The organism is Sphingobium sp. B2 (assembly GCF_007693735.1).
Classification (GTDB): domain Bacteria; phylum Pseudomonadota; class Alphaproteobacteria; order Sphingomonadales; family Sphingomonadaceae; genus Sphingobium; species Sphingobium xenophagum.
Genome location: NZ_VDBZ01000001.1, coordinates 2,273,691 through 2,329,358, shown reverse-complemented (window position 1 = coordinate 2,329,358; position 55,668 = coordinate 2,273,691). Strand labels below are relative to the sequence as shown.

The following is a 55,668-nucleotide window of genomic DNA, read 5'->3' as shown; positions in this document are numbered from 1 at the left end:
AACGCCACGGTAATATAGGCTTTCCCGGCCTCCGCGTAGCGCGGCAACACTATTTTGAGCAGTTCCTCGATCTTGCCGACCGCTTCCTCATAGGCGGGGTCCGCCACGATATAGGCGGCGACATCCGCGTCCTGCCCCGTCTTGTCCCGCAGCGCGTCGTCCCAATGCGGGTTGCGCAGAAAACGCATGTCGAACATCAGGTCGGCGTTGCGCGGCATCCCGCGCGAAAAGCCGAAGGACAAGATGGTCAGCACCGGGTCCGACAGCCGCTCACGCGAGAAACGGTCGCGGATCGCCTGTTGCAGGGCGTTGCTGGAGAAACTCGTCGTGTCGATCACCTGGCTGGCCCAGCGACGCAGCGGCTCGGTCAGTTCGCGTTCGCGCGCGATCCCGTCGGCCGCCGGGCGATCGAGCGCCAGCGGGTGCCGCCGCCGGGTTTCGGCAAAGCGGCGCTCCAGTTCGGTGCCGGAGCAGTCGAGGAACAGGGTTTCGACATCATGGCCATGATTGTCGCGCAGCGCCTTGATCCGCTGGACGATGGCATTGGCGTCGAACCCGCGCGTGCGCGCGTCGATGCCGAGCGCCAATGGCCGGTCGTCCGCGCCCGCATGGCCCGCGGGCAGGGGGGTGTCGAGCAGCCGGTCGAGCAGCACCAGCGGCAGATTGTCCACCACTTCCCAGCCCATATCCTCCAGCGTTTTGAGCGCCGTGGTCTTGCCCGCGCCCGACAGGCCGGACAGGAGAAGGATGGATTTGGGGTGAGACTGGGTCATGGGGTGCCCGCCCCCTGATCCAGCATCCGCAGCGCCAGTTCGACCTTGATCGGCGCGGAGGCCTCCAGCGGCGCGATTTTGACGACGCGCACGTTGATCCCGGCCACCGTCCGCATGACCGGCTCCAGCGGCATCCGGTCCACCTTGTCGAACAGATCGACGATCAGCGCGACCGGCACATCGGCGACATGGGGCATCGCCACGATGCCAAGCCCGCGCACCTCCATCTTGCCGATGATGGTCGCGGGCGCAGTGGCGACCAGTTGCCCGTCCACCCGCTTGACCAGCGTATAATCATCGCTGATCAGCACCGCCCCCCGGTCGATCAGCCGTAGCGCCAGGTCCGACTTCCCGATCCCGCTCACCCCGCACAGCAGCACCGCGCGGCCGCCAATGGCCACGCTGGTCGCATGAAGCGTTTCGGATGAAAGGGCGCGCGGCATATCTGTTCCACTTGTAGAACAGACTGGGGGAAAGTGGGAACGGGTTTTTGGGACAGGGGCGTGCCACTGTGGGGCGGGGAGGGGGGGCGGTTGCGCAGGGGCTTCGTGATTGCGGCGCAGGGCGGGATACAGGGGGGGCGCTGCGCGACACTGGATGCTGACTTTCGTCAGCATGACGGGGAGGGGGTGGTTAGGCGACAGTCATTTTTTCAGAAAAATTCGTCGATAGCAGACGTTACCCTCTTTATTCGGAAGGGATGCTGGGGATTGCGCCGGATGAAATCCTCAACGTCGCGCAGGCGTTCTGGCATAGCCTCAATATCTCGCCATTGCGTATGATTGATGAAGCGAAATCCCGCATTCCAGAGCGCTCGAACCTTGGCCCATTGCTCAACGTCTGATTTTCGGGGCACCTTAAACGCACGCCCCATCCAATGGAGATCAGCCTTGCATTCAGGGCGTATGGCGCTCGCTTCCTCAGCCAGCTTCCACGACTTCCGGCATTCGAAGCAAGCATGTGGCCAGAGGCACTCTGGGCCACGATGCCGAGGCGGCACATATGGCTCATGAACAACTCGGTTTCCCAACGCTCGCCGCAGTTCCATGCGCTTAGATTTAGACAGATCGGCCATTCTCTGAATTTGAACTATGCACGGGACGTCGGCAATCAAGAATTACGGAACACGGGACGACTGGCAGTTTCTGGTCGTCACCCGCCATCACCACTGCCGTCATCCTGACGAAAGTCAGGATCCATTGGCTCTACCTCTCGTAGAATCACGACCGCCCGGTGAAGGGATCCCGGATCAAGTCCGGGATGACGGAGAGTGCGAACGCAACATCGCAATACAGAAAAAGGGCGGCGCCTTCCGGCACCGCCCTATATCCGCCAGCCCTAAGGCCAGCCGGTCAGCCTCGCATGAAGCGAGGCATCCCGATTACTTGAGTTCGACGGTCGCGCCGGCTTCTTCAAGCTGCTTCTTGACCTTCTCGGCCTCTTCCTTGTTCACGCCTTCCTTGATCGCCTTGGGAGCCGACTCAACCAGGGTCTTGGCTTCGGTCAGGCCCAGGCCGGTGATGGCGCGGACTTCCTTGATGACGTTGATCTTCTTGCCACCGTCGCCGGTCAGGATCACGTCGAATTCGGTCTGCTCTTCAGCGGCGGCGGCGGCGGGGCCAGCGGCGGGGCCAGCGACGGCGACGGCTGCGGCGGCGCTAACGCCCCACTTTTCTTCCAGAGCCTTCGACAGGTCGGCGGCTTCGAGGACGGTCAGGGCCGAAAGCTGTTCGACCAGTGCGTTGATGTCTGCCATGATATTTTTCCTTCTAAACGGGGTGAACCCCGCAATATGTTGAAACGATTACAGGAAGCTGGTTGCGACCAATCAGGCCGCTTCCTTCTCCGCATAGGCGTTGAAGACACGAGCGAGCTGCGAAGCCGGCGTCTGGATGACGGTAGCGAGCTTGGTTGCCGGGGCCTGGATGAGGCCGATAATCTTTGCACGCAGTTCGTCCAGCGAGGGCATCGATGCGAGCGCCTTGACGCCATTTGCATCGAGCAGCACACCGCCCATTGCGCCGCCAACGATCTCAAGCTTGTCGTTGGTCTTGGCGAAATCGATCACCACCTTGGCGGCGGCGACCGGATCGGCCGAGGTGGCCAGCGCAACCGGGCCGGTCAGCATGGAGCTGATCGTTTCGTATTGCGTGTCCTTCAGCGCGATCTTGGCGAGCTTGTTCTTCGTAACCTTGTAGGACGCGCCAGCTTCGCGCATCTTCTGCCGCAGGATCGTCGACTGTGCGACGGTCATGCCCAGGTTGCGTGTGACCACGACAACACCCAGGTCGGCAAAAGTAGCGTTCAGCGTGGTGACGACCTCAGATTTCTGATTACGATCCATGCCATTCTCCACTTCATGTCCACCGGAAAACCCGATGAACGGCAAAAACCCGCGTGCAAGCACACGGGATGTTTAGTCCGAAGGGGAGAGATCGACTGGCCGTTCGTCCGTATGAAGGAAGGCGGCAGACCCGAAACAGACCATGATGGCCCGTCCGGTAAAGAACTTTTCCCCGTCTAGGCTGGACATTAAGAGGGGCAAATTCCCCTCACCAACTGTCTCGGACGGTGAACCCGCAAGGGGTTCGCTGCGGGGCCATTAGCGGGGAAGGGGCGCAATGTCACGCGGAAATTCCTGACACCGTTCGCCCTGAGCGAAGCGAGGTGCCTTCGCCTCCGCTCAGGGGAAGGCTTCGACTTCGCTCAGCCCGAACGGCTGATGCCTTAAACCCGGTCCGCCTGCACCACCTGTCTCTTATACACATCGCGATGTGTATAAGAGACAGTCCTGACACCGTTCGCCCAGAGCGAAGCGAGGTGCCTTCGCCTGCGCTCAGGGGAAGGCTTCGACTTCGCTCAGCCCGAACGGCTGATGCCTTAAACCCGGTCCGCCTGCACCACTGTGTCGAGCGCGCGCAGCGCTGACAATATCCGCATCAGATGCTGGGCGTCGGCGACTTCCAGGTCGATGATGTCGGTGTGGAACGGGCCTTCGCGGTTGACCAGTTGCAGGTTGAGGATGTTCGCCTTGGTCGCGCCGAACACATTGGTGACCGCGGCCAGCGCGCCCGGCTGGGTCTGGACGATGACCTGCAATCGCGCGGTGCCGCCCTTCGACTTGCTGTCCCATGACAGGTCGACCCAGTCGTCATCCTGCCCCGCTTCGAGCGTGCGGCAGTCGATCGTGTGCACCTCGATCGGCCCGCCGGTGCGGCGGATGCCGACGATGCGGTCGCCCGGCACCGGGTGGCAGCAAGCGGACAGGCTGTAGGCGATGCCCGGCGTCAGCCCGCGGATGGAGATGGGCGCATGCTGGCGCGGATGGGATTGTTCCATGTCCTTGCCCGTGGTGGAGCCGGGAACCAGCGCCTCCATCACTTCCGAATCAAGCAGCCGATGCGTGGCGATGGCGACCATCAGCGCCGCGCGATCGTCCAGCTTCAGTCGCTTGAGCGCGGCCTTGAGCGCCTTGTCGCCCAGTTCGCTGGCCAGATCGGGCGAGAAGCGGCCGACAATTTCCTCATACAGCTTTTCGCCCAGCGCGACTTCCTCGCCACGCTGCTTCTGGCGAATATAGCGGCGGATCGCCGCGCGCGCCTTGCCGGTGATGGCGAAGGTCAGCCAGCCCGGCTGCGGTTCCTGCCCGTCGGATTTGAGGATTTCGACCTGATCGCCATTGTCCAGGCTGGTGCGCAGCGGCACGACCCGTCCGTTGACCTTCGCGCCCACCGTCTGGTTGCCGAGCGATGTATGCACCGCATAGGCGAAGTCCACCGGGGTCGATCCCTTGGGCAGCTGGTGCAGTTCCCCCTTGGGCGAGAAGGCGAAGATGCGGTCCTGATACATGGCCATGCGGGTATGTTCGAGCAGCTCGTCCGCATCCTGGCTCTGTTCCAATATTTCGACCAGGTCGCGCAGCCATGCCGCATTACGGTCGCTCGCGTCGCCCTTCTGCTTGTAGGCCCAATGCGCCGCCAGTCCTAGTTCGGCGTCATGATGCATGTCGCGGCTGCGGATCTGCACCTCGATCCGGGCATTGTCCTGATGGATGACGGTGGTGTGCAGCGAGCGATAGCCGTTGCGCTTGGGCGTGGAGATATAATCCTTGAACCGGCCTGGCACCATCTTGAACGTCTGGTGGATGACGCCCAGCGCGCGGTAGCAGTCCGCGGTCGTCTCGGTAATGACGCGGAACGCCATCACGTCGGTCAGCTGTTCAAAGCTGATATGGCGCTCCTGCATCTTCTTCCAGATCGAGAAGGGATGTTTTTCGCGCCCCGACACGGTGACCGGAATGTCCGATCCGCCCAGCAACAGCTGCAATTCCGCGCCGATCCGGTCGACCTTGTCATGGCCGCCTTCCTTCAGCTGCTCCAGCCGCCGGGTGATGCTGGCATAAGCTTCCGGCTCGATCTCGCGAAAGGCCAGCAACTGCATTTCGCGCATGAAATCATACATGCCGATCCGTTCCGCGAGCGGCGCGTAGATATCCATCGTCTCCTTGGCGATGCGGCGGCGCTTGTCGGGATTCTTGATGAAATGCAGCGTGCGCATATTGTGCAGCCGGTCGGCCAGCTTGACCAGCAGCACCCGGATGTCGTCCGACATGGCGAGCAGGAATTTGCGGAGATTTTCCGCCGCCCGCTCATTTTCGCTCATCGCCTCGATCTTGGAGAGCTTGGTCACGCCATCGACCATGCGCGCGACATCCTTGCCGAACGCCGCCTCTATCTCCGCATAGGTGACCAGCGTATCCTCGATCGTGTCGTGCAGCAGGGCGGTCACGATCGTCTGGTCGTCCAGCCCGAAGTCGGTGAGGATGCCCGCCACCTCGATCGGGTGGCTGAAATAGGGGTCGCCGCTGGCGCGCTTCTGGCTGCCATGCTTCTGGACCGAAAAGACATAGGCGCGGTTGATCATCGCTTCATCCGCGTTGGGATCATAGCGTTTGACGCGCTCGACTAGTTCATACTGGCGTAACATCGTTTCCCGATTGTGTGGGAAGTGCCTTGCAGCGCAACAAAAAAATCCCATCTGCCCTAAATACACAGCGCTTTTGCAACTGTCGCTGCTTTGGGCTATCTAGTCATCACCATGAAACATAATCTGGCACAGGATCTGGAACAATGCGCGCTCCCCAGTGCGCTGGAGGCGATGGGAGAGCGCTGGTCTTTCCTTATCCTGCGTGGCGCCCTGTCGGGAATCCGCCATTTCGAGGAGTTTCAGTCTACGCTGGGAATCGCCCGCAACATCCTGGCCAACCGCCTCGCCCGGCTGGTCGAAAACGGCATCATGCTGCGCCAACCCATGCAGTGCGACCGGCGCAAGGTGGAATATCGCCTGACGGAAAAGGGGCGGGAACTGGCCCCGGTCATGATCGCCCTGCGCCAGTGGGGCGAAAAATGGAGCTGCGGCACGGTGTCGTGCCAGGTGCTGGCCGACCGGCGCGACGGCCTGCCGATCCGCAGGGTCACGATACAGGCGCATGACGGGCGCGAACTGGACCTGAACGACCTGGTCTGGCTGTGCCCCGACCAAGTTACCCCGATGGCGGAGGATTCCGCTGCCGCCGCCTGACGGGCGGGCGCAGCGCGGCCAGGGTGAGGACGTTCTGGGCGGTGGCGGCTTCACCAGCCGCTTCAAATCGCCTAGGCTGGCTGCAATGTCTGTTCATCCCTTTCAACCCCAGCCCTTTTTCGCGGACAAGAATCGCGCCTTCTGGAACCTGCAATCGCTGGGCTGGGCCGGCGCGTTCCTGTTGCGCGGATCGTCCACCATCGCCAATGGCCAGCCGCTATCCAGCCTGGTGCCGGTGCTGATTTCCACCGTCACCGGCTATTCGGTGACGTTGTTGATCGCGGTGATGTTTCGCTTCCTGCTCAAGCGCAAACCGATCGTCACCTGGGGCGCATCGATCCTGACGGTCGTGGCCGCCGCCGCGCTGGTCGCCTTTATCGACGCCTGGGTCTTTTCGACCCAGAACAAGGGCAGCGAGACGGCGGGGCTGCAACTGTTCCTGGGCGCTTTCTATCTGTCGATGACGCTATTGGGCGCATGGTCGGCGCTTTATTATGCAATCAATTTCTATCTGACGGTGGAGGAACAGGCCGACCAGCTGCTCCATCTGGAAAATCAGGCGTCGAGCGCGCAGCTGGCGATGCTGCGCTATCAGCTCAACCCGCATTTCCTGTTCAACACGCTCAATTCCATCTCCACGCTGGTGCTGCTCAAACAGACCGATCGTGCCAATGCGATGCTTTCGCGCCTGTCCTCCTTCCTGCGCTATACCCTCATCAACGAGCCGACCGCGCAGGTGACGATCGAGCAGGAGATCGAAACGCTCAAACTCTATCTGGAGATTGAGAAGATGCGGTTCGAGGACCGGCTGCGTCCGGTATTCACCATCGACCCGGCGGTCGCGCGGGCGCGCCTGCCATCCCTGCTGCTTCAGCCGCTGGTCGAAAATGCGATCAAATATGCCGTGACGCCCAAGGAGGAGGGGGCGGACATAACCGTCAGCGCGCAGCCTGCCGGCGAAAATGTGCGGATCGTCGTATCCGATACCGGGCCGGGATTGAATGAAAGCGGAATGAAGCCACACATTGCCGTCAGCGAAGGGACGGGCGTGGGCCTGCCAAACATCCGCGACCGGCTCATTCAGGCTTTCGGGGAACGACAGAGCTTTGAAACACGTTCAAGTCCCGGCGGTTTTTCGGTGATCATCGAAATTCCGCTCAATTTGGAAGATTCATCGAAAGTGGCCGCATGACCATCAGAACAATCCTCGTCGACGACGAAAGCCTTGCTACGCAAGGGCTTATGCTGCGTCTGCAAGCGCATGAGGATGTCGAAATTATCGAAACCTGCAACAATGGGCGCGAAGCGATCCGCGCTATCAAGACGCATAAGCCCGACCTTGTGTTCCTGGACATCCAGATGCCCGGTTTTGACGGATTTTCCGTCGTTCAGGGGATCATGGAAGTCGAACCGCCGCTCTTCATCTTCGTCACCGCCTATATGGACCATGCGATTCGCGCGTTCGAGGCGCAGGCGGTCGATTATCTGCTGAAACCCGTGGAGGAAGGCCGTCTGGCCGACGCACTCGACCGGGTGCGCCTGCGCCTGTCGGACAAGCGGCAGGTGCAGGAAGCGGAGAAGCTGCGCGAGGTGCTGGCTGAAGTCGCGCCCCAGGCGATGAGCGACTTCATCGTGGCGGAGGAGGAAGGTCCGGCGTCCAATCGCTTCGAAAAGCTCATCAACATCAAGGATCGCGGCCAGATTTTCCGCGTCGATGTCGATTCGATCGAGCGGATCGACGCGGCGGGCGACTATATGTGCATCTACACCGCCGACAACAGCCTGATCCTGCGCGAAACCATGAAGGATCTGGAAAAGCGGCTCGACCCGCGCAATTTCCAGCGCGTCCATCGCTCCACCATCGTGAACCTCAGTCAGGTGAAGCAGGTCAAGCCGCACACCAATGGCGAATGTTTCCTGGTGCTGGAATCAGGCGCCCAGGTAAAGGTCAGCCGCTCCTACCGCGACGTGGTGGCGCGGTTCGTACATTAAATAGAACATCATGTTGACGCGCAGTCTGGAATCCAGTTCGCAGGACGGGACTGGGTTCCCGCCTGCGCGGGAACACGGCTTATGTGGCGATATCCTCAAACAGGTCGCGCCACGTTGGGTTCATTTCCTCGATCATGCGCAGCTTCCATTTGCGCTCCCATTTCTTCATCCGCAACTCGCGCTGGCGCGCTTCCTGAATGTCGTCATAGGCTTCGTACCAGACCAGCAAGTGGCAGCGATATTTGGCGCTGAATTCACCGCCAAAGCCGTTGCGATGTTGCCAGGCCCGTTGAACGAGATCGCTGGTCACGCCAAGATATAGCGTCCCGTTCTGGCTGCTTGCCATCAGATAGACGTAACCGGGTTTGGCCATGCCGAAATTCTACCGTGTTCCCGCGCAGGCGGGAACCCAGTCCAGAGGGCGGAACCAGGCTCCCGCCTTCGCGGGAGCAGGCTGTGTTAAAAATCATCCAATGGACTATTTGAACACCCATTGGCGGTTCAGTCCGAACATGACTGCGGGTGTTACGAAGAGCATTGCCGGGATGGGTGACCATTCGGGCCAGCCCATATGGGTCACGCACAGCCAGACCCACAGCGCGTTGAGCGCATAGCTGACCAGCGACACCGCGACGAAGCGGATGCCGCGCGATGCGGCCTTGTCGCGGGTGCCGTGGCCGCGGAAGGTGAAGGCGCTGTGGCTGACATAGCCGATGACGACCGCGGCGCCATAGCCGATCAGATTGGCCAGTTGCGGATGCAGGCCGGCCAGCGCGGCAAGGCTCCAGTAGATGACCGCCTGACAGGCGGTCACGAACAGGCCGGTCACGCCATAGCGGACGATTTGCCAGAAGAGCGCGCGATGCTGCGGTGAAAGTCGGTTGATGATGGCCATGGTCCCCGTTGCGCTTTGCCACGGCTCGTTTAGGGGGCAAGAATGAGCTTGAAAAGCGCCGATACCCTGCGCGCGCGGGTGACCCATATTTGGCCTGTCCTGCTGGCGTGGAGCGCGCGGCACTGGAAGTGGCTGACCTTCCTTATCTGGATCGCGATTGCGGTCGCCATGGTCGTCAGCCGCTGGCCCGCCATACACTGGCTGGTGCTGGGCGATACGGACGACAATATCCGCTATGTGCAGGTGAAGGACTGGCTGGCCGGGCAGGGTTGGTACGACCTGCGCCAATATCGGCTCGATCCGCCGGGCGGCGCCAATATCCACTGGTCGCGTCTGGTCGATATTCCCATTGCCGGGCTGATCCTGTTCTTCCGCGCCTTTGTCGACCAGGGGCTGGCCGATCGGCTGGCCTGCGGCATCGCGCCGCTGCTGCCGCTGTTGCTGCTGATGCTCAGCCTGGGCTTTATCGGGCGGCGGCTGGCCGGGCCGCATGGCTGGTTGCTGGCCGCGCTTGCCCCGCTGGCCGCGCAGATGGGGCTGGGCATGTATGCGCCGATGCGGATCGACCATCATGGCTGGCAACTGGCGCTGGCGGTGACGATGCTGGCCGGCGTCATCGACACCAACCGGCTGCGCGGCGGGCTGATGGCTGGCGTCAGCAGTGCGCTGTCGATCGCGATCGGCATGGAGATGATCGTCTATCTGGCGGCGGGCGGCGGGCTGATCGCGCTGCGCTGGGTGTTCCGCGAAGGGGCGGAACGGCGGATGCTGCCTTATGCGCTCAGCCTGGGCGGGGCGACTTCGCTCTGCTATCTGCTGTTTGCCAGCTATGCCAATCGCGCGATGGTGTGCGATGCGATTTCGCCCATCTGGGTGGCGGTGTTCGGTGCGGCGTCGGCGGGCATGGTGCTGCTCTCGCTTGCCCCTTTGCGCGGTTGGGCGATGCGGCTGGCGGCAGGCGCAGTCGTAGGCGGCGCGGTGGCGGCCTTCTTTTGGCTGAGTTGGCCGCAATGCCTGAGCCCCTATCAGATTTCGCCCGAACTCGAACGACTGTGGCTGGCCAATATCCGTGAGGCCAAGCCGATCACCGCGCAGGCACAAAGCCTGGTCGTGCCGTTGCTGGCGATTCCGCTGGCGGGGCTGGTCGGGCTGATCTGGGCCTTGTGGGACGCGCGGCGCGATGCGGAGCGGCTATGGGCCTGGGCGACTGTCGGCCTGATGATGCTTTTTTCCACCGCCTTGCTGTTCTGGCAGTTGCGCGCGGGGCCAGCGGCGCAGCTGCTGGCGATCCCGCCTGCCGCCTGGGCCGCGCACCGGCTGATCGTCGCGATCTTCACCGGCACGCGCCGGGTGCGAATCGCGGCGGGGGCAGGGGTGGCACTGCTGGCGGCGATCGCCTGCGCCTATCCGCTCTATCCGCAGATCATGCGCGGATGGGCGGAATTGACCGGCAACAAGCCCAGGCCCTGGCGGCCATCCGCCATCGCCCGCAACGATGCGATCAAGAAAGCCAATAGCCGGTGCCGCACGCTGCCCGCGCTGGAGGTGCTGGACCAGCTGCCCCCCGCGACCATCTTCACCATGGTCGATCTGGGGCCGCGCCTGATCGCGACGACGCATCATAGTGCGCTGGCCGGTCCCTATCATCGCAATGGTGCGACGATTCTGGACATGCACCACGCCTATGACGGCCCGGCCGATGCCTTCCGCCCCATCGCGGCGCGGCATCACGCGACCTATTTGCTGGTGTGCCCCAATTTCCCCGAAGGCACGATCTATCAGTCGCGCAGCCCGCAGGGTTTCTATGCCGACCTGATGCGGGGCGCAATTCCGCGCTGGCTGGTGCCGGTGACGCTGAACAGCGGCATGACATTGCCCTATCAGCTCTACCGCATCGATTATTCAGCGTCGGGCGGCAAAAAAATCCCTGAGCAGCGCTGAGGCTTCGGCTTCGGCCAATCCGCCATAGACTTCGGGCCGGTGCAGGCATTGAGGCTGGGCGAACAGACGTGGCCCCTGCTCGATCGCGCCGCCCTTGGGATCGCCCACGGCATAATATAGTCGCGCGATCCGGGCGTGGGAAATGGCTCCCGCACACATCGGGCAAGGCTCCAGCGTGACCCACAGGTCGCAGCCTGTCAGGCGAAAATCGCCCAGATGGATGGCCGCCGCCCGCATCGCGACGATTTCGGCATGGGCGGTGGGATCATGATCGCGGCGGTTGCGATTCTCGCCCTCGCCAATGATGATGCCGTTTCTGGTCACCACCGCGCCGATCGGCACTTCGCCCGCCGTTTCGGCCGCGCGGGCCAGCGCCAGCGCGCGGCGCATCGGATCGGGCAAGGGAAAGGGCGAGGACATGACATCCCCGCCCTTACAGCATCTTGCCCGTCACGCGAACTCAGGGTTTCTTGACGGCGACAGTCGGCACTTCGACGGTTTCGTTGCGGGTGCCAACCTCAACCTTGGCGACGCTGGCTTCATATTTGGGAAGCGCGCCTTCCTTGACGGCGATTTCGGGAAGCCGTCCGTCCCGCGTTTTCTGCAAGTCGATGAAGCCGGTGGCGATGCCGCCAGCCAGCACGAGCAACAGAATGATCAACAGCCCGCCAATGAATCGCATTTCAACCTCCCATATGTTACGGGGCGACAACGCTTCGCCGCGCAAAAGGGTTGCGACACGCCGAGCGGCGGGTTGACGGCCAGAGGGAATCCCGTTATCGGCGCGGCTTTCCGAACGAACCCGAATTACAAGGTTGATTGACTATGTCGCGCATTTGCGAGCTGACCGGCAAGGGTCGCCAGGTGGGTCACAATGTTTCCCACGCCAATAACAAGACCAAGCGGGTGTTCCTGCCGAACCTGCAGAATGTTTCGCTGATCTCCGAAGCGCTGGAAACCAGCGTGAAGCTGCGCGTGTCGACCCATGGTCTGCGTTCGGTCGAACATAATGGCGGCCTGGACAACTGGCTGCTCAAGACCAGCGACGACAAGCTGTCGCTCAAGGCGCGTCGCCTGAAGCGCGACATCGTCAAGAAGCAGGCTGCCGCAGCCGCCTGATTTCTCGATTCGTTTCGGCATAAGAAGCGGCCCCGCAACGGGCCGCTTTTTTGCGTGCGAATGGGGCGCTGGATGGCCCGCAAGCCGCGCCTTTCTGCGCTTCCGGTGCTCACGTACTGAAGTACGCTGCGCGCCGGTTCTCGAAATTCACGACTTGCGATCCACCCTGCACCCCATTCGCAGCTATCAATCCAGTGCGAATTTCAGCAGCAAGGTCCGCTGGAAAAATTCGTGATTATCGTCGGACACGACCCAGATGATTGTCCGTCCGTTCTCCCGGCTGATCGCCAGTCCTTCGAAATTGTCGGCCAGCAGCGGCGGGGCGAGACGGGCGAGGGTGCGGGCCTTTAGCTCCATGCCCGGTTCCAGCCGTTCGGGCAGGTCGACGATCGCGATCGTCGCGGTGAACAGTTCCTGCAAGGTCAGGCGGCGATTGAGGACCAGCAGGTGGCGGGCATCCAGCGCCACAGCGTCGGTCGGGCGATAGCCCTGCGGCGGGGTGTAGCGCAGATGGAACGGATCGGCGGTGTCGCTTTCTGCCGGGTCGCCGGGAAATAGCAGCGTGTCATGACGCCCATCGGCCGTCATCCCCATCTCGCCGATCGCGATGAAGCGGCCATCGGGCAGGCGCGCGAGTGATTCGATCGACCCGGTCGGGGGCCATGCCATGATCTGCGGCCAGGTGCGGCACGCCTCCACCCGCGCAAAGCCGGGGGAATAGCGGCAGATTGCCTGCTGCAATTCGAACCCCACCCAATAACGGTCGGTCGCACGATCGTGGGTCAGCGATTCTGAATCCCAGGCCCACCAGGGGCGATCGCGGTCCTGTGGCCGAATGGGCAGGGGGGCGATGAACGGGCGGCGGCGCGCTTCGCCCGGCCCGACATGCAGCCCCATCAATATGCCGGAATCGCTCAAGGCCAGCACATCGCCCGGCGGCGACACCAGCATGGCGGAAATGCCGCCAAAGCCTGGATTGGCGCTGCGCAGTTCCCAACCGCCCAGATAGTCGAGCGCGCCCACGCGTCGCAGCGCAGGATCGTTGGTGCTGAGCGGCAGCGCGCGCGCCGTCACGAGCAGCGCGCCCGGCTGCACGGTTGCGGGTTTGCTGTTGTGCGGGGCGGGCAGCAGCAGGATGGCGAGCGCCAGGACGATCAGGATTCGCGACATTCCCTTCGCCATAGGATAATATCCTGCCGGGCGCAGCAAGCGGTTGTGCGCCTCAAATTGTACTTTTCAGCGGAGGTCGACTCTGAACCATGGCTGTCAGCCCCATTCAGGGTCGGCTCAAGGCGAATCGGTCATAAGATGATCATGACTGGCGAAACCCGTGCGTGGGACGCGCCAAGGCATTGATGGTTTTGGAAGGAGCAACGCCATGAAGATGAAGTTTCTGATCAATATGGGAGCCGCTCTGGCAATGGGCGCTGCTTCCCTGGCCGTGACTGCAACCCCGGCTATGGCCCGCGATGGCTATTATCGCGGTTATGACCGTGGCGACTATTATCGCGGTGACCGTTATCGCGGCTATCGCGGGGACCGCTATTATCGCGGCAATGACCGCTATTATCGCAACAACGCCTATCGTGGTGGCTATCGCGGCGGTTATCGCTGCCGGGACAATGGCACGGGCGGCACCATCATCGGTGCGATCGCTGGTGGCCTGCTGGGCAATGAGGTCGGCAAGGGTTCGGGCCGTTATGGCCGTCGCGGTGACGGCACGGCCGGCGCGATCATTGGCGCAGGCGTCGGTGCCCTTGCGGGTCGCGCGATCGATCGCGATTGCTGAGCGGGTGACGTGAGACCTGCGGGTTATGCAGGATAAGGGAAAGGCCGTCTCGTTCGAGGCGGCCTTTCTGCGTCAGGGGTTGGAGGCTGGCGCTGGCGCTACCCGGCTGCGATCGGCGCGGGCCGCCGTGCTGGCCGCCGGATTGAGACCTGCGCTATCATTTTGCGCCGCCCCCTTTTGTGCGTCGAGCATCGCCGCTGCATCATTGAGCGCACTGGCTTCGCTGGCGCTGACCCCGCCGACGCCATCGGGCGACCCCGAACCGCAGGCCGTCAGTGGCAGCAGCGCCGCGGCGATGAAGATGGTGCGGATCATCGATCGGTCCCCAATGGAAAAGGGGCCGCTCCGTTTCCGGCGCGACCCCCAATCAAATTCTGAAAAGTCCTGCTGGACTTACATCGCGTTCGCGACGTTTTCGGTCGCGTTCGACGCAGCGTTGGCGGCGTTGTCGGCGGCGTTCATCGCAGCGTTCATGGCGTTGTCAGCAGCATTCGATGCGTTCTCAGCCGAGTTGGCGGCGTTGTCGGCAGCGTTTTCCGCGCCACCCGAGCAGGCGGCCAGGCCGAGCGAAGCAGCGAGAACGAGCGAAAGAGCGATAGACTTGGTCATGGGCAGAAACCCCTCTCTGAGAATAAAAACGGTGCAGACCACTCTCGGAGAAAAGCTCACCCCCCATTGCGCCTGCGCATCGATTCGTAATGCTTTGGATGATGCAAGGCAATCCCATTCCTGCAATCCGGGCCGCAAAGCCGGGCGCTTTTGTTCGCAGTTGCGGAAATTCTGCGGGCATTGACGTATATAAAGATTTCTTTATATGATGCCGCAATGCACACGGCACTCGATATTTTCCGGGCACTTGGCGACCCGACGCGGCTGCGCATCATCCACCTGCTGCGCGCGATGGAACTGGCCGTGGGGGAGATTGCGCAGGTCGTGGGGCAAAGCCAGCCGCGCGTGTCGCGCCATGTCCGTATCCTGGCCGAAGCTGGCCTTGTGGAACGGCGCAAGGAAGGCAATTGGGTATTCCTGCGGCTGGGCAAGGGGGATGATGTTGCGCCCTTCATCGCGCTGTTCGACCGACTGACGCCGTCGGAAAGCGAAACATTGTGGCAGGCGGCGGATCTGGCGCGACTGGCGGCGGTGCGGGCGGATCGGGCGCGCGCTGCGGAGGATTATTTCGCCGACCATGCCGAAGAATGGGACGCGATCCGCTCGCTCCACGTGGCCGAGGCGGATGTCGAGGCGGCGATGACAGCGCTGCTGGAGCGTGAGCCGATCGGCCACTTGCTCGACATCGGTACTGGCACCGGGCGGATGATCGAACTGTTCGGCGGCGCGGCGCAGGCGGTGACCGCGATCGACCGCAGCCCCGACATGCTGCGGCTGGCGCGGACCAAGCTGCCTGAGGATGCGCGCGACAAATATGCGCTGCTGCTGGGTGATTTTGGCGCATTGCCGCTGGAGCCGGGCAGCGTGGATACGGTCGTGCTGCATCAGGTGCTGCATTATGCGCAGGCGCCTGAGCAGGTGATAGGGGAGGCTGCGCGCGTCACTGCGGCCAATGGCCGGGTACTGATCGCCGACTTCGCGCCGCATGAGCGGGAGGAGTTGCGCGTGCGCGACCAGCATGCGCGGCTGGGCTTTTCCGACGAACAGATGGAAGGCTGGTTCGCCGCTGCGGGCCTGCAACTGGAACGGGTGGAGACTTTGCCCGGCCATGAACTGACAGTGCAACTGTGGCTGGGGCGACGCAAGGGCGCGCCTGTCCGGCAGCAAGAAGGACGGATTTCCGCATGACTTTGAACGATCCCGCCGCGCCGCTCTATGCGGACCTTGCGGGCGACTGCCATGTCAGCTTTGAATTTTTCCCGCCCAAGACGGAAAAGATGGAAGCGCAGTTGTGGTCGGCGATCGAAACGCTGACGCCGCTTCAGCCCAAATTCGTGTCCGTAACCTATGGCGCGGGCGGATCGACCCGTGAGCGCACGCATAATACGGTCGCCCGGATCGCGCGGGAAACGCCGCTGGCCGCCGCCGCGCACCTGACCTGCGTGGGCGCGAGCAAGGCGGAAATCGGCGAGATTGCAGACGCCTATTGGGAGGCGGGGGTGCGCCATATCGTGGCGCTGCGCGGCGATCCGCCCGAAGTCGGCGGCACGTTCGAGCCGCACCCGGAGGGGTATAAGGGCGCAGCCGAACTGGTCGAAGGGCTGATGCAGCGGCATCCGTTCGAAATTTCCGTGTCCGCCTATCCAGAGGTGCATCCCGAAGCGGCGAGCGCGCAGAGCGACCTTGATAATCTCAAGCGCAAGCTGGACGCCGGGGCGACCCGTGCGATCACGCAATTCTTCTTCACCCCCGACGCCTATTTCCGGTTCCTAGACAAGACTTTGGCGGCGGGAATCACGGCTGACATCGTACCCGGCATCATGCCGGTCAGCAATTTCGCCGCGACGCAGCGTATGGCGGCGATGTGCAATACGCAGGTGCCCAGCTGGATGGGCCGCCTGTTCGAAGGGCTGGACGATCATCCCGCATCGCGCCAGCTGGTGTCGGCGACGATCGCGGCGGAACTGTGCCGCAGCCTTTACGGCGGGGGCGTGCGCGATTTTCATTTCTACACGCTCAACCGCGCTGAACTGAGTTTTGCGATTTGCCATTTGCTGGGCCTGCGGGCGACGGCGAGCAATGGGGGAACGGCATGATCTGTACTCATCCGTTCGCCCTGAGCTTGTCGAAGGGTTCCACCGACCGCAGGGAGGTATCTTCGCCTCCGCTCAGACAAGGGCTTCGACGCGCTCAGCCCGAACGGAGTTTTTAATATGACAGCCGAACAGACATTGCGGGCGCTGGCCGCGGACAAGATCCTGATCTTCGATGGCGGCTATGGCACGTCGATCCAGAAACATGGCCTGACCGAGGCGGATTATCGCGGCACGCTCGACCTGCCCAAGGATCAAAAGGGCAATAACGACCTGCTCTGCCTGACCCGTCCCGACATCGTGGAAGGCATCCACAGCGCCTATCTGGACGCGGGCGCGGACATGATCGAAACCAATACGTTCAGCTCGACCAAGATCGCGATGGCCGATTATGGCTGCGAACATCTGGTGTGGGACATCAACATCGCCGCCGCGAAGCTGGCGCGCGCCGCGTGCGAGAAGGCGACGGCCAAGGACGGCAGACCCCGCTTCGTCTGCGGTTCGATCGGCCCGACGAACAAGACGCTGTCCATATCCCCCGACGTCAACGACCCCGCTTTCCGCGAGGTCGACTTCGACACGCTGAAAGCTGATTATCGCGAGCAATGTGATGCGCTGATCGCGGGAGGGGTCGATTTCCTGCTGGTTGAAACCTGCTTCGACACGCTGAACGCCAAGGCGGCGGGCATGGCCGCGCGCGAGGCGGAGGAGGCGGCGGGCCGATCGGTGCCGCTGATGCTCAGCTTCACCATCACCGACATGTCGGGCCGGAATCTCTCAGGCCACACGATCAACGCCTTCTGGTATTCGCTGCGCCATCTGAAGCCGCTCACGATCGGGGTGAACTGCGCGTTCGGCGCGGATCTGTTGCGGCCCTACCTCGCTGAACTGTCCAAAAATGCCGACACGCTGATCCTGGCCTATCCCAATGCGGGCCTGCCCAATGAACTGGGGCAATATGACGAGCTGCCCGCCACCACCGCGCGGCTGATCCGCGAATGGGTGGACGAAGGGCTGGTCAACATGGTCGGTGGCTGTTGTGGCACGACGCCCGCGCATATCGGTGCGGTGGCCAAGGCGCTGGAAGGACACAAGCCGCGCGCGGTACCGCAATTGCCCGTCGTTACGCGGTTGGCGGGGCTGGAGCCGATGCATATCGCTGCCTAATACCATCCTCCCCCTCGATAGCGTGATACCCCTCCACCATGCCTGCGGCATGGTCCCCCTCCCCCTAAGGGGGAGGATTTTTGGAAGAAGCGAATGACCACCAAATCCACCGCCAGCTTCGTCAATGTCGGCGAACGCACCAATGTTACCGGATCGGCCAAGTTCAAGAAGCTGATCATGGCGGGCAATTATGCCGCTGCGATCGACATTGCGCGCGAGCAGGTGGAAAATGGCGCGCAGATCGTCGACGTCAACATGGACGAGGGGCTGCTCGACGCGGTCGAGGCCATGACGACCTTCCTCAAGCTGATGACGTCTGAGCCGGACATCAGCCGCGTACCGGTGATGATCGACAGCTCCAAATGGGAGGTCATCGAAGCGGGCCTCAAATGCGTGTCGGGCAAGCCGATCGTCAATTCGATCAGCATGAAGGAGGGCGAGGAGGCCTTCCTATTCCATGCCCGCAAATGCATGGCCTATGGCGCCGCCGCGGTCATCATGGCCTTTGACGAAACGGGGCAGGCCGATACCAAGGCGCGCAAGGTCGAGATTTGCGAGCGCGCCTACAAGCTGCTGATGACCATCGGCTTCCCGCCGGAGGACATCATCTTCGATCCCAATATCTTCGCGGTCGCGACGGGGATCGAGGAGCACAACAACTACGGCGTCGACTTCATCGAGGCCTGCCGCGAGATCAAGGCGCGCTGCCCGCACGTCCATATCTCCGGCGGCCTGTCGAACCTCAGCTTCTCGTTCCGCGGCAACGAGCCCGTCCGCCGCGCGATGCACAGCGTGTTCCTCTATCATGCCATCCCCGCTGGCCTCGACATGGCGATCGTCAATGCAGGACAGCTCGACGTCTATGACACGATCGACCCGGAACTGAGGACCGCGTGCGAGGATGTCGTCCTGAACCGTGACCCGGAAGCGGGCGACCGTCTGGTCACGCTGGCGGAAAAATATCGCGGCACCGACGCGGTCGCCGACAAGGCCGCCGAAGCCTGGCGCAGCTGGCCGGTCGCCAAGCGGCTGGAACATGCGCTGGTCAAGGGCATCGACATGTATGTCGTCGACGATACGGAGGAAGCGCGCCTGTCCGCCGACAAGCCGATCGAGGTGATCGAAGGGCCGTTGATGGACGGTATGAACGTGGTTGGCGACCTGTTCGGCGCGGGCAAGATGTTCCTGCCCCAGGTGGTCAAGTCCGCCCGCGTCATGAAGAAAGCGGTCGCGCACCTGCTGCCCTTCATCGAGGCCGCCAAGGAACCGGGCGCCAAGGGCAAGGGCAAGATCATCATGGCCACGGTCAAGGGCGACGTCCACGACATTGGCAAGAATATCGTCGGCGTGGTCCTTCAGTGCAACGGCTTTGAGGTCATCGACATGGGCGTGATGGTCCCCTGGCCCGACATCATCAGGGCGGCGAACGAGAATGACGCCGACATGATCGGCCTGTCCGGCCTTATCACCCCTTCGCTGGACGAGATGGTGACGGTCGCCACCGAAATGCAGCGCGCCGGCATGACCATGCCGGTGCTGATCGGCGGCGCGACGACGTCCAAGGTGCATACCGCGCTGCGCATCGACCCGTCCTATACTGGCCCTGTGGTCCATGTGCTGGACGCCAGTCGCGCGGTCGGGGTGGCGACGGCGCTCGTCTCCGAAACGCAGCGCAATGATTTCGTCCGGAAAACCAAGGATGATTATGAGCATGTCCGCGTCGCCCGCGCGAACAAGGGGCAAAGCGCGCTCGTCAGCCTGGAGGACGCGCGTGCCAATGCATTCGAGATTGACGAGAGCCTGAAAGCGCCGCGCCCGCGCCTGCCGGGCGTCCATCGCTTTCCCGACTGGGATCTGAAGGATCTTATCCAATATATCGACTGGACGCCCTTCTTCCGTGCCTGGGAACTGGCGGGCAATTATCCCGCGATCCTGACCGATCCGGTGGTAGGCGAAAGCGCGTCGAGCCTGTTTGCCGATGCGCAGGCGATGCTGGACAGGATCGTCAACGAAAAATGGCTGGTCGCGCGCGGGGTTGCGGGCCTGTGGCCGTGCCGTCGCGAAGGCGACGACATCATCGTCCATGTCGAGGATGAGAAGCACTATACCCTGCCGATGCTGCGCCAGCAGATCCAGAAGCGCGAAGGCCGGGCCAATATGTGCCTTGCCGACTTCATCAGCCATGACGGCGACTGGATGGGTGGCTTTGCCGTCGGCATGCACGGCATCGAGCCGCATCTCGCCCGGTTCAAGGCGGCGATCGATGACTATTCGGACATACTTTTGAAAGCGCTGGCCGACCGCCTGGCTGAAGCCTTTGCCGAGCGCCTGCACCATTATGTCCGCACGGCGCTATGGGGCTATGCGGAGGGCGAGCAGCTGACGAACGAAGCCCTGATCAAGGAACAATATCGCGGCATCCGCCCCGCGCCGGGCTATCCCGCCTGCCCCGAACATAGTCTGAAACCCATATTGTTCGAGATGCTGGACGCCCATCACGCCACCGGCATCACGCTGACCGAGAGTTTTGCGATGCTCCCCACTGCTGCGGTCAGCGGCTTCTATTTCGGCCATGCTCAGGCGGAATATTTCGGCGTGGCTCGTGTCGGCCGCGACCAGCTGGAGGATTATGCAGTAAGGCGGGGGATCGATATTGATACGGCGGAGCGCTATTTGAGGCCGAACCTGGATTGAGGGGGCGGGCGACCGGGCGCTCTCTCTCCAACATCGACTGGAGGCGGCGAAGGTTGCGTTGAACGCCGGGCTTGGGCAGACCTGTGCGAACGATCGTGATCCTCAAGGAATTGACATGCTGCTGGTCGGTGACCCTGTCCCCTCATTCTTCGTTCGAGGAGTCACAAATCCCCGGTTTTCATTCGATAGCGCAGCCGGGCGCTACATCGTCGTTACCTTCCTGGGCAGCGGCGCTTCTCCCGGCGCGCAGGCGTTTCTGGCGGCCATGCACGCCGAAACCAAGTACCTGGACGACAGGTTCGCATGCGCGTTCATCGTCACGAACGACCCGCGCGATGAACAGAGCGGGTTGCTGACGGAGCGTCAGCCCGGAATCCGGCTATTCCTCGACTTCGACCTGGAGATGGCGACATTATTCGGGGCTGTCGGGCGTCAGAAGGAAAATGGCTCCGCCGTGGCGCTCATGACCTGGATACTCGACCCAGGTATGCGCGTGCTCAGGATTTTGCCGATCAATGATCTGGCGACGCATTATGACGACATATGTGCTGCGCTGGACGGGCAACCGGCGCCGAAGGCGGATATGGATGCATGGGCGCCCATATTGGTGGTGCCCAACGTGCTGGAACCGGATTTCTGCCATAAGCTGATCACCTATGCCGAAACGGTCGGGCTGAACGACAGCGGCTATATGAAAACGGACCCAAAGACCGGCGAAACGGTCCAGGTACTCGATCATGTCCACAAGCGCCGGTCCGACTGCAGCATTGATGACGAGCAGCTGCGCAATGCGTTGAAAGCGCGCATTCGCCGGCGGCTTGTTCCGCCGATCGCCAGGGCATTTCAGTTCACGGTGTCCCGGATGGAGCGATACATCGTTGCGCGCTATGATTCCAAGTCCGGGGGACATTTTCGCCCTCACAAGGACAATACGACGCTGGGAACGGCGCATCGCAGATTTGCGGTTTCCATCGGTCTCGACGCTGATCGCTATGAACGCGGGGATCTGCGTTTCCCCGAATTCGGCCCGCGCACCTATCGGCCACCGACTGGCGGGGCGATCATATTCTCCTGCTCGCTGCTCCACGAAGTTCTGCCCGTGACCAGCGGCGAGCGATATGCGGTTTTGCCATTTCTATATGATGAAGCGGCGGCCCAGATCAGGCTGGAAAATGCCAAGCATCTTCAGGATGCCGGACTGCGGGAAAATGTCATCCAGTCCGTGACGGGCGATTCCAGGCCCAAGGCGGAATAGGGCACTTCTTTCGTACCTCCCGCACCTCCCCTCTAGCCAAAAAGGGCGCCCGGTTGCCCGGACGCCCTTCTTCGTTTCGTAAGGAAAGGGGATGCCTTACGCTTTGTAGACCTTGTCGACTGCCGCGCGGAATTTGGCCATGTCGTCGGCGGAGCCGACGGTGACGCGGGATACGGTGGGCCAGATCGCCCAGCTGCGGCCGATCTGTACCTTTTCCGGGGTCGCCAGCAGCGCGGCCTGCATGTCCTTGGCGGGCTTCTTCCAGTTCACCATGAACATATTGGCCTGGCTGCCCGGCTGGACCTCGATGCCCTTCCTGGTGAGCCAGGCGATGGTTTCCTCGCGATTGGCGATCATTTCATTGCGGCGCGCCTTGATCAGGGCGGCTTCGGTATAGACCGCATTGCCGCAATGCATCGCGGTGATGGCCAGACCGCCGGCTGCCGGGCCGAACAGCATGATGCGCTTCTGCACTTCGGGATCGGCGAAGGTGAGGCCAAGGCGCACGCCGGCCATGCCGAACAGCTTGGAGAAGGTCCGCATGACGATGATGTCCTTGCGGTTGCCGATCAGCGTGGCGGCGCTGGGGCTTTCCGAGAAGTGGATATAGGCTTCGTCCACCAGCAGCATCGAATCGGCGGGCTTGTTGTCGAGCAGCCACTGGATGTCGGCCAGCGGCGTGATCGTGCCGGTCGGGTTGTTGGGCGTGCAGATATAATAGAGGCCCGCATTAGGATTGGCGGCCAGCATCGCCTTTACATCATGCCCCTTGCCGATGGCCTGCGGAGCCTTGGCGATGGGGGCCTTCATATAGTCGGCGGTGCGCCAGGCGGATTCGAAGGTCGGGTCGGCGGTGACCAGACCCTTGGTCGGCGAGCAATAGGCCGCGACGATGCTGACCAGCGGGCCGCCGGAACCGGGCCAGGGCATGACATGGGTTTCGGGAAGTCCCTCGACCGAGGCGACGGTCTTGACCAGATCGCCACGATAATTGTCGGGATCATACCAGTTGCCAAAGGATGCAGCCTCGGCGGCGGCGGCGACGCCGGACGGGAAGGGGCCGGTCCAGCATTCATTCGCACCGATGCGAACCGCGCCCTTGATGCCGCGCCCGGCCTGCTGCTGCGCCATCGCGCCGCTGCCCAGCAATGTGCTGGCGGCGACGCCTGCACCCAGCAGGGCGGCCACTTCGGCCAGCTGGCGGCGCGAATAGCCGCGTTCGATCAGATCGTCTCTGGCATCCTTGTCGAGCATCATCGTCATGTCGTCTGTCCCCTTTGTCCTGCCATCCGGGCGTTCGTTCCGGGCGTTCAGGGGGTAAAACGAAGCGGCGGCGCATTTCCGCAATGCGCCGCCGCCAGAAATCGTAACTTTTTGACGTTGAAAAAGCGGGGTGCCGTCAGGCTTTCCACACCTTGTCCACGGCGGCGCAAAAGGCATCCATGTCCGCCGCAGAGCCAACCGACACGCGCGAGACATTGGGCCAGATCGGCCAGCTGCGGCCAATCTGCACATTTTCCGCCAGCAGCGCATCGGCCATGGGCTTAGCGGGCTTGCCCCAATCGATCATGAACATATTGGCATGGCTGCCGGGGATGACCTTGATCTTCTTCTTCGTCAGGAAGGCGATCGCCTTTTCGCGATTGGCGATCATTTCGGCCCGCCGTGCCTTGATGAGGTCCGCCTGGGCGACCGACACCGTGCCGCACGCCACGGCGGTCATCGGCAACATCGCCGTCACCTGCCCGCCATCATAGCGCATCATCTTTTCCATCAGCGCAGGCGCGGCGAAGGTGAGGCCCAGCCGCATCCCCGCCATGCCGAACAGCTTGGAGAAGGTACGCAGCACGATGACATCGTCACGGGTCGCGGCCATTTTGGCGGCGGTGCCGGTTTCGGTCCAGTGAATATAGGCTTCGTCCACGACCAGGATCGCGTCCTTGGGCTTGTTGTCGGCCAGCCACTGAATGTCGGCGACCGGCGTTACGGTGCCGGTCGGATTGTTGGGCGAACAGATATAATAAAGCCCGGCATTGGGGTCCGCCGCCAGCATCGCCTTGACGTCATGGGCGTAATCCTTGGTCAGCGGCACCTTGGTCACTTTCGCGCCCAGCCAGTCGCCGGTCCGCCAGATCGCTTCATAGGTGGGGTTTGCCGTCACGATGCCGCGCGTGGGTGAGGCAAAGGCGACAGCGACGCGGCTGAGCGGATCGGACGATCCGGGCCAGGCGACGATGCGATCCACCGGGATGCCCTCTACCGCGGATACGGCGTCGAACAATTTCTGATGCTCATTATCCGGTTCGTAGCGATTGCCTTCGGTCACCAGCTTGAAACCGGCTTCGGCTGCAATCGGGAAAGGGCCGGTCCAGCATTCGTTCGCGCCGATTCGGACAGCGCCCGCGACCGGCTTGGCCGCCTGCTGCGCCAGGGCGCCCGTCGCGCGGATCGCCGCTGCGCCAGCGCCCAGCAGGGCGGTTGCCTTGGCCAGTTGCCGCCGCGAATAGCCGCGGTCCAGAAGGTCGCGCTCAAACGCCGTTTCATTCCGTGTCGCCATGGTCCCATTCTCCCAGAAAGCCGATTTTATCTTCTTAGACGATCGTACAGAATGTTTCCGCCATGCAAATGACATCTGTCGGCGATCGCGCTGCATGAATGGCTTGGAAAGCAGGCCGCCGATCTGATAGCGCTGCTATCATGCCCAGCACGCCCGCCGCCGCCGCCCGCCAGATCCTCACCCGCCTTCAGGAAGTGATGGCGTCGCGCACCAGCGCGCAGGCGAAACTGAACAAGGTGGTGGAGATTATCGGCCAGTCGCTGTCGAGCGAGGTCTGCTCCATCTATCTGGTGCGCGAAGGCGTGCTGGAACTGTTCGCGACCCGTGGCCTCAAGCAGGAAGCGGTCCATGTCACCCGCATGGCGATGGGCGAGGGGCTGGTGGGCCTGATCGCCACCAATGTCGAAACGCTGAACCTGGACGAGGCCGCGTCGCACCCCGACTATAGCTATCGCCCCGAAACCGGGGAGGAGCTGTTCCACAGCTTTGCCGGCGTGCCGATCGTGCGGCGGGAAAGGTCGATCGGCGTGCTGTGCGTGCAACATGCCGAGCCGCGCAAATATGAGGAAGTGGAGATAGAGGCGCTTCAGACCGTCGCTATGGTGATGGCCGAACTGATCGCCAATGCGGAACTGGCCGATGACGGACCAAGCGACCAGCGCGTCGCCGATACCGGCACGACCATGTTGCACGGCCTGCAACTGGTGATGGGCATGGCGCGGGGCCATGCGGTATTCCACCAGCCGCGCGTCCACATCGAACATACGGTTGCGGAGGATATAGAGGCCGAGCGGCAACGGGTCATTTCCGCCTTCGCCAAGATGCGCGAACAGATTGACCGCATGACCGGCGCGGCCGAGTTCGGCATGGAGGGCGAGCATCAGGAGGTTTTGGAAACCTACAAGATGTTCGCCTATGACGAAGGCTGGACCCGCCGGATCAACGAGGCGATCGACAGTGGCCTGACCGCCGAAGCGGCGATCGAGCGGGTGCAGCAGCGCACCCGCATGCGGATGCGCCAGATTGACGATCCGCTACTGTCCGACCGGATGCATGATCTGGAGGATCTGGCCAACCGGCTGCTGCGGATCGTGTCGGGGCAACTGGGCACGGCGGCGCAGATGGGTCTGCGGCAGGATGCGATCCTGATCGCGCGCAACCTGGGCCCGGCCGAACTGCTGGAATATGATCGCCGCCGGTTGAAGGGCGTGATCCTGGAGGAAGGATCGCTGACCGCCCATGTCACCATCGTCGCGCGCGCCATGGGCGTGCCGGTGCTGGGCCGCGTCCGCGACATTCGCCATCTGGTCAATGAGGGCGACCTCATCCTGATGGACGTCAACACCAATACGCTGTTGATCCGCCCGACGCCCGACATGGACGAGGCGTTCGACAACAAGCTGCATGTCACGCAGAAGCGTCGCGCCGAATTTGCCGCGATGCGCGACCTGCCGTCTGTCACGGCCGACGACCAGCGGGTGGAGTTGATGGTCAATGCGGGACTGCGCGAGGATGCGCAGGCGCTCGACATGGTGGGTGCGGACGGCATCGGCCTGTTTCGCACCGAATTCCAGTTTCTGGTGTCCGCCACATTGCCGCAGCGGGAAAAGCAGCAGCGGCTCTACAAGGATGTGCTGGATGCGGCGGGCGACCGCCCCGTCATCTTCCGCACCGTCGACATCGGCGGGGACAAGGCGCTGCCCTATATGCAGCGCGACGATGACGAGGAGCTGGAGGATAATCCGGCGATGGGCTGGCGCGCGCTGCGGCTGGCGCTCGACCGCGATGGTCTGATGAAGGCGCAGGCCCGCGCCTTGCTGGAAGCGGCGGCGGGCAAGGTGTTGCACGTCATGTTCCCGATGGTGTCGGAACCCTGGGAATATGAGCAGGCGCGCGCACTGGTCGAACATCAGCGCCTGTGGTTGCAGGAGCGCAAGAAGAAGCTGCCGATCGCGGTCAAATATGGCGCGATGCTGGAAGTGCCTGCGCTGGCCGAAGTGCTGGACATATTGCTGCCGCGGCTCGATTTCCTGTCGATCGGCACCAATGACCTGACCCAGTTCCTGTTCGCCGCAGACCGCGCCCATCCGCGTCTGGCGGAACGATATGACTGGTTGAGTATCGCCATTCTGCGCTTCCTGGACCGGGTGGTGCGGACCTGCGCCGACTATCAGGTGCCCGTCGGCGTGTGCGGCGAAATGGGTGGGCGCACGCTCGAAGCGATGGCGCTGGTTGGCCTGGGCATTCGCCGCCTGTCGATCACGCCAGCCTCGGTCGGTCCGGTCAAGGCGATGATCCGCGCGGTCGATGCGGCGGAACTGCAGGCGTTGATGCGCGAATTGCTGGATGGGGGCGTGCGCGACATTCGGGCGAGCCTGACCCAGTGGGCGGTTGAACGGAACATCGAACTGGGGTGAGGTGAACGGCAAAGGCGCGGCGCGCCGTTGACAATCCCCGTCCCACAGTGAGACAAGCCCGACCATCGAAGGTCGCGGAGCAGCATGGCAGACGAAACAGAATTGGACACCGGTGCGGGCCCCGCGCCGGAAATGCAGCCCGACACCCCCGGCGCGAAGCTGCGTGCCGCGCGGGAGGCAGCGGGCCTGTCGCTGGCGGAAGTCGCCACCCGCACGCGGATCGCGCTGCGGCAACTCGAAGCGGTCGAGCGCGACGATTATGCCGCCCTGCCTGGCATCCCCTATGCGGTCGGCTTCGCGCGCGCCTATGCCCGCGCGGTCGACCTGGACGAAGTGGCGATTGCCGCCGAAGTGCGCGAGGCCGTGCATAGCAGCGACATGGCGACCAATCGCTACGAAGTGTTCGAGCCGGTCGATCCCGCTCGCGTGCCCTCGCGCGCGCTGGCCTGGACGGCGGCCATCATCGTCATCCTGCTGATCGCCGGTTACACGCTCTGGCGATCGCAATCGCTGACGCCGCCGACGGGCGAGGAAATGGCGCAGGAAGAGGCGAAGGCCAAGGCTCCGGTCGCCGCCAGCACCGCACAGGTCGCGCCTGCTGCGCAGCCAGTCGTCTTTACCGCAACCGACGATGTCTGGCTGCGTATCTATGACGAGGCGGGCGAGCGGCTGAAGGATGGCCTGATGAAGAAGGGTGAGGTTTTCACTCTGCCTGCCAGCGCGCGTAATCCGATGATCCTGACCGGGCGGCCACAGGCGCTCAGCGTCACTGTCGGGGGCAAGGTGGTTGCGCCTTTGGGTGCGCCGGACCGGACGATCGCCGACGTGCCGGTCAGCGCCGAAGCGCTGCTGGCGCGCGGGACTGCCGCCGCAGCGCCCGCTGCCGCTTCGTCTGCCGCAGCGCCATCCCTCCGGCCCGCGCAGCGCCCGGCGGCCCAGCGTCAGGCCGGGCCGTCCGCCGCTGGCGAAACCGCGCCCGCGGCACCAGCGCCCGCGTCAGCGGCATCGGGCGACGGAACGGGTGGCTAAGCCTGGTTCCGGACGCGGGCAGCGTGAAACGTGACGCTTTACCGCGCGAAATAACGCCTTATGGTTAAGGCGAGAGAATTAGTCGGGGAATATCATGCGTCACGCCTTTTTCGCGACCTCCTGTCTGGCATGGAGCGCGCCGCTTCTGCTGGCGATCGCGCCGCCCGCCATTGCGCAAAATGCGCCGGTCGAGGTGCGGGTCGACCGGCTGGAAAAGGAAATGAAAGCCGTTCAGCGCAAGGTGTTTCCGGCTGGCGCGCCCGTCGAAGCGCAGATCGTTCGTCCCGCCGCCCCGACCGTCGCCCCCGGATCGCCATCCTCCTCGCCCATATCGGACCTGACGGCGCGCGTGGGAGCGCTGGAATCGCAGCTGGCCTCGATCACGGGCCAAGTCGAGGAAAACAGCTTCAAGCTCAAGCAGCTGGAAGAGGCTTTCACCAAATATAAGGCCGAAATCGAAGGCCGTCTGCTCCAGCCTGAAACCCCGCCTGAAGTCAGGCCGACGGCGGCTGCGCCTGTTGCGGCCGACCCGGCGCCGGTCGCGGCCAAGCCAGCGCCTTCCAAGCCTGCGCCCGCGCCCGCGACACCGGCCGCCAGCGAAGCCCGCAAGGCAGCGATCGCCGCGATCGAGCGGCCGGAGACCGGCGACGCCGCCATGGACTCCTACAGCTATGGCTTTCGTCTGTGGGACGCGAAATTTTATCCCGAAGCGCAGGCGCAGCTGAAGGCCACGGTCGACAAATATGGCGACGCATCCGTTGCCAGCCGGGCGCAGAACCTGCTTGGCCGCGCCTATCTGGACGATGGCAAGCCTGCTCTGGCCTCGGTCGCTTTCTATGAAAATTATCAGAAGCGCCCGCGCGGCGACCGCGCGCCTGACAGTCTCGCCTATCTGGGCGAAGCGCTGATCCAGCTCAAAAAGCCTGCCGATGCCTGCAAAGTCTATGCAGAGCTGGAGCAGGTCTATGGAACGAGCCTGTCCGCAAGCCTGCGCGGCATGATGGACAAGGGCCGCACCAAGGCGAAGTGCAGCTGAGCAGTGACCGATCCGGTCTGCAAGCGCGGCTGATCGCGGCGACCCACGCGCTGGCGGGCGATGACCCGGCGGCGCGTTTTGGCGTCGCGGTGTCGGGTGGGCCGGACAGCATGGCGCTGCTCCATCTGGCGGCCCGCGCCTTTCCTGAACGGGTGGCGGCGGTGACCGTCGACCATCGCCTGCGTCCCGCTTCCACCGACGAAGCGGCCATGGTCGCGCGCTGGTGCGCGGGGCAGGGGATCGCCCATCATGTCGCAACGCCGGACGCGCCGCCCTCCGGCAATATTCAGGCCTGGGCGCGGGCGCAGCGTTACCGTCTGATCGAACAATGGCGCAGTGCGCAGGGCGTAGACTGGATCATGACCGCCCATCATGCCGACGACCAGCTTGAAACGCTGTTGATGCGGCTCAATCGCGGATCGGGCGTCGGTGGCCTTGCCGGGGTGCGGGGGCGGTCCGGCACGGTCATCCGCCCGCTGCTGGGCGTGCGCAAGGCGGCGTTGCAGCGGCTTGTCGACGAAGAGGCAGTGCCGCATGTCCATGACCCTTCCAACGCTGACCCACGGTTCGACCGTGCGGCATTGCGCGTGGCCCTCACCGGAGCGGACTGGTTGAACCCGGAAGCGGCCGCCCGCAGCGCTGCCGCGCTGGCGGAGGCGGAAGTGGCGCTGGACTGGAGCGTGGCCGAACTGGCCGCACGCCATGTGGGCCGCGATGGCGATCGGTGGCGGCTCGATCGCACTGACCTGCCGCGCGAATATCTGCGCCGTCTGGTCCTCCACATGCTCAATGCCGCTGCGCCGGATGCGGCCCTGCCGCGGGGCGATGCACTCGACCGGGCGATCGTTGCCGCGCAGGCGGGAGGGCAAGCGAATCTGGGCGACTGGCTGTTGCGCGGCGGGCCAGTATGGACACTGCGCGCCGCGCCCCCGCGCGGGCATTTCCAAAAAGTTCCGCAGTCCGACGCATGAACCCAACGACCTACCGTTTTTGTGCGCCGCAATAGTCTTTCTTTAACGCCGCCCATGCTTCATCCTGCATCCGAATGAGCGGAGATTTGCAGTAATGATGGAATTTGCGGCGCTGACCTATGGCCTGTTGGCCAGTGTCATCCTTTCGGCAGCGCAACGTAATCATAAGCTGGCCCGGCCGCACCCGCCGTTGCTGCTGTATCTGGGCTATCTGCTGTGCGGCCTGTCAGCGGGCCTGGCGCTGGCGCTGGCCTGTCTCGCGATCGTCCAACTCACCGCCGGTTAATCCTTGTCCTGTAGGGGGGTTGCCAAGCTTGCGCTTTGGCCGACGCGCCCTATCTTGGCCGGTGAAAGAGAGTGATGATGAACGACGAGAAAGACCCGCAGGGCAACCCCTGGATCAAGAGCGCGATGATTTGGGCGGGGGTGATTGTCGCCCTGTTGCTGTTCGTGTCCATGTTTGACAGCCGTTCCGCCTCCACGGCAGGGACCGGCATCGCCTATTCCGAATTCCGATCGAAGGTGCAGGAAGGGCAGGTCAAGGATGTCGCCATCGCGCCCAACAAGATTTCGGGCACGCTGGCCAGCGGCCAGAAGTTCAGCACCGTTCCGGTCAATGATCCGGGCCTGACCGGCCTGCTTGACGATTATAATGTCAAATATTCGGGACAGGCCGAGGAACAGCCCAGCTTCTGGATGATCCTGATCTACCAGTCGCTTCCCTTCCTGCTGATCCTTGGCATCGCCTTCTTCGTGCTGCGTCAGATGCAGAAGGGCGGCGGTGCAGGCGGTGCGATGGGCTTTGGCAAGTCGAAGGCCAAGCTGCTGACCGAAAAGCATGGCAAGGTCACATTTGATGACGTTGCCGGTATCGACGAAGCGCGCGAGGAATTGCAGGAGATCGTCGAGTTTCTGAAGAACCCGACCAAGTTCGCTCGGCTGGGCGGCAAGATCCCCAAGGGTGCGTTGCTGGTCGGTTCGCCCGGCACCGGCAAGACGCTGCTGGCCCGCGCGATCGCGGGCGAGGCAGGCGTGCCGTTCTTCACCATTTCTGGCTCCGACTTTGTCGAAATGTTTGTGGGCGTAGGCGCTAGCCGCGTGCGCGACATGTTCGAGCAGGCGAAGAAGAATGCGCCCTGCATCGTCTTCATCGATGAAATCGACGCGGTGGGCCGTCATCGCGGCGCGGGGCTTGGCAATGGCAATGACGAGCGCGAGCAGACGCTGAACCAGTTGCTGGTCGAGATGGATGGCTTTGAAGCCAATGAAGGCATCATCATCGTCGCGGCCACCAACCGTCCCGACGTGCTGGACCCGGCGCTGCTGCGTCCAGGCCGGTTCGACCGTCAGGTCGTGGTGCCCCGTCCCGATATTGAAGGTCGTGAGAAGATCCTGGCCGTCCATATGAAGAAGGTGCCGTTGGCGCCCGACGTCGAACCGCGCACGATCGCGCGCGGCACGCCGGGCTTTTCCGGCGCGGACCTCGCGAATCTGGTGAACGAGGCGGCGCTGATGGCGGCGCGGCGCGGCAAGCGGCTGGTCGCGATGGACGAGTTTGAGGCGGCCAAGGACAAGGTGATGATGGGCGCGGAACGCCGCTCCATGGTCATGACCGACGATGAGAAGAAGATGACCGCCTATCATGAGGCCGGCCATGCCATCGTGTCGGTCCATGAGCCTGCGTCCGACCCGATCCACAAGGCGACGATCATTCCGCGAGGCCGCGCATTGGGCATGGTCATGCGCCTGCCCGAACGCGACAGCTACAGCTATCACCGCGACAAGATGCATGCGAACATGGCCGTGGCCATGGGCGGCCGCGTCGCCGAAGAGATCATCTTCGGCTATGACAAGGTGTCGAGCGGCGCATCGGGCGACATTCAATATGCGACGAAGCTGGCGCGCGACATGGTCACCCAGTGGGGCATGTCCGACAAGCTGGGTCCGCTGCAATATGAAGAGCAGCAGGGCGAGACTTTCCTCGGCTATTCGCAGAGCGCCCGCGTCCATATGTCGGACGAGACCGCCAAGCTGATCGACAAGGAAATTCGCGGGCTGGTGGAGCAGGGCTATAATCGGGCCAAGGAATTGCTGACCGGTCATGAGGACCAGCTGCACCTGCTGGCCAACGCCATGCTGGAATATGAAACGCTGAGCGGCGACGAGATCAAGGCGCTGCTGGAAAAGGGCGAGATCACCCGCGACGATGGCACGACGATCAAGCCGTCGGTCATTCCGGCGGCAGGGTCTTCCATCCCGCGCGCAGGCAAGCGCAAGGGGCCTTTCGGAAACCCGTCTCCCGCCGGAGCCTGATCGGCAAGGACAGGAAATGGGGCGCGCGACCATCGGGTTGCGCGCCCTTTTTCATGTCCCCGCAACCCGCGCAATAAAATGGGCCAAAGGGACTGGCCGTCCGCGCCCATAGTGGTTACATGGGCCGCCACAAATCCCCCGGAACCAACCCCAGGGTTCGCATCAGAAAGTGGCATTTTCCATGGACATCCGCCTCGGCCTCACCTTTGACGACGTGCTGTTGCAGCCCGGCGAATCCGACGTGCTGCCCAGTCAGGCGGACACGTCCACCTATGTCACGCGCGAGATAAAGCTGAACATCCCGATCCTGTCGTCGGCGATGGACACGGTGACGGAGGCCGACATGGCCATCGTCATGGCGCAGCTGGGCGGCATCGGCGTGCTGCACCGGAACATGACCGTGGAAGAGCAGGCGGACGCAGTGCGCGCCGTCAAGCGGTTCGAAAGCGGCATGGTGGTCAACCCCATCACCATCCTGCCCAGCGCCACGCTGGCCGATGCGCAGATGCTGATGCAGAAGCATCGGATCAGCGGTATTCCGGTGGTGGAGGAATCGGGCAAGCTGGTCGGCATATTGACCCACCGCGATACCCGCTTTGCCGAAAATCCGGCCCAGCCGGTCAGCGAACTGATGACCAAGGACAATCTGGCCGTCGTTCCAGCCGGTGTCAGCCAGGACGAAGCCAAGCGGCTGCTGCATCAGCGCCGGATCGAAAAGCTGCTGGTGGTGGACGACGCCTATCGCTGCGTCGGCCTGATCACGGTCAAGGATATGGAAAAGGCCGTGACATACCCGCAGGCCACCAAGGACGGGTCAGGCCGCCTGCGCGTCGCGGCGGCGACCACGGTGGGCGACAAGGGGCTGGAGCGGAGCGAGGCGCTGATCGACGCGGAATGCGACCTGATCGTCATCGATACCGCCCATGGCCACAGCAAGCAGGTTTCGGCTGCGGTAGAAGCGGTCAAGCGCCTGTCCAACCATGTCCAGGTGGTCGCGGGCAATGTCGCCACTGCCGAGGCGACACGCGCGCTGATCGGCGCGGGCGCGGATTGCGTGAAGGTCGGCATCGGGCCGGGGTCGATCTGCACCACGCGCGTTGTCGCGGGCGTGGGCGTGCCGCAGCTGACCGCGATCATGGATTCGGCCGAAGCTGCCGCCAAGCTGGGCGTGCCGGTGATCGCCGATGGCGGGTTGCGTACGAGCGGCGACGTGGCCAAGGCGCTGGCGGCTGGCGCCGGTTGCGTCATGGTCGGATCGCTGCTGGCAGGCACCGCCGAGGCACCGGGCGAAACCTTCCTCTATCAGGGGCGCGCCTATAAGAGCTATCGCGGCATGGGCAGCGTCGGCGCCATGGCGCGGGGCAGCGCCGACCGCTATTTCCAGGCGGACATCAAGGATCAGATGAAGCTGGTCCCCGAAGGCATTGAGGGGCAGGTGCCGTTCAAGGGTCCGGCCAAGGATGTGATCCATCAGCTGGTCGGCGGCGTGAAGGCGGCGATGGGCTATACCGGCAGCCACACCATCCCTGACTTGCAGGAGCGCGCCCGTTTCGTGCAGATCACCAATGCCGGGCTGTCCGAAAGCCATGTCCATGACGTCACCATCACGCGGGAAGCGCCCAATTATCCGACGCGCTGATGATATTCCCCTTCCGCTTGCCCTAAAGGGAGGGGAGTCTTGACCCCCGCCGCCCGCCTTCAGGCCGCGATCGAATTGCTTGACGCGATCATTGCGTCGGCGCGGGACGGCGGGCCTGCCGCCGACACGCTGATCGCGCGCTATTTCAAGGAGCGGCGCTACGCCGGGTCGCGCGACCGGCGGGCGGTGCGCGATCATGTCTATGATGCGATCCGCCGCGCGGGCGAACGGCCCGACACCGGGCGCGAAGCGATGATCGGACTGGCGATCGAACGGCCCGATCTGGCCGCGCTGTTCGACGGATCGACCCATGCGCCAATGCCGATCGAACCGGGCGAGGTCGGGGCCAGCGCCGGGGCGGTGCCAGCCTGGCTTGTGCCGCTGCTCGCCGCGCCGGTCGAGCAGGCGGCGCTGCTGGGCCGCGCGCCGGTCGATCTGCGGGTCAACCGGCTGAAGGCGACGCCTGCCACGGTCGCGCGGCAATTGCCCGACGCGCAGCCGATCGCGGGCTTGCCCGATGGCCTGCGCCTGCCCGAAGGCTTCCCGGTCGAACAGGCCGACCCATGGAAACAGGGCCTGGTGGAAGTGCAGGATGGCGGCAGCCAGATGATCGCGCTGGCCTGCGCCGCAGCGCCCGGCATGACTGTGGTGGACCTGTGTGCCGGGGCAGGGGGCAAGACATTGGCGCTGGCCGCCGCGATGGCGGGGCAGGGCATGCTGATCGCCGCCGATACGATCCGCGCGCGGCTGGCGCGGCTCAGTCCACGGGCGGAGCGGGCGGGCGCGACCTTCATCGAAACGCTGCTGATCGATCAGGGGCATGAAGGGCGGGGGCTGGACAGCCTGCATGGCAAGGCCGACGTCGTGCTGGTCGACGCGCCCTGTTCGGGCACCGGCACCTGGCGTCGCAATCCGGAGGCGCGCTGGCGGCTGACGCAGGCGCGGCTTGACCGGCTGGTCGCGGAACAGGCGCGCATCATGGATTTTGCCGCGCCCCTGCTGGCTCCGGGCGGCGCGCTGGTCTATGCTACCTGTGCGCTGACGGATCGGGAGGGACGCGATCAGGTGGATGGCTTTCTGGCCCGCCATGATGGATGGACGACGGAAGCGCTGGATATGCCGCTGGGCCGCGCCCATGGCGACGGCTGGCTGTTGACGCCGGGGCATGACGGGACGGACGGCTTTTTCTTTGCGCGCCTGCGCCGGTCTGCCTGAAAGCGGGGGCGTGAAACAGGCCATGGACAAGCGCCCGCAAAATAGCGACACTTGGACAAAATCAACGCCTGAAACATGGCTGGAGACTCTTATGCGTTTTACCCCCGCCTCGATCGCGCTTGCCATCGTCCTGACCACTGTGTCCAGCGTCGGGCTGAGCCAGCGGCCCGATGCGCAGATCGAGCCGCGATCGATCGAATGGCAGAAGGCGGGCGCTGCGGCCTTTGCGGCGGGCAATCTGAGCGGTGCGACCGATGCGCTGGAAAGCGCGCTGGCGGTCGATCCGCGCAACCGCGCCGCCTATATCGATCTGGCGCAGGTCGCCCGTGCGCAGGGGCTGCAGGGCAAGGCGATCCGCCTCTACAAGGAAGCGCTGCTGCTGGACCCGACCGATGTGGTCGCGCTGGCGGGGCAGGGCGAGGCGATGGTGGAAAAGGGCGCGCTGGCCAAGGCCAAGGAGGTGCTGGCCAAGGCGCAGACGCTGTGCAAGGGCGAGTGCGCGCCCGTCAGCCAGCTGGCCGCCGCGATCCAGAAAGGCCCGCCTGCGGTCGCCCTGACGGCCAAGGATGCCGTCCCGACCGCGCCCAAGACGGTGCCGACCGAGACGCCGTAAAATAGGATTTGCGCCGCTTAACTTCGCATATTTCCCGGTGAACGCGATATTTTATTATCGGGCCGGGATAGATTGTTATGCGATCCGTTTGGCTGTCGACGGTGAGAAAGAGCCGGTCGGCGCGATAGTAGCAGGGCGGGCGGCGTGTAGGACAGTGGTTCCCGTGCGCCCGGTGTGGGGCGTTTAGGTTCAGTTCTCTACCTCCGTGAAATCATCGCGCCTAAGGCGCAGCGCGAGCCTACCGCCCCAGCACCCTTGCCACCGCGACAAATTCATCGACGCTGACCGTTTCGGCGCGGCGTTGCGGGTCGATGCCGACCTCTGCCAGGGCTTCGAGCGCACCGGGCAAGCCCTTGAGGCTTTGCCGCAGCATCTTGCGGCGCTGGCCAAAGGCGGCGGCGGTCAGGCGTTCGAGATGCTTTAACTGCACGCCCTCCGGTGCGGCTTTGGGCGTCAGGTGAACGACGGCGGACATGACCTTGGGCGGCGGGGTGAAGGCGCTGCGGTGGACCTTCATCGCGATGCGCGCGTCGCTGCGCCATTGGGACAGGATGGCGAGGCGGCCATAATGGTCGGTGCCGGGCTGGGCGACGATGCGTTCGGCGACCTCCATCTGGAACATCAGCGTCAGCGTGGACCACCAGGGCAGCGGCGACCAGTCAGCCGACAGCCAGCCGATCAGCAGCGCCGTGCCGACATTATAGGGCAGGTTGGCGATGATATGCGCGCCATCGCCCGCTTCCGCGCGGGCGTCGATCTCCATCGCGTCGCCCGACAGGATGCGCAACTGCTCCGGAAAGGCAGCGTCCAGTTCCGCCAATGCCGGCAGGCAACGCCGGTCACGCTCGACCGCGACGAGGCGTGCGCCCGCGCGCAATATGGCGCGGGTCAGGCCGCCGGGGCCGGGGCCGACCTCGAACGCGGGCTGGCCGTCGATCGCGCCGGGGATGGCGGCGATCCGGTCGAGCAACTGTTCGTCGAGCAGGAAATTCTGCCCCAGCGCCTTGCTGGCCTGAAGCCCGTGCGTGGCGATCACGTCCCGCAGCGGCGGCAGCTTCACCCTGGCTTCAGGCGGCATAGGCGAGGCGCGCACGGGCGGCGTCGGCGGCCATGCGCAGCGCCGCGATCATCGCGCCGGGATTGGCGCTGTCGGTGCCTGCAATGCCAAAGGCGGTGCCATGGTCGGGCGATGTGCGCACGATCGGCAGGCCGAGCGTGATGTTGACGCCATCGTCGAAATTCAGCGTCTTGATCGGGATCAGCGCCTGATCATGATATATGCACAGCGCCGCGTCATAGGTTTCGCGCGCGCGGGCATGGAACATGCCGTCGGCGGCGAGCGGCCCGACTATGTCGAACCCTTCGTCACGCAGCGATTCGACGGCCGGGCGGATGATGTCGATTTCCTCCCGCCCCAGCGCGCCGCCTTCCCCTGCATGAGGGTTCAGCCCGGCGACGGCGAGGCGGGGGCGGGCAATGCCGAAATTCTTTTGCAATCCCTTGGCCGTCGTGATCGCACGGGCGCGGATCAGGTCGATGGTCAGCGCCGCGGGCACTTCGCTCAGCGGAATATGGATCGTGACCGGCACCACCTTGAGCGATGGCCCGGCCAGCATCATCACTGCATTATGGGGCGATACGCCGCAGCGTTCGGCGACGAATTCGGTCTGGCCGGGATGGGTGAAGCCCACGCCGTACAGCTGTTCCTTGCCCACGGGCGCGGTGACGATGCCCGCCGCCGATCCCGACCGGGCGAGGCCGACCGAGGCTTCGAGCGATTCAAACGCGGTGCGCGCGCCATCGACGCTGGGGGTGCCGGGAATAATCTCCCCCGCCTGTCCGACCTGAAGGCAGGGCAGCGCCGACCCGAAGGCGGCGGCGGCGTCTTCCGGCGCGCTGATCAGCGCGATCGGGCCGAGCCAGACCGCGCGCAACGCCGCGACGTCGCCCACCGCGAAAAAGGGCGGCAGGCCACGCGCGTCCCGCATGACCCAGCTTTTGGCGACGATTTCCGGCCCGATCCCGGCAGGATCGCCAAGCGAAACCGCAAAGGGCAGCGGCGACTGGCCGGGCAGGGGCGCGGTGTCAGTTATATTCGATGATCGCATCACGACGCAGATCGCGCAGATAGATGCGCGCACGCTTGTTGACCCGCTCTTCTTCCAGCTGCGCCATGATCTGTTCTGGATTGGGCGCATTGGCCGACACTGGATCATCGCGGCCGCACACGATCAGGACGCGCACGCCGTCGGTGATGGAGCCGAACGGGGGCGTGGCTTCGCCGACCTGAAGGTTCAGCAGAATTTCCTGCAACTGGGGCGGCAGATCGCGCAGCTTCACATTGTCGTTGTCGACCACGTCCGCGCCGATCTTTGCGCCGACCTCATTGGCCTGCCCGCAGCCCTTGATCTCCTTGATCGCGGCGGCGAAGCTTGCGGCCTTGGCGCTCGCCTGCTCCTTGGTCGTGCCCTGCGGGAACAGAACCGACAGCTGTTTCAGGCTGAGCAGCGAATCGCGCGGATCGGCGGTCAGCACCTTGCGCTTGTCCATCACGTAGATCAGCGACACGCCGCCAGCGACCTCGATCGGCCCGGCAATCTGCCCGACCTGCATTTCGACGGCGGCATTCGCCAGTTCGGGCGGAAGCTGGGCGGGGCGGACCCAGCCCAGATCGCCGCCGACCGCTGCGGTCGATGCTTCGGAAAATTGCCGGGCATAGGCGGCAAAGCTGCCACCCTGCTTGATTTGTTCGATGATGTTGCGGGCGTTGGCGATGATCTGGTCGCGATTTTCCGGGGTCGCCGACAGATAGATTTCGCCGATGCGGAATTCGTCGCTGCCCTTGGCCGCGTTCAGCCGGTCGACCACCGATTTCACTTCATCTTCCGACACGTTGACGAACGGCTGGATATTGCGCCGCAGCAGGCGGCTCCAGGCCAGTTCGCCCTCAATCTGGCGCTTGATGCTGGCCGAGGAACTGCCCTGGCTGCGCAGATAGGCGTCGAACTGCGTCGGCGACTGGCGGAAATTGGCCGCGACACGTTCATAGCTTTGTTCGATTTCGGCCGGATCGACCTTGATGTCGTTGGCGGCGGCTTCCTGAATCTGGAGCGTTTCGTCGATCAGGTTGCGCAGCACCTGCACCCGCAGCCGCTCCTTTTCCTCCGGCGCCACCTTGCCGCCATTGGCGGTGATGATCAGCGCGAGGCGCTGGTCAATGTCCGTGCCGGTGATGATGCGGCCGTTGACGATCGCCGTCGCCTTGCGGACATTGGGGTCGCTCTTGCCGAAAACGGTGACGTCCTGCGGCAGGTTGAGCTGCTGGCTGGCGATGTCGCCGCCATCATCGACCGTTTGCGCGGTGACGCCCTGCACCCCCACGCCAAGCAGCGCGGTCGACAGGAACAGGGTGCGCAGGGCCGAACGAACGGCCGGAAACATGCGGGTGGACGTGGAAACGACAGGCAGCATCGTCGGCAAATATCTCCAATACGGTCTGGCACGGATGCGCCAATCCGCCTGAACCAGCCCTGACAGGGAAGCGGGAAGGGTGATCCTTATATGCCAATATTGCGGAAAGCTAGCCGAAGCTGGAAAGCATTGCCCTTTCGCGCGTCACCATTGGCCTGATAATCGCGCCGCCAGGTGATGCCGAGCGTCAGGCAATCATCCTCATAGGCGATGCCAAGGCGATGGCGGACCGGCTCATAACCATCGGCCATGCTGAGCGGATCTTCCTTTGCATCGGTCAGGTCGATCACGGTCGAGCCGAAGACCGACCAGAAGCGGGCGAACTGAACGCGCCCGCCCAGCCGCAATTCTTCGCGGTCCTGCAAATCCTCCAGCCCCGCCAGCGCATTGCGGTTGAGCCGCAGATAGCCGACCATGGCGTATGTATCCCTGCTGCCCACGGTCGCGTCCAGTTCGTTGCGCCGGACGGACAGATGATCCTTGTCCAGCCGGAAGCGGTGGGTGAAGCTGATGAAATCCTTGTAGCGGATCGTGGTGCGGCCAACGATGTCGGACGTGCGGTCCGACAGGCCCGTGCCGTCGGGCAGGATGCTGGTGCGGCTGTTGAGCCGATAGCTTTGCCCGACGATGCTCTGGAGCGAGAAGTCGGGCAGGGACAGGCTATATTCCAGCCCATAGGTGATGCGGGTCGAATCCTCGAACCGGTCATAGCCTGCGAAGCGATTGAGGGCGAAGAGGTTGCTGTCCTCCAGATCGACGGCGCGGGCATCTTCATTGGGTAGCCGCAGATTGGCGAGTTTGGGTGCCGCGACGATCTGGATGCGCGGGGTAATCCGCTGCACGCCGCCGAACGCCTCGCCCATGAACGGCCAGCGCAAGTCCACCGCCGCAGCGGCGATGCCGCGCGCCTGCCAGCCCGGTTCGCCCGCATAGCTGGCCGTGGGCGTCAGGTCATTGTCGCTGCTGTGATAGACGTCGCCGCGTAGATAGCCGGTGAAGGTCACTTCCTGGCCCATGCCGGTCAGGGTGCGCAGGTTCCATTCGGCCGCCGAGAAGGCGCGCTGCGTATCCTGACCATGGGTGCGCGTGATCGCCAGCGTATTGGCCTGCAATTGCAGCACGCCGCCCAGCAGCGGATCTTTCAGGCGCAGGCGATAGTCCATGACCGGCAGCGCAATCGGCGTCTGCCCCTGCGAATCGCCCGCGCGCAGGGTCTGCACCGCCCAGCCGCGCAAGGAGAAATAGCTGTTCTGGCCGATTCGCTGCGCGCCGATGGTCGAGCGCAGCCGGTCGTCGCGGTTGATGTCGTAGCGGCGCAGGAAGGTGCGGTCGCTGGCGACGCGAATCGATCCGTCGACGCTCCATTCCGGCGTCAGTTGCAGCGCGCCGCTGGCGTCGAGATAGCCGCGAAAATCCTTTTGCGACGCTGCGGGCGGGGTGCCCACGCTGCTGTCGCCGGTCGCGACGCGGCTGCCATAGGTGGCATAGCCGGTGATCTGATACGCGCCGCGATCATAGAGATGGCGGAAGGTCGTTTCGAGCATCGGCAGGCTGTCGGTATAGACATGCGGCGTGACCGTCAGGTCGCGATTGGGCGCAAGCTTGAAATAATAGGGCAGCGCGACTTCAAAACCATTGTTCCGGTCATAGCGCAGATTGGGCACCATCAGCCCGCTGCCGCCGCCTTCGCCGACGGGATGGGACAGGCCGGGCAGCGGGATGAGCGGCAGGCCGAACAGTTCGATATTGGCGTTGGTATAGGTGACCCGCTGGCGGGTCGGGTCATAGACAACCTTGACCGCGTTGATCTGCCATGTCGGTTCCTTGGGGCAGCCCTTGCTGTCCTCCACCGCGCAGCCGGTATAGGCGGCGCGATTGAGCGTGTAGAGGCCGTTGGTGCGCGTGCCGGTGGCCGCCGCCAAGCGACCGCCCGACTGTAGCACCAGCAAGATGTTGTCGACCAGGCCGTCCTTGAGCGTATCGGTCACGTCGAAGCGGTCGCCATAGGCGATATTGCCGTCGGGATCAGTGACGGAGACGTTGCCGATCGCTTCCACCTTGCCGCTGTTGCGATTCCACACGACCTTGTCGGCGCGCAGGCGATTGCCGTCGCGCAGCAACTGGACCGCGCCGCTGGCGGTGACGATGTCGCTATTGCTGTCATATTCCAGCGCGTCGGCGGAAAAGCCGATCTGGTCGTCGCTGGCCGGTACCGGCGCGTCGGGCGCGCTGATCGGCGCCTGCGGTTCGTTCAACTGCTGCGCCATGGCCGGGCTGGCGATAGCGAGGGACGTCAGGGCGCAACCGACCAGCAGGGCAGGACGCAATGTAAGGGATGCAGGGGGGATAGCCAAAAGGTCGGGCCTCATGAAGGGGCGGTATCAGCGCCTGCCTATCGCATTGCTTGGCGCGCGCCGCAATCGCCCTGCTGCGCTCTTTTCCAGCAAAATCGGTCGAACGCCTTTGCCAGACGGGGCAAGCCGCACTATTTGGCAAAGATTACGTCTTACAGCCCCATGCAGAAAAGGTCCCTTGATGGATATCGCGATCAGCCCGACCCGTCCCGATGCCGACACTCTGGTCCTGGCCATGCCCAAGGGCACGCCCGACCGCCTGCCGGTCGCCGCATCCGCGACGCTGGTGGCGGGCGCTGCGGCTGCGCGCTTTACCGGAGAAGTGGGCACGACGTTCGAGAGTTTTGTGGACGAGGGCGGCAAGGTGCTGCGCATCGTGCTGCTGGGCACGGGGACGGGGAGTGACGCGGACCTGGAGCGCGCCGGCGGCGCATTGACCGCCCGCCTGCTGACCAGCGGGGCGACCCATGCAGCGGTCGAATTTGTCGGCGGCGCGAGTGGCGCTGGCGCGGCGCGGCTGGCGCTGGGCGCGCTGCTGCGCGGCTGGCGGATCGACACATATCGCACCCGCCAGCCGGAAAAGGCCAAGCCGACGCTGACGACGGTGACGATCGTTTCGGCCGACGCTGGCGCGGCGTGGGAGCGGCATGCCGCCGTCGCGGCGGGTGTCGCGCTGACCCGCGAGCTCGTGTCGGAACCGGCCAATATCATCTATCCCGAAAGCTTCGTCGAGCGTTGCCAGCATCTGGCCGAACTGGGCGTGAAGATCAGCGTGCTGGACCGCCCGGCCATGGAAGCACTGGGCATGGGCGCGCTATTGGGCGTGGCGCAGGGTTCGGCGCGCGACGCGCGCTTGCTGGCGCTGGAATGGGACGGCACTGACGGCGCGGTGGAAACGCCGCTGGTGCTCGTCGGCAAGGGCGTGACGTTCGACACGGGCGGCATATCCATCAAGCCCGCCGCCGGCATGGAAGACATGAAGTGGGACATGGGCGGCGCGGGCGCGGTCGCCGGCGCGATCAAGGCGCTGGCCGGGCGCAAGGCCAAGGCGCATGTCGTGGGCATTTGCGGCCTGGTCGAAAATATGCCCGACGGCAATGCGCAGCGCCCCGGCGACATTGTGACGTCCATGTCGGGTCAGACGATCGAGGTGATCAACACCGACGCCGAAGGGCGGCTGGTGCTGTGCGACGCGCTGACCTGGGCGCAGAAAAACTACAAGCCCGATACGGTGGTCGATCTGGCGACGCTGACCGGCGCGATCCTGGTATCGCTGGGTGATCAATATGCCGGGCTTTTCTCCAACGATGACGGCCTGTCGGACGATCTGACCGCGGCGGGCAAGACGGCTGGCGAACCGCTTTGGCGCTTCCCGCTGTCCGACGCTTACAACAAGCTGATCGACAGCCCGATCGCCGACATGAAGAATATCGGTGGCCGCTATGCCGGGTCGATCACCGCCGCGCAGTTCATCAAGCGGTTCATCGACGATGGCGTCAAATGGGCGCATCTCGACATTGCAGGCATGGTCTGGTCCGACAAGCCCGGTGCGACGTTCGACAAGGGCGCGACCGGCTATGGCGTGCGGCTGCTCGACCAGTTTGTCGCGGACAAGTTCGAACGGTAAGATGCCCCCACGCCCGTTCGGGCTGAGCCTGTCGAAGCCTTGTCCTTCTTCGAAAAGAAGAACGACCCCCTTCGACTGCCTGCCAAGGCAGGCGCTCAGGACAGGCTTCGACAAGCTCAGGGCGAACGGAGTTAGGATTTTAAGGCCATGCAGGTCGATTTCTATCAGTTGAGCCGTGATCCCGTCGATCAGGTGCTGCCGGCCATCGCCGCGCGCATCCTGGCGATGGGCGCGCGCCTGCTGGTAGTGGCGCAGGAGCCGGACCGGCTGGAGCGGATTTCCGCCGGGCTGTGGAATGGCCCGCCCGACAGTTTTCTGGCGCATGGCCATACAGGCGAAGCGGGGGAGGGACATCAGCCGATCCTGCTCGGTACGTCCTGCGATGCCGCCAATGGCGCGCGTCATGTCGCGCTGGCCGATGGGTTGTGGCGCGAACAGGCGCTCGATTTCGACCGGGTTTTCCACTTCTTCGACGACAGCACGATCGAGCCGGCGCGGGCGAGCTGGCGGGCATTGGCCAAGCGCGACGGGATCGAATCCCGCTACTTCAAGCAGGACGGCCGCAAGTGGCTGCAAATGGCATAGCAGGGGCTTAGGCGAAGCCCCTTGCGGCCCGGCCCGGCCCCGTCTAAAGGCGCGCGCAGCATTTCCAACCATTCGGAGTATCGAGGGCCATGGCCGTCACGCGCACTTTTTCGATCATCAAGCCCGACGCGACCCGTCGCAACCTGACCGGCGCTGTCACCAAGATGCTGGAGGAAGCCGGTCTGCGCGTCGTCGCATCGAAGCGCATCCGCATGAGCCGCGAACAGGCCGAAGGCTTTTACGGCGTCCACAAGGAACGCCCCTTCTTCGCTGACCTCGTCGCCTTCATGATTTCCGGCCCCGTCGTCGTGCAGGTGCTGGAAGGCGAAAACGCCGTGCAGCGCAACCGCGACATCATGGGCGCGACCAACCCGGCCAATGCCGACGCTGGCACGATCCGCAAGGAACTGGCCGAATCGATCGAAGCCAATTCGGTCCATGGTTCGGACAGCGAAGAAAATGCCGCGACCGAAATCGCCTTCTTCTTCAAGCCGGAAGAAATCGTCGGCTAAAGCCCGTGATCCTATCGGTCTGAAAAAGCCCGGCCCTTCGGTGAAGGGCCGGGCTTTTTCATGGCTCTGCTATTTGCGGGCCGCCACCAGCGTGGACCAGCGGGTGTCGATTGCGGCCACAGGCGCCTTGCCGACATTGCGCGTCACCAGAGAGAGGCCGCGCAACGTCACGTCATGCCCCGACAGCCAGCGGCCCGCTATGCCATAGCCGATGTCGTAGATCGCGCTATCCTCCCGCGCTTCGCCATTGACGACGAAGCGCGTGGTGATGACGACCGGCAGCTTTTCATCGCCCACGCTGTTGTCGGGCAGCTTGGCCTTCGCCCTGGCCTTTTTGAGTGCGTCGTCGAACCAGTCTGCCTCGATCCGCGGCTCGCCTGTCGTGGATACCGGCGCAACGCCCAGCGCAGCAGGGAAGATGAGCGTCTGGCTCTGCACGATCTGGTCGGGCGCGGCAGGCTTCAGCACCAGCCGGTCGTCCCCGTCCGCCTTCGCCTCCAGCACCAGCTTGGCAGCGCGGGCCGAAGCCTGACGGCTTTCGCTGGCCTTGTCGGCGCGTGCATCGCGCTTGTCCGACCAGTTGAGATAAAGGGTCAGCGCGGAAATACCCACCGCCAAGACCGCCAGCATTTCACCCAGGCTGATCCAGCGGCGACGGATCGCGGCAGCTTCCTGTGCACGGGCTTCCTGGGGCGTGTCGGGTGCGTCGCTCATCGTTTCAGGCCACCTGCGGCGGCACCTCGAACCGGTCGATGACCCAATCTTCGGCCTGTGCGCCGCCAATCCACTCCTGCATCCAGGGGTGGGCGATGATGGCGTGCATATAGGCTTCGGCAAAGCGGGCCACGGGCAATTGATAGGTGATGAGGCGCGTGACCACCGGCGCGAACATGACGTCGGCCGCCCCGAACGGGCCGAACAGGAAGTCGCCTTCGCCGCCATGGCGGGCGCGGGCCTGCGCCCAGAGCTGCATCAGTCGCGCCAGATCCTGCTTGACCGCTTCGGATGGCGGTACCGCATCGTAAATCTGGCGGATGTTCATGCTATGCTCGCGGCGGAGCGCGGCGAAGCTGGAGTGCATTTCGGCCGCCATCGACCGGGCCATGGCGCGCGCGGCGGGATCAGCGGGCCAGAATTTCTCGTTCCCGGTTTTTTCATTAAGATATTCGACGATCGCCAGGCTGTCCCACACGACAATATCATCGCCGTCCCACAGGATCGGCACCTTGCCGGAGGAGGGGGCGAATTCGTCGCCTTCGCGCCGCTTTTCCCACGCTTCGTCATAGAGGGGGACGACCGCCTCTTCAAAGGGCAGGCCGGACAGCTTGCACGCCAGCCAGCCGCGCAGCGACCAGCTCGAATAGGCTTTGTTCCCGATAAACAGCTTCATCATGCACCCGCTTTAGCCGGAGCGGCGCGCAGAAGTCGAGGGGCGGGACAGCAGCGACGAAACAGGATTATGGAGCCGAGCCGGAATCCAATGCAGAATAGATCTACTTTAGTTTTCAATTATGTAATGAAAATGAGATGAGCGATAAGGCCCCCAGAACGGCCCCAGTTCGTTCTTGCTGGAATCGGGAATCTCATTGGATTCTCAGTTACTTATATCACAAGGGCAGGCACAAGGGAACGGACCATGAATAGAACTGCGTAGGCGGATCAAATAGGGTAGCTGCCAGTATCCATGGCGAGCTTGCTCACCGGCTGACGATCCCACTCTGTCTTTTCGTCGGGTTTTGCTAATGGCCGACAAGCGAACGTCGCTTTGGAGGGGGGCGGATAGCTGCCGTTCGCGTTGCGTCGCTTCCGGTAGCAGTCGACCAGATCACGCCATTCCCGTTTCCTTCGAGAAGGGCAGGTTTGTGCCTCGAAGCCGACATTTGCTCCTGATCCTCGATCTCCGGGTAGCGAGCACGGTTAGTCGTTTGCATGATGATGGCATATCTCCGTGCAGGAGCAGGAGCCGCAACCTGCGCAATGTCTCGCTGATACCTGTAATATGCTCGATCGACAGCGCTCGGCAGCGCAGCCCGCGTTCGAGTCTGAACGTTCAAGAGGGCCGATCCGGACAAGCCCGTAAATATCGGAGCGGCTTCAACTGCCTTGCGCGCGGACGGTTAAAAATTTGCGCGTAGCGCCAACCCGCCGCCTCCCGCGCCGCCCCAAGCGGATAGATCGATCGCGCGACCAGCACGGCGAGTGAGCAAGAGGCCCGATGCCGATCCAATCGCGGCTCCCGCGGCCACATCATACCAATGATGCCGCTTCGCCTCGACCCGCGCCACGCCGACGAAGCTGGCCAGCGCGAAAGCTGACAGCCCAACTTCCCAGCCATAGCGGTTCTCAAGAGAGGCAGCGGCGGCAAAGGCGAAGCTTGTATGGCCCGACGGAAAGCTGTGATGGTCGCTGCCGTCGGGGCGTCGCTCATCGACCAGTGTTTTTAGCGCGAACGCACTCCCTGTGCCGAGCGCCATGCTAAGGCCGGCCTGTTCCATTCCAGCGCCATCGGATTTGGCCAGCGGAACGCCGAACGCGAGCGCCGCCACCGCGCCGGCGGCAGCCGTGCTTGCCTGGTCCCAATGATGGAGCGATTTCGCTTCACCCGGCGAAGCCACGATCATCGCTCCGGCCAACGCCGCAACCCAAAGTCTTTTGTCCATCCCCGTCTCCCCCGATCCGAGGCAGGACGGCACCGACGATTGAGCACCCCAGTCGCGTTCAGAAATTCTTCTGTAATCGCAAAGTCAGCGTTCTGGGCTGCATCGGCGTGCGTTGGGCGATCAGGCGCACCGTGAAGGGGTTGCCATAGCCGAAGCTGTCTTCACGCTGATCAAAAAGATTGGCGATCGTCAGCGCCGCCTTCCAATCGCCGCGCGACAGTTCGGCGCCGATGTCACCGACCCAGAAATCCCCCATCGATCGGTTAAGGGCGGGATCGAAGCTAAGCCTGGCGGAGCCGGTATAGCGAGTTGAGATGAACCCGCCGACGGTCGCTACGCCGACAGGCCGGCTATAGGAGAGTTTGAGGCCTCCGGCATGATCTGGGAGCACCGGCAGGCGACTATCATCGCCAAGGATATTGGCCGCCGCCGACGGGCGGTAAAGCCGTCCGTGCTGAAGCGTGAGATTACCCTCCAGCCGAAACGGCTCGATGCGCAGCATGGCCGAGAGTTCAGCGCCGATATTGCGCGCGCGCCCGGCATTGATGGTCCTGACCAGGCTGTCGGTCCCCAGCGTGTCGCTCTGGACATTCTCCCAGCGGAGACCGAACAGACTGCCGTTCAAAAGGAGATGGCCCCTGGCTAGCGTCAGACGCCAGCTCAGTTCCAAGCTCTTAAGCTCGTCCGACAGAAAAAACCGGGCAGCGGGATCACCATCTGTATTGATGCCGCCCGGTCGCACCGCGCTCGCGTACCGCAGCCAGACGACGCCCCGATCGAGCAGATGCCAGGATAGGGTCAGGCTCGGCGTAATCCCATTTTTACGCGCCCGCCGCCTGGCTTGGCCATCCTGCTCATTATCGACGCGGGCGAAATATGCGCGCGCGCCGACGGTCGCCGACCAACTTGTCCCTAGGGGCTGCGTCATCTCGCCAAACAACGCCATCTCAAGACTGTCATCATGCTGTGAAAGAAGCGGGACAGGAGGCGACGTTGCTGGCAAGAAACTGTCCTCCAGCGTGTTTTCGGCTTGCAACATGGTGAGCCCCGCGACCCAAGGCCGGCGGGATGCTGCATCGCTCAGGCGGATCTCCTGAGTCACGAGACGCAGGAGACGATGTTCCTCGAAGCCCAGAGGGGACGCAAGGTCTAGCGCGCCTTCTCGCGAAGTCGCATCATAGATGCTGCCGAACTCATGGGTCACATAAGCGGTTGAGGAGGTCAGCTCGAGTGCGCCCAGCTTGCCGCGCACAGTCGCCGTCGCAGCCAGAAAGTCATTGTCATGCGGCTCGGCCCGCGCCGTGCTCCGTTCAAGGCCGCGAAAGGCATATTGGCTGTCGCGGACGTTGAGCCATTGGGTCGTAAGGCCGACATCGGCGCGCCAACCATCGGTGATCTGCCACCCCAGCATCGCGCGCGCGCCGGAACGGCGACTTCGGTTCACATTCGACGCGCCGCGCGCTGGATCGTCGATCCAGCCTCCGCCCTGATCGCCATATATGGCGAGCCTGAGACCCAGCCGGTCGGGAATGAGCGGTGCGTTGATTACACCTTCGATCGCGCCGCCCGGGCCGCCATGCGCGACCAGACTGCCCTCGATTGCCGCCACGCCAGACCAGTTCTGCAAGTCGGGCTTGTTGGGTATGATCCGAATGATACCCCCCAACGCGCCAGACCCGTAAAGCGCGCCCTGTGGTCCCCGAAGCAGTTCGATACGGTCGATGTCGAGGAGGCGCAGGTCGGGATCAGGGGTCGCATAGCTGACCCGCGCATCGTCCAGATAGAGATTGACCGTCGATTGCGTCGAACCGTTGAACGCGCTGTCGGCAACGCCCCGCAGGAAGATGCGATCGCGGCCTGGTCCCAGATTGGTCGTAAACACCCCTGCGGTAAAGGCGAGCGCATCATGGATGCCGCGGCGGGCGGTCATCTGGCTCGTCATGTCGGGTTGGATCACGCTGATCGCAATGGGCGCGTCGCTCAGCAGTTCATCGCGCTTGCGACCCGTGACCACGATGTCGTCAAGCGAGATCGCGACGGAGGCCTTGGCCGGCGCTGACAAATTGACCGGCTGCCGTTCGAGACGCCATATCGTCGGCCCAACTCGGACCGCTCGGAGGCCCGAACCCTTCAGCAGGCGCGCAAGCGCTTCTTCAGGTTCCATGGTCCCGCGGACGCGCGGGGTGGGATGTGGCGGGATTGCCCCCGCCATGCCCACCGATATGCCGATCTGGCTAGACAGTTCCGTGAGCGCTGATTGCAGTGAGCCGGCCGGTATATCTACTTTGCGTGGCGCCGCGAGCGCGACACCGTGAGACAGGCTAGCGAGTGCCGCTGCTGACCAGGCGAACCGAACCGCCCGCATCCACGGCCTTGACCGGAAGAACCGCTTCGATCTGTTGGACAAGTCCAGCACCATCCCTGATCGCAAGCACCCCCGAAACCCGCAAGTCGCCAATCGCCGGATCGACGACTACCGGGCGACCGACATAGCGGGTCAGATCGTTCGCGACCAGTGCCAGCGGCGTCGCCTGATAAACGAGTTGGCCGCTCCGCCATGAACCAACGCTCGCGCTGGCGACAGGGCTGACCTTTGCCTCGCCGGTCGGCATCACGATATCGATTCGTTTGCCAGCGACGATCGATGTGCCATCGCCATTCTTCGGCGCCACCATCAGCTTGCCTTCGCTGACGGCGACGCCAAGCCTTTGGGGCGTCATCACAAGGTCGAAAGTCGTGCCGATATCGCGAACCTCATAGTCTCCGGCCTGAATCAGGAAGGAGCGCGAAGGGTCGTGGCGCACATCGAAATAGGCCGCTCCACCCTGCATCTCGACCCTGGGCGACGGACCGTCTGCCAAGGCAAGGCGTGAATTGCGGTCGAGCAGAATATGGCTTCCGTCCTTGAGGTCGATCATCCGGGTCTGGGTGGGTCCGGTGCTGTAGGCCACCATCGGAACGGTGGGGGCCGTCGCCATCTTCGGCACGAAAAGTACGGCAATTGCGACTGCCGCCGCCATTCCGCCGCCGATCCACCAGTGACGTCGCGCACCGAAAACGGGCTGCTCGTCATCCACATCATTGGCGGGCAGGCCGGCGATGATCGCATCACGCCGGGCTTCGATCTCGGCATCGAGCAACGCTATGGCGTCATAAGCGTCGCGATGCGCCGGATCGGCATCGAGCCACGCGCCGAAAGCCTCCCAATCCATATCGGGCGATTCGAGCCGCGCGTGCCATTCAGCCGCTTCGCTGTGGATCCGTCCCTGTTGTTGCTCAGTACGGGTCATGTTGACCTCCAAACGCCCCATCCGTTTTCCAGCAAAGAGACGCCGCCATCGACAGACCACCCCAGTTGCTTTTCCTTGTCACCATCATTCGAGCGCCGCCCGCAAATGACGCAGCGCTACCGCGATATGTTTTTCGACCGCGCTTCTGCTGATTCCCAGTTCCGCAGCGACTTCGCTGTGGCTCAGCCCATCGAGCTTGTGACGACGAAACACGCGGCCAGCGCCGGGCGGCAGCGCCTCGATGGCCGTTGCAAGCCGCCGCGCGCGCAGACGGCCATCGACGATGTCATGGGGAGAAGGGCTGTCGTCAGTGGCTTCCCCGCTCCGTTGTTCGATCGAGACGTCGGACCAGCCCTGCTCGCGCCTGCCCCGGCGTTGTCGCTCGCGAATGCGATCCAGCACGATATTCATGCCGACCCGGTGCAGATAGGCAAGCGGGTTGACGACCGGCCCGGTGTCGGCGCGTGCGACATGCAGCCAGATTTCCTGCACGACATCCTCGGCCTCCGCCGCGCTGCCGGTGCGGCTGGTGAAGAATCGGATGAGCTGGTGCCGGTTCGCCACAAGAACGGCCGTCAGGCCGCCAGCGTCGTCATTTTCGTTTTCGACGGTGGACCTCCTGGTCTCCATACCGGATATCGCTTTCGCTTCTCCGGCATGTTGCCCATCAAGATAGAAGAAGTCGCGCAGAAAATTCCTGCGTCCATACCCACCGTTCAAGGCGCAGCCTTAACGTATTTCTGCACAGGCGACCCGATTTCCCGCCCCGCCGATCGGCTGGGTGGTGTAGTCGTCGGGACTGGCATGGATGACGAGCGCCGATCCGTCCGTATCGAGCAGGTTCGCGCGGGCGGTTCCGGCCTGCAAGGAGACGAAAGGAGAGAAGAACTCGGCCGTGGCAGTCCCATCGGGACCGGCGAAAAGATTGGGAAGATCACCAAAGTCGTTGCCGGCCGGGTTCAGCAGGCCATGGATGGCGGGCATCATCATATGCACATGACCGCCGGCCGACTTGAACATTGCATCGGAGCAATCGGCCTTTTCGTGGAAATGGGCGGCGTGCCAGCCCGGTTTCAGGCCATGGGCTTCGACCCGCACGATTACGCCCCTTGGCCCATCGGTCAGCGTCACCTGCCCGCCAGCGCCGTCGGCCGCGCCCTTCAGCGGATAAGTGCCGGCGAGCGCGGCCGGCGCGGCTGTCATGAGGGCAAGGGCAGAGATGAGAAGGATGGACGTGCTGGACATACGCGATCTCCATGGCAGGGTTTGGGACAAAGCCAACGTCGCCAGACGCCACCACCGCATCGCCCCCTCAGTCCGCCGGCATGCACCTTCTGAAAAATTCGTCTTGTGCAAGGCCCGCCGAGCTGTGGCGGTAGAGCGCTGGCGGCGTCCTGATCTCGATCGGCCGCAAGCGGTCGGAAAAGATGGGAGCTGCGTTATGGTTCGTTTCGATACCGGTCAGACGATCGGGCTTCTCTGTGCGGCGGCGACCAGCCTCTGGCTGCTCGCATCACCGGCCCAGGCTGGCGAACTGGACGTCAAGGCCCAGCACATCGCGCCGGGATCGGGTTCGATCCATGTCGTGCTCTATCGCGGCGCGGCCGGGTTTCGTCATGAGGATCGCGCGTTCCGCGTGCTCAAGGCGCCGGCGAATTCAGCCACAGCGTCGGTCCGGTTCGAGGCGCTGCCACCGGGGGACTATGCAGTGATGGTCTATCATGATGCCAACGCCAACGATAAGCTCGACCTGCGCTTCGGCATGTTCCCGGCCGAAGGTTGGGGCCTGTCGAACAACCCCAGGGTGATGGGGCCGCCCAGCTTCAAGGCTTCAAAGGTTACCATGGACGATCAGAGCAAGTCGATCATGATCGATCTGCATTATTGAACTGACAAGGGTCAATCCGCATAAGCGAGCGCGAAGAGACCGGTGATGCCGGGGGCGACGGCTCTCTCTTCGATAGTGATGCGTGCGGGAGCGAAACCGCCATCGATCAGCGCGGCTCGCAACTCCCCTTCGTCATACAGCCGGTGCAAACCTTCCCGCGTGAACGACCATCGCTGCATGCTGTCCCGGTCGGTGACATAGGCGACGAGACGCCCGCCTGGCCGCAGCGCCTGGCGGATCGCCCGGATCATCGCGCCGTCCGGGCCGCAGAAATAAAGGATGTTGAGAGCGAGGGCGGCGTCGATGCTGGCGGGCGCGCATGGTAGCGCCTCCAGCGCCGCCTGATACACCGCGACCGCGCGCCCCTTGCTCGCCTTCGCCAGTCGTGAGCGCACGCGGCGGACCATCGTGTCCGATTGATCGATGGCGACGATCCGGCAGTCCGCCCGTCGCAGCATCGCTTCGCTGGCAGCACCCGTCCCGCAGCCGGCATCGAGCACGGTCTCCCCGGCAACAGGCGCCAGCAGATCGACCGCCATCCGCAACGGCGCGCGGTTGGCCAGGTCCATCGCCGCGCCACACAGTGCGCCTGTGACCCCGCTCGGCATGGCGAGCTGTCGGGCGAGCGCGGCGGCGAAACCCATCAGCCGATTTTCCGCAGCAAAGCCTGCACTTCGCCCCGTCGACCAGCATCCCAGACGGGGCGGGCTGGATCGTGGGGCGCATGGAGTGCCTTCACCAGCGCCGCCTTCGCGCCGGCCTTGTCGCCTTGATCGTACAGATAGTCGCCCCAGAAATAATTGGCGTCCAGCCCGTCCGGATCGAGCGCCAAGGCTTGCTGAAGCAACTGACGGGCGCGGGCTTTGTCGCCAAAGCCGATCGGCGATCCGGGTACCTTGTAATAGAGTACGCCAAGGCTCATCGCCGCGCCGCCATTGCCAGCGCGCGGATTGATGGCATAGGCGCGGGCAAGGATGTCGCGGGCGCGGGTGGCGAGGCCGAGCTTATGAAAGATGTTGGCGCGATTGGCCTGTTCGCTGACCACGATCCCCTGCCACAACAGCGGGTCGGCCTGGCCGGGATAGCGCGCGACGGTCACATCGGCCAGATGGGCAAGCTTGTCCAGCGCGGTCGTCTGATGGCTCGAACCATTCATCTGGTAGGAAATGCGCGCCCAGTTGTCGTTGATGACCTTCACTTCATCGGGCATTGCGGCGGAAGCAGCGACCGGCAGGGCCATGGCGAAGGCCGCTACCAACACGGCATATGACTTCATGTTTTTCTCTCCTATGTTCGATCAACGAAATTCAGCGCGCGCGCGCCGGATTTGCGGGGCGATGCCATTGTCGATGAGGCGCGGCGCCAGCGCGTTCACGATCGCGTAAAGCCGCTCCATCCAGCCGATGGTGACCGTCTGGCGCCGCAGGACGATCGCCTCGACGATCCGCTGCGCGACCATCTCCGGCGCGTCGGCCTTCATGTTGGTGATGGCGAGGAAGCGGTTGACATCGCTGTTGTTGAGCGGAGTCTTGGCGGCGCGCGGACTGACATGGGTGACGGCGACGCCGCTTCCCGCCAGCTCACGCCGCAGGCTTTGGCTCAACGCGGCCAGCCCGGCCTTGCTGCTCGAGTAGGCAGCGAACCAGGGATAGGGGATCGCGCCCAGCACCGAACCTATGTTGACGATCTGGCCATGACCACGCGCGCGCATCGGCGCGGACACCGCCTGGGCCAGGACCGCCGGGACGTAGAGGTTCACGCGATAGCACAGGGCGAGCGCCTCGCTCGGCTGATCCTCGTGCAGGCCAAAGCGCATGACCCCTGCAAGGTTCACCAGAATGTCGGGCGTCTCGTCCGCAAGCCGTCCAGCGAGCGATGCAAGCGCCGCTTCATCGGACAGGTCAGTGACGATGCTCTCATCACAGCCGACGCAGTCGACCCGGTCGATGCCCACGACATAAGCGCCCCGTTCCCGAAGCAACCGCGTAAGCGGAACGCCTAGCCCGCCCGCCGCGCCGGTTACGGCGATACGCTTGCCGTCAAGCCGCTGCACGATCATCCTCCATCGGTATGGCAGCGAACAGGCCGCCGAACATGTCGAACATGTCGTTCGCCATTGCAATGATCGCATCTTCGTCAGCCACGTCGTCGAGGCCGTTCACCAGCTTCTCGAAGAAGCGCATATGTTCCTGGTCGAGCGCGCCGTGCGAGGTCAGATAGGTAAAAGCTGTTTCCGGCAGGCCAAGGCTCGCTCGCACCGCTTCAGCGCCGTTGCTCGCGAGCGCGATGCTGGTGCCCTCGAGCACGAACACCATACCGAAAAAGGCGGCCGGATTGCCGTCCTGGAGCGTCGCATAGGCATGATCGACCATGCGCGCGGTAGCCGACGACGGGCCGTCCCGCACGACCGCATCGGTATCGCCCCCCGCCGCGCGGATATCATTCAGGATCCACTGTTCGTGGCCTTCCTCCTCCGCGATATAATCGTCGAGCGCCTCTACGAGCATGGGCTTTGCCGCAAGCCCCGATCGCGCCAGTCGCATCAGCGGCACGGTATGGCTGACGTGATGATAGGCTTGTGCGAGATAGGCGAGATAGGTGGTCCGGCTGATGCGCCCGGCAAGACCCGCCTGAAGCTGAGGCACTGACAAGAGCCGCGCGCGGGCTGGCGCTGTTTCGGCACAAAGACGATCGAAGAAAGGGCGGACCTCCAGGCGGGCGAGTATCGCCGCCCGGCGCAACCGGCCATTGGGGGTCAGCGTAGCGTCGGCAGGGGTGAAAGGGTGGCTGGGCTGCCAGAGCCCGATTCGCGCATAGGCCGGCAAGGCAGCATTGGCCGCGGCCACCCCCGCCGCGATATCGGCATCGCGTGCGGAGGGTACGATCAGCGCGCGCAAACGGCTTTCCCCATCGCCATAGACCATCGCCTGAGCGATCTGGGGCTGGGCGACCAACTGCGCCTCAACCCATTCCGGCGCGACGTTTCGACCGAAGCTGGTGATGATAAGGCTCGATTTACGCCCGACGATCGAAAGCCGGCCTTGTTCGTCGACAGTGCCAATGTCGCCGGTGTGAATGGGACCATCCGCGCGAGGGTGACCGATCGTGCCGAGATGGAAGTGCCCGGTAACGACGATCTCTCCATCAGACGCCAGAGAGATGCTGGCATGGTTGAGTGGATGACCGACGGTGCCGCGGTTGCGATCACCCAGCGCTTCCAGCGAAACCACTGACCCGCACTCGGTCAATCCATAGCCCTGCACCACCGGAAGACCGATCCGGTCGGCGCGCTCGATGATCGACAGAGGCACCCGAGACCCGCCGACGGCGACGAGACGGAGCTTGTCGAGCCGGTTTCGGGTGCGTTCGAGATGATCGACGATGCGCGCCAGATATTCGGGCACGAGAATGAGGCTGGTCGCATGGCTTGCGTCGATCGCCGCCACCAACTGCGCGTCGTTGATCGCGAAGGGATTGGCGAGTCCGACAGCAGCGGCCGGTCGAACGAGATAGCTTCCGCCGGCGAGGAGGGTTGCATAGAGACCGGCTACATTCTCCAACAGCACCGCCAGCGGCAGCACGGG

At 63.8% G+C, this 55,668-nt stretch carries 54 protein-coding genes (2 of these 54 running past the window's edge); 25 read left to right on the top strand and 29 right to left on the bottom strand.

From position 1 onward, the window contains the following. Nucleotides 1–773: the 5' portion of an RNase adapter RapZ gene (gene rapZ / locus FE851_RS11260; RefSeq protein ID WP_145202484.1), read on the bottom strand. 166 nt of this gene lie to the left of the window's left edge; 773 of the gene's 939 nt are visible here — the first part of the coding sequence; it begins with the start codon at nt 771–773; its stop codon lies beyond the left edge, outside the window. Continuing rightward, nucleotides 770–1,216 carry an HPr kinase/phosphorylase gene (locus FE851_RS11255; protein WP_019053968.1) on the bottom strand — a complete coding sequence of 149 codons (447 nt, stop codon included), beginning with the start codon at nt 1,214–1,216 and terminating at the stop codon, nt 770–772. The genes rapZ and FE851_RS11255 overlap by 4 nt, the downstream gene beginning before the upstream one ends. Before the next feature lie 257 nt (nt 1,217–1,473). Between FE851_RS11255 and FE851_RS26120 the strand changes: the two genes are divergently transcribed. Then, complete coding sequence (locus tag FE851_RS26120) at nt 1,474–1,617, top strand: hypothetical protein (RefSeq protein ID WP_186378806.1); 144 nt, start codon at nt 1,474–1,476, stop codon at nt 1,615–1,617. 537 nt (nt 1,618–2,154) lie between these two features. Here FE851_RS26120 and rplL read toward each other — a convergent pair. The 3 genes from rplL to FE851_RS11240 all read right to left on the bottom strand — a co-directional run bounded on the left by rplL (nt 2,155) and on the right by FE851_RS11240 (nt 5,759). After that, nucleotides 2,155–2,529 (bottom strand): 50S ribosomal protein L7/L12, encoded by a 375-nt coding sequence (rplL, locus tag FE851_RS11250; protein WP_017181080.1) that lies wholly within the window; start codon nt 2,527–2,529, stop codon nt 2,155–2,157. A 72-nt stretch (nt 2,530–2,601) separates the two neighbouring features. Further along, entirely contained in the window at nt 2,602–3,117 is a 516-nt protein-coding gene (gene rplJ, locus FE851_RS11245) for a 50S ribosomal protein L10 (protein ID WP_107124891.1), read from the bottom strand. A gap of 536 nt (nt 3,118–3,653) precedes the next feature. Further along, nucleotides 3,654–5,759: a RelA/SpoT family protein gene (locus FE851_RS11240; protein WP_145202481.1), complete on the bottom strand. Its 2,106-nt coding sequence runs from the start codon at nt 5,757–5,759 to the stop codon at nt 3,654–3,656. A gap of 111 nt (nt 5,760–5,870) precedes the next feature. On the opposite strand from FE851_RS11240, the gene FE851_RS11235 reads away from it, so the two are divergent. The 3 genes from FE851_RS11235 (at nt 5,871) to FE851_RS11225 (ending at nt 8,345) form a co-directional block, all read left to right on the top strand. Then, entirely contained in the window at nt 5,871–6,353 is a 483-nt protein-coding gene (locus tag FE851_RS11235; RefSeq protein WP_019053964.1) for a winged helix-turn-helix transcriptional regulator, read from the top strand. 85 nt (nt 6,354–6,438) lie between these two features. After that, nucleotides 6,439–7,545 carry a sensor histidine kinase gene (locus FE851_RS11230; RefSeq protein WP_017181084.1) on the top strand — a complete coding sequence of 369 codons (1,107 nt, stop codon included), beginning with the start codon at nt 6,439–6,441 and terminating at the stop codon, nt 7,543–7,545. Next, nucleotides 7,542–8,345 carry a LytR/AlgR family response regulator transcription factor gene (locus tag FE851_RS11225; RefSeq protein ID WP_017181085.1) on the top strand — a complete coding sequence of 268 codons (804 nt, stop codon included), beginning with the start codon at nt 7,542–7,544 and terminating at the stop codon, nt 8,343–8,345. The genes FE851_RS11230 and FE851_RS11225 overlap by 4 nt, the downstream gene beginning before the upstream one ends. Nucleotides 8,346–8,424: 79 nt before the next feature. On the opposite strand, the gene FE851_RS11220 is transcribed toward FE851_RS11225, so the two are convergent. Together FE851_RS11220 and FE851_RS11215 are read right to left on the bottom strand one after the other, a co-directional pair. Beyond that, complete coding sequence (locus FE851_RS11220) at nt 8,425–8,718, bottom strand: GIY-YIG nuclease family protein (protein WP_130752012.1); 294 nt, start codon at nt 8,716–8,718, stop codon at nt 8,425–8,427. A gap of 105 nt (nt 8,719–8,823) precedes the next feature. Next, nucleotides 8,824–9,240, bottom strand: coding sequence for a GtrA family protein (locus tag FE851_RS11215; protein WP_145202478.1), 417 nt, complete (start codon nt 9,238–9,240; stop codon nt 8,824–8,826). A gap of 42 nt (nt 9,241–9,282) precedes the next feature. Here FE851_RS11215 and FE851_RS11210 point away from each other — a divergent pair, with 42 nt between their 5' ends. Next, nucleotides 9,283–11,181: a hypothetical protein gene (locus FE851_RS11210; RefSeq protein ID WP_145202475.1), complete on the top strand. Its 1,899-nt coding sequence runs from the start codon at nt 9,283–9,285 to the stop codon at nt 11,179–11,181. Here the strand turns inward: FE851_RS11210 and FE851_RS11205 are convergent. Together FE851_RS11205 and FE851_RS11200 are read right to left on the bottom strand one after the other, a co-directional pair. Further along, complete coding sequence (locus tag FE851_RS11205) at nt 11,143–11,601, bottom strand: nucleoside deaminase (protein WP_017181089.1); 459 nt, start codon at nt 11,599–11,601, stop codon at nt 11,143–11,145. The two genes, FE851_RS11210 and FE851_RS11205, sit on opposite strands and share 39 nt — an antisense overlap. A 40-nt stretch (nt 11,602–11,641) precedes the next feature. Next, the gene (locus FE851_RS11200; RefSeq protein WP_017181090.1) at nt 11,642–11,863 is read right to left on the bottom strand and encodes a hypothetical protein; all 222 of its coding nucleotides are present in this window, start codon (nt 11,861–11,863) and stop codon (nt 11,642–11,644) included. A 143-nt stretch (nt 11,864–12,006) separates the two neighbouring features. Here FE851_RS11200 and rpmB point away from each other — a divergent pair, with 143 nt between their 5' ends. Further along, nucleotides 12,007–12,300 (top strand): 50S ribosomal protein L28, encoded by a 294-nt coding sequence (rpmB, locus tag FE851_RS11195; RefSeq protein ID WP_017181091.1) that lies wholly within the window; start codon nt 12,007–12,009, stop codon nt 12,298–12,300. A 186-nt stretch (nt 12,301–12,486) separates the two neighbouring features. Here the strand turns inward: rpmB and FE851_RS11190 are convergent, their stop codons facing one another. Next, on the bottom strand, nt 12,487–13,470 hold the full coding sequence (locus FE851_RS11190; protein ID WP_145204358.1) for an esterase-like activity of phytase family protein: 984 nt from the start codon (nt 13,468–13,470) through the stop codon (nt 12,487–12,489). A gap of 208 nt (nt 13,471–13,678) precedes the next feature. On the opposite strand from FE851_RS11190, the gene FE851_RS11185 reads away from it, so the two are divergent. After that, nucleotides 13,679–14,089, top strand: a complete 411-nt coding sequence (locus tag FE851_RS11185; RefSeq protein WP_107124769.1) for a glycine zipper 2TM domain-containing protein — start codon at nt 13,679–13,681, stop codon at nt 14,087–14,089. Nucleotides 14,090–14,161: 72 nt separating this feature from the next. Here FE851_RS11185 and FE851_RS11180 read toward each other — a convergent pair whose 3' ends face one another. Together FE851_RS11180 and FE851_RS11175 are read right to left on the bottom strand one after the other, a co-directional pair. After that, nucleotides 14,162–14,404 (bottom strand): hypothetical protein, encoded by a 243-nt coding sequence (locus FE851_RS11180; protein ID WP_145202473.1) that lies wholly within the window; start codon nt 14,402–14,404, stop codon nt 14,162–14,164. 78 nt (nt 14,405–14,482) lie between these two features. After that, nucleotides 14,483–14,698, bottom strand: a complete 216-nt coding sequence (locus FE851_RS11175; RefSeq protein ID WP_130752014.1) for a circumsporozoite protein — start codon at nt 14,696–14,698, stop codon at nt 14,483–14,485. 216 nt (nt 14,699–14,914) lie between these two features. Between FE851_RS11175 and FE851_RS11170 the strand changes: the two genes are divergently transcribed. From FE851_RS11170 to FE851_RS11150, 5 genes are all read left to right on the top strand, one after another. Next, the gene (locus FE851_RS11170) at nt 14,915–15,886 is read left to right on the top strand and encodes an ArsR/SmtB family transcription factor (RefSeq protein WP_130752015.1); all 972 of its coding nucleotides are present in this window, start codon (nt 14,915–14,917) and stop codon (nt 15,884–15,886) included. Further along, nucleotides 15,883–16,794 carry a methylenetetrahydrofolate reductase gene (gene metF, locus FE851_RS11165; protein WP_019053414.1) on the top strand — a complete coding sequence of 304 codons (912 nt, stop codon included), beginning with the start codon at nt 15,883–15,885 and terminating at the stop codon, nt 16,792–16,794. Before FE851_RS11170 ends, metF begins: the two co-directional genes overlap by 4 nt. 117 nt (nt 16,795–16,911) lie before the next feature. Then, a complete protein-coding gene (locus FE851_RS11160) occupies nt 16,912–17,958 on the top strand; it encodes a homocysteine S-methyltransferase family protein (RefSeq protein ID WP_107124772.1) in 1,047 nt (348 codons plus the stop codon). 93 nt (nt 17,959–18,051) lie between these two features. Continuing rightward, nucleotides 18,052–20,652, top strand: a complete 2,601-nt coding sequence (gene metH / locus FE851_RS11155; protein ID WP_145202470.1) for a methionine synthase — start codon at nt 18,052–18,054, stop codon at nt 20,650–20,652. Between the two features lie 115 nt (nt 20,653–20,767). Continuing rightward, entirely contained in the window at nt 20,768–21,907 is a 1,140-nt protein-coding gene (locus tag FE851_RS11150; protein ID WP_145202467.1) for a 2OG-Fe(II) oxygenase family protein, read from the top strand. Between the two features lie 96 nt (nt 21,908–22,003). Here FE851_RS11150 and FE851_RS11145 read toward each other — a convergent pair whose 3' ends face one another. Both FE851_RS11145 and FE851_RS11140 read right to left on the bottom strand, forming a co-directional pair. After that, entirely contained in the window at nt 22,004–23,170 is a 1,167-nt protein-coding gene (locus FE851_RS11145; RefSeq protein ID WP_145202464.1) for a pyridoxal phosphate-dependent aminotransferase, read from the bottom strand. Between the two features lie 136 nt (nt 23,171–23,306). Then, nucleotides 23,307–24,464 carry a pyridoxal phosphate-dependent aminotransferase gene (locus FE851_RS11140; RefSeq protein WP_145202461.1) on the bottom strand — a complete coding sequence of 386 codons (1,158 nt, stop codon included), beginning with the start codon at nt 24,462–24,464 and terminating at the stop codon, nt 23,307–23,309. Nucleotides 24,465–24,604: 140 nt separating this feature from the next. Between FE851_RS11140 and ptsP the strand changes: the two genes are divergently transcribed. The 9 genes from ptsP (at nt 24,605) to FE851_RS11095 (ending at nt 35,697) form a co-directional block, all read left to right on the top strand. Continuing rightward, complete coding sequence (gene ptsP / locus FE851_RS11135) at nt 24,605–26,881, top strand: phosphoenolpyruvate--protein phosphotransferase (protein ID WP_107125390.1); 2,277 nt, start codon at nt 24,605–24,607, stop codon at nt 26,879–26,881. 84 nt (nt 26,882–26,965) lie between these two features. Beyond that, nucleotides 26,966–27,910: a helix-turn-helix domain-containing protein gene (locus FE851_RS11130; RefSeq protein WP_145202458.1), complete on the top strand. Its 945-nt coding sequence runs from the start codon at nt 26,966–26,968 to the stop codon at nt 27,908–27,910. A 94-nt stretch (nt 27,911–28,004) separates the two neighbouring features. Further along, nucleotides 28,005–28,946, top strand: coding sequence for a hypothetical protein (locus FE851_RS11125; protein WP_145202455.1), 942 nt, complete (start codon nt 28,005–28,007; stop codon nt 28,944–28,946). Continuing rightward, entirely contained in the window at nt 28,937–29,917 is a 981-nt protein-coding gene (tilS, locus tag FE851_RS11120) for a tRNA lysidine(34) synthetase TilS (RefSeq protein ID WP_145202452.1), read from the top strand. Before FE851_RS11125 ends, tilS begins: the two co-directional genes overlap by 10 nt. 94 nt (nt 29,918–30,011) lie before the next feature. Continuing rightward, nucleotides 30,012–30,203, top strand: coding sequence for a hypothetical protein (locus FE851_RS11115; RefSeq protein ID WP_017181107.1), 192 nt, complete (start codon nt 30,012–30,014; stop codon nt 30,201–30,203). A 77-nt stretch (nt 30,204–30,280) separates the two neighbouring features. Further along, entirely contained in the window at nt 30,281–32,230 is a 1,950-nt protein-coding gene (ftsH, locus tag FE851_RS11110) for an ATP-dependent zinc metalloprotease FtsH (protein WP_026002053.1), read from the top strand. Between the two features lie 181 nt (nt 32,231–32,411). Further along, nucleotides 32,412–33,869 (top strand): IMP dehydrogenase, encoded by a 1,458-nt coding sequence (guaB, locus tag FE851_RS11105; protein WP_107125395.1) that lies wholly within the window; start codon nt 32,412–32,414, stop codon nt 33,867–33,869. A gap of 39 nt (nt 33,870–33,908) precedes the next feature. Next, nucleotides 33,909–35,084 (top strand): RsmB/NOP family class I SAM-dependent RNA methyltransferase, encoded by a 1,176-nt coding sequence (locus FE851_RS11100; protein ID WP_145202450.1) that lies wholly within the window; start codon nt 33,909–33,911, stop codon nt 35,082–35,084. 91 nt (nt 35,085–35,175) lie between these two features. Continuing rightward, nucleotides 35,176–35,697, top strand: a complete 522-nt coding sequence (locus tag FE851_RS11095) for a tetratricopeptide repeat protein (protein WP_026002692.1) — start codon at nt 35,176–35,178, stop codon at nt 35,695–35,697. Between the two features lie 238 nt (nt 35,698–35,935). Here the strand turns inward: FE851_RS11095 and rsmA are convergent, their stop codons facing one another. The 4 genes from rsmA to FE851_RS11075 all read right to left on the bottom strand — a co-directional run bounded on the left by rsmA (nt 35,936) and on the right by FE851_RS11075 (nt 41,537). Beyond that, nucleotides 35,936–36,775 carry a 16S rRNA (adenine(1518)-N(6)/adenine(1519)-N(6))-dimethyltransferase RsmA gene (gene rsmA / locus FE851_RS11090; RefSeq protein ID WP_145204354.1) on the bottom strand — a complete coding sequence of 280 codons (840 nt, stop codon included), beginning with the start codon at nt 36,773–36,775 and terminating at the stop codon, nt 35,936–35,938. Then, entirely contained in the window at nt 36,765–37,805 is a 1,041-nt protein-coding gene (pdxA, locus tag FE851_RS11085; protein ID WP_145202447.1) for a 4-hydroxythreonine-4-phosphate dehydrogenase PdxA, read from the bottom strand. The genes rsmA and pdxA overlap by 11 nt, the downstream gene beginning before the upstream one ends. Further along, entirely contained in the window at nt 37,783–39,168 is a 1,386-nt protein-coding gene (locus FE851_RS11080; RefSeq protein ID WP_086485409.1) for a peptidylprolyl isomerase, read from the bottom strand. Before FE851_RS11080 ends, pdxA begins: the two co-directional genes overlap by 23 nt. Before the next feature lie 86 nt (nt 39,169–39,254). Then, nucleotides 39,255–41,537, bottom strand: coding sequence for an LPS-assembly protein LptD (locus FE851_RS11075; RefSeq protein ID WP_409994484.1), 2,283 nt, complete (start codon nt 41,535–41,537; stop codon nt 39,255–39,257). A 166-nt stretch (nt 41,538–41,703) separates the two neighbouring features. On the opposite strand from FE851_RS11075, the gene FE851_RS11070 reads away from it, so the two are divergent. The 3 genes from FE851_RS11070 (at nt 41,704) to ndk (ending at nt 44,246) form a co-directional block, all read left to right on the top strand. Continuing rightward, the gene (locus FE851_RS11070) at nt 41,704–43,149 is read left to right on the top strand and encodes a leucyl aminopeptidase (protein ID WP_145202444.1); all 1,446 of its coding nucleotides are present in this window, start codon (nt 41,704–41,706) and stop codon (nt 43,147–43,149) included. Nucleotides 43,150–43,296: 147 nt separating this feature from the next. Further along, entirely contained in the window at nt 43,297–43,734 is a 438-nt protein-coding gene (locus tag FE851_RS11065) for a DNA polymerase III subunit chi (protein WP_145202441.1), read from the top strand. 89 nt (nt 43,735–43,823) lie between these two features. Further along, entirely contained in the window at nt 43,824–44,246 is a 423-nt protein-coding gene (gene ndk, locus FE851_RS11060; protein ID WP_006953431.1) for a nucleoside-diphosphate kinase, read from the top strand. A gap of 69 nt (nt 44,247–44,315) precedes the next feature. Here the strand turns inward: ndk and FE851_RS11055 are convergent, their stop codons facing one another. The 7 genes from FE851_RS11055 to FE851_RS11025 form a co-directional block, all read right to left on the bottom strand. Beyond that, on the bottom strand, nt 44,316–44,960 hold the full coding sequence (locus tag FE851_RS11055) for a hypothetical protein (RefSeq protein WP_145202438.1): 645 nt from the start codon (nt 44,958–44,960) through the stop codon (nt 44,316–44,318). A 4-nt stretch (nt 44,961–44,964) separates the two neighbouring features. Next, nucleotides 44,965–45,639 carry a glutathione S-transferase family protein gene (locus FE851_RS11050; protein ID WP_019053396.1) on the bottom strand — a complete coding sequence of 225 codons (675 nt, stop codon included), beginning with the start codon at nt 45,637–45,639 and terminating at the stop codon, nt 44,965–44,967. A gap of 724 nt (nt 45,640–46,363) precedes the next feature. Continuing rightward, a complete protein-coding gene (locus tag FE851_RS11045; RefSeq protein ID WP_145202435.1) occupies nt 46,364–46,906 on the bottom strand; it encodes a phosphatase PAP2 family protein in 543 nt (180 codons plus the stop codon). Nucleotides 46,907–46,964: 58 nt separating this feature from the next. After that, nucleotides 46,965–49,070 (bottom strand): TonB-dependent receptor domain-containing protein, encoded by a 2,106-nt coding sequence (locus FE851_RS11040; protein WP_261370902.1) that lies wholly within the window; start codon nt 49,068–49,070, stop codon nt 46,965–46,967. Between the two features lie 157 nt (nt 49,071–49,227). Beyond that, nucleotides 49,228–50,196 (bottom strand): FecR family protein, encoded by a 969-nt coding sequence (locus FE851_RS11035; protein WP_186378805.1) that lies wholly within the window; start codon nt 50,194–50,196, stop codon nt 49,228–49,230. Nucleotides 50,197–50,280: 84 nt separating this feature from the next. Continuing rightward, entirely contained in the window at nt 50,281–50,826 is a 546-nt protein-coding gene (locus tag FE851_RS11030) for an RNA polymerase sigma factor (RefSeq protein ID WP_145202427.1), read from the bottom strand. A 99-nt stretch (nt 50,827–50,925) separates the two neighbouring features. Continuing rightward, nucleotides 50,926–51,441: a superoxide dismutase family protein gene (locus tag FE851_RS11025; protein WP_145202424.1), complete on the bottom strand. Its 516-nt coding sequence runs from the start codon at nt 51,439–51,441 to the stop codon at nt 50,926–50,928. A 196-nt stretch (nt 51,442–51,637) separates the two neighbouring features. Here FE851_RS11025 and FE851_RS11020 point away from each other — a divergent pair, with 196 nt between their 5' ends. Continuing rightward, complete coding sequence (locus FE851_RS11020; protein WP_145202421.1) at nt 51,638–52,084, top strand: DUF2141 domain-containing protein; 447 nt, start codon at nt 51,638–51,640, stop codon at nt 52,082–52,084. An 11-nt stretch (nt 52,085–52,095) separates the two neighbouring features. Here FE851_RS11020 and FE851_RS11015 read toward each other — a convergent pair whose 3' ends face one another. The 4 genes in view from FE851_RS11015 to FE851_RS11000 are tightly spaced (at most 21 nt apart) and all read right to left on the bottom strand, a layout consistent with a single transcriptional unit that may run on beyond the window. Next, complete coding sequence (locus FE851_RS11015; protein ID WP_145202418.1) at nt 52,096–52,728, bottom strand: class I SAM-dependent methyltransferase; 633 nt, start codon at nt 52,726–52,728, stop codon at nt 52,096–52,098. After that, nucleotides 52,728–53,360: a tetratricopeptide repeat protein gene (locus FE851_RS11010; RefSeq protein ID WP_261370901.1), complete on the bottom strand. Its 633-nt coding sequence runs from the start codon at nt 53,358–53,360 to the stop codon at nt 52,728–52,730. The genes FE851_RS11015 and FE851_RS11010 overlap by 1 nt, the downstream gene beginning before the upstream one ends. Before the next feature lie 21 nt (nt 53,361–53,381). Continuing rightward, nucleotides 53,382–54,137, bottom strand: a complete 756-nt coding sequence (locus FE851_RS11005; RefSeq protein WP_145202415.1) for an SDR family NAD(P)-dependent oxidoreductase — start codon at nt 54,135–54,137, stop codon at nt 53,382–53,384. Further along, nucleotides 54,124–55,668, bottom strand: the 3' portion of a protein-coding gene (locus FE851_RS11000; protein WP_145202412.1) for an AMP-binding protein. The gene runs 495 nt beyond the window's last position; 1,545 of the gene's 2,040 nt are visible here — the last part of the coding sequence; its start codon lies off the right edge, out of view; it ends in the stop codon at nt 54,124–54,126. The genes FE851_RS11005 and FE851_RS11000 overlap by 14 nt, the downstream gene beginning before the upstream one ends.

Excerpts from the sequence above, each read along its gene's own strand:
- FE851_RS11125 (WP_145202455.1), top strand. The coding sequence starts at position 28,005 with ATGCGTCACGCCTTTTTCGCGACCTCCTGTCTGGCATGGAGCGCGCCG.
- FE851_RS11115 (WP_017181107.1), top strand. The coding sequence starts at position 30,012 with ATGATGGAATTTGCGGCGCTGACCTATGGCCTGTTGGCCAGTGTCATC.
- FE851_RS11180 (WP_145202473.1), bottom strand. The coding sequence starts at position 14,404 with ATGATCCGCACCATCTTCATCGCCGCGGCGCTGCTGCCACTGACGGCC.
- FE851_RS11140 (WP_145202461.1), bottom strand. The coding sequence starts at position 24,464 with ATGGCGACACGGAATGAAACGGCGTTTGAGCGCGACCTTCTGGACCGC.
- FE851_RS11075 (WP_409994484.1), bottom strand. The coding sequence starts at position 41,537 with ATGAGGCCCGACCTTTTGGCTATCCCCCCTGCATCCCTTACATTGCGT.
- FE851_RS11065 (WP_145202441.1), top strand. The coding sequence starts at position 43,297 with ATGCAGGTCGATTTCTATCAGTTGAGCCGTGATCCCGTCGATCAGGTG.
- ndk (WP_006953431.1), top strand. The coding sequence starts at position 43,824 with ATGGCCGTCACGCGCACTTTTTCGATCATCAAGCCCGACGCGACCCGT.
- FE851_RS11020 (WP_145202421.1), top strand. The coding sequence starts at position 51,638 with ATGGTTCGTTTCGATACCGGTCAGACGATCGGGCTTCTCTGTGCGGCG.
- FE851_RS11230 (WP_017181084.1), top strand. The coding sequence starts at position 6,439 with ATGTCTGTTCATCCCTTTCAACCCCAGCCCTTTTTCGCGGACAAGAAT.
- FE851_RS11220 (WP_130752012.1), bottom strand. The coding sequence starts at position 8,718 with ATGGCCAAACCCGGTTACGTCTATCTGATGGCAAGCAGCCAGAACGGG.
- metH (WP_145202470.1), top strand. The coding sequence starts at position 18,052 with ATGACCACCAAATCCACCGCCAGCTTCGTCAATGTCGGCGAACGCACC.
- rplL (WP_017181080.1), bottom strand. The coding sequence starts at position 2,529 with ATGGCAGACATCAACGCACTGGTCGAACAGCTTTCGGCCCTGACCGTC.
- FE851_RS11240 (WP_145202481.1), bottom strand. The coding sequence starts at position 5,759 with ATGTTACGCCAGTATGAACTAGTCGAGCGCGTCAAACGCTATGATCCC.
- FE851_RS11040 (WP_261370902.1), bottom strand. The coding sequence starts at position 49,070 with ATGGAACCTGAAGAAGCGCTTGCGCGCCTGCTGAAGGGTTCGGGCCTC.
- FE851_RS11185 (WP_107124769.1), top strand. The coding sequence starts at position 13,679 with ATGAAGATGAAGTTTCTGATCAATATGGGAGCCGCTCTGGCAATGGGC.
- FE851_RS11150 (WP_145202467.1), top strand. The coding sequence starts at position 20,768 with ATGCTGCTGGTCGGTGACCCTGTCCCCTCATTCTTCGTTCGAGGAGTC.
- FE851_RS11255 (WP_019053968.1), bottom strand. The coding sequence starts at position 1,216 with ATGCCGCGCGCCCTTTCATCCGAAACGCTTCATGCGACCAGCGTGGCC.
- FE851_RS11130 (WP_145202458.1), top strand. The coding sequence starts at position 26,966 with ATGGCAGACGAAACAGAATTGGACACCGGTGCGGGCCCCGCGCCGGAA.
- FE851_RS11160 (WP_107124772.1), top strand. The coding sequence starts at position 16,912 with ATGACAGCCGAACAGACATTGCGGGCGCTGGCCGCGGACAAGATCCTG.
- FE851_RS11050 (WP_019053396.1), bottom strand. The coding sequence starts at position 45,639 with ATGATGAAGCTGTTTATCGGGAACAAAGCCTATTCGAGCTGGTCGCTG.
- guaB (WP_107125395.1), top strand. The coding sequence starts at position 32,412 with ATGGACATCCGCCTCGGCCTCACCTTTGACGACGTGCTGTTGCAGCCC.
- rplJ (WP_107124891.1), bottom strand. The coding sequence starts at position 3,117 with ATGGATCGTAATCAGAAATCTGAGGTCGTCACCACGCTGAACGCTACT.
- FE851_RS26120 (WP_186378806.1), top strand. The coding sequence starts at position 1,474 with ATGCTGGGGATTGCGCCGGATGAAATCCTCAACGTCGCGCAGGCGTTC.
- rsmA (WP_145204354.1), bottom strand. The coding sequence starts at position 36,775 with ATGCCGCCTGAAGCCAGGGTGAAGCTGCCGCCGCTGCGGGACGTGATC.
- FE851_RS11190 (WP_145204358.1), bottom strand. The coding sequence starts at position 13,470 with ATGTCGCGAATCCTGATCGTCCTGGCGCTCGCCATCCTGCTGCTGCCC.
- FE851_RS11200 (WP_017181090.1), bottom strand. The coding sequence starts at position 11,863 with ATGCGATTCATTGGCGGGCTGTTGATCATTCTGTTGCTCGTGCTGGCT.
- FE851_RS11030 (WP_145202427.1), bottom strand. The coding sequence starts at position 50,826 with ATGGAGACCAGGAGGTCCACCGTCGAAAACGAAAATGACGACGCTGGC.
- FE851_RS11175 (WP_130752014.1), bottom strand. The coding sequence starts at position 14,698 with ATGACCAAGTCTATCGCTCTTTCGCTCGTTCTCGCTGCTTCGCTCGGC.
- ftsH (WP_026002053.1), top strand. The coding sequence starts at position 30,281 with ATGAACGACGAGAAAGACCCGCAGGGCAACCCCTGGATCAAGAGCGCG.
- FE851_RS11015 (WP_145202418.1), bottom strand. The coding sequence starts at position 52,728 with ATGGGTTTCGCCGCCGCGCTCGCCCGACAGCTCGCCATGCCGAGCGGG.
- FE851_RS11215 (WP_145202478.1), bottom strand. The coding sequence starts at position 9,240 with ATGGCCATCATCAACCGACTTTCACCGCAGCATCGCGCGCTCTTCTGG.
- FE851_RS11205 (WP_017181089.1), bottom strand. The coding sequence starts at position 11,601 with ATGTCCTCGCCCTTTCCCTTGCCCGATCCGATGCGCCGCGCGCTGGCG.
- metF (WP_019053414.1), top strand. The coding sequence starts at position 15,883 with ATGACTTTGAACGATCCCGCCGCGCCGCTCTATGCGGACCTTGCGGGC.
- FE851_RS11010 (WP_261370901.1), bottom strand. The coding sequence starts at position 53,360 with ATGAAGTCATATGCCGTGTTGGTAGCGGCCTTCGCCATGGCCCTGCCG.
- FE851_RS11225 (WP_017181085.1), top strand. The coding sequence starts at position 7,542 with ATGACCATCAGAACAATCCTCGTCGACGACGAAAGCCTTGCTACGCAA.
- rpmB (WP_017181091.1), top strand. The coding sequence starts at position 12,007 with ATGTCGCGCATTTGCGAGCTGACCGGCAAGGGTCGCCAGGTGGGTCAC.
- ptsP (WP_107125390.1), top strand. The coding sequence starts at position 24,605 with ATGCCCAGCACGCCCGCCGCCGCCGCCCGCCAGATCCTCACCCGCCTT.
- FE851_RS11025 (WP_145202424.1), bottom strand. The coding sequence starts at position 51,441 with ATGTCCAGCACGTCCATCCTTCTCATCTCTGCCCTTGCCCTCATGACA.
- FE851_RS11170 (WP_130752015.1), top strand. The coding sequence starts at position 14,915 with ATGCACACGGCACTCGATATTTTCCGGGCACTTGGCGACCCGACGCGG.
- FE851_RS11145 (WP_145202464.1), bottom strand. The coding sequence starts at position 23,170 with ATGACGATGATGCTCGACAAGGATGCCAGAGACGATCTGATCGAACGC.
- FE851_RS11210 (WP_145202475.1), top strand. The coding sequence starts at position 9,283 with ATGAGCTTGAAAAGCGCCGATACCCTGCGCGCGCGGGTGACCCATATT.
- FE851_RS11035 (WP_186378805.1), bottom strand. The coding sequence starts at position 50,196 with ATGACCCGTACTGAGCAACAACAGGGACGGATCCACAGCGAAGCGGCT.
- pdxA (WP_145202447.1), bottom strand. The coding sequence starts at position 37,805 with ATGCGATCATCGAATATAACTGACACCGCGCCCCTGCCCGGCCAGTCG.
- FE851_RS11055 (WP_145202438.1), bottom strand. The coding sequence starts at position 44,960 with ATGAGCGACGCACCCGACACGCCCCAGGAAGCCCGTGCACAGGAAGCT.
- FE851_RS11070 (WP_145202444.1), top strand. The coding sequence starts at position 41,704 with ATGGATATCGCGATCAGCCCGACCCGTCCCGATGCCGACACTCTGGTC.
- FE851_RS11235 (WP_019053964.1), top strand. The coding sequence starts at position 5,871 with ATGAAACATAATCTGGCACAGGATCTGGAACAATGCGCGCTCCCCAGT.
- FE851_RS11080 (WP_086485409.1), bottom strand. The coding sequence starts at position 39,168 with ATGCTGCCTGTCGTTTCCACGTCCACCCGCATGTTTCCGGCCGTTCGT.
- FE851_RS11045 (WP_145202435.1), bottom strand. The coding sequence starts at position 46,906 with ATGGACAAAAGACTTTGGGTTGCGGCGTTGGCCGGAGCGATGATCGTG.
- FE851_RS11095 (WP_026002692.1), top strand. The coding sequence starts at position 35,176 with ATGCGTTTTACCCCCGCCTCGATCGCGCTTGCCATCGTCCTGACCACT.